At 44.5% G+C, this 57,671-nt stretch carries 48 protein-coding genes and 1 pseudogene (2 of these 49 only partly in view); 28 read left to right on the forward strand and 21 right to left on the reverse strand.

Annotated features, from left to right (window positions below):
- Both ppsA and AC51G0_RS08430 read left to right on the forward strand, forming a co-directional pair.
- Window positions 1–2,318: the 3' portion of a phosphoenolpyruvate synthase gene (gene ppsA, locus AC51G0_RS08425; protein ID WP_496301904.1), read on the forward strand. It extends 16 nt beyond the left edge of the window; the window shows 2,318 of its 2,334 coding nt (coding positions 17–2,334); its start codon lies off the left edge, out of view; it ends in the stop codon at window positions 2,316–2,318.
- 188 nt (window positions 2,319–2,506) lie between these two features.
- Window positions 2,507–4,750, forward strand: coding sequence for a peptidase U32 family protein (locus AC51G0_RS08430; RefSeq protein WP_496301602.1), 2,244 nt, complete (start codon window positions 2,507–2,509; stop codon window positions 4,748–4,750).
- 92 nt (window positions 4,751–4,842) lie between these two features.
- Here the strand turns inward: AC51G0_RS08430 and AC51G0_RS08435 are convergent, their stop codons facing one another.
- Window positions 4,843–6,030 (reverse strand): Lcl C-terminal domain-containing protein, encoded by a 1,188-nt coding sequence (locus AC51G0_RS08435; protein WP_496301603.1) that lies wholly within the window; start codon window positions 6,028–6,030, stop codon window positions 4,843–4,845.
- A 181-nt stretch (window positions 6,031–6,211) separates the two neighbouring features.
- Window positions 6,212–6,661, reverse strand: coding sequence for a DUF3319 domain-containing protein (locus tag AC51G0_RS08440; RefSeq protein WP_496301604.1), 450 nt, complete (start codon window positions 6,659–6,661; stop codon window positions 6,212–6,214).
- A 260-nt stretch (window positions 6,662–6,921) separates the two neighbouring features.
- Here AC51G0_RS08440 and AC51G0_RS08445 point away from each other — a divergent pair, with 260 nt between their 5' ends.
- Window positions 6,922–7,404 (forward strand): hypothetical protein, encoded by a 483-nt coding sequence (locus AC51G0_RS08445; RefSeq protein ID WP_496301606.1) that lies wholly within the window; start codon window positions 6,922–6,924, stop codon window positions 7,402–7,404.
- Between the two features lie 86 nt (window positions 7,405–7,490).
- On the opposite strand, the gene AC51G0_RS08450 is transcribed toward AC51G0_RS08445, so the two are convergent.
- Window positions 7,491–8,516 (reverse strand): zinc-binding alcohol dehydrogenase family protein, encoded by a 1,026-nt coding sequence (locus AC51G0_RS08450; protein ID WP_496301607.1) that lies wholly within the window; start codon window positions 8,514–8,516, stop codon window positions 7,491–7,493.
- A gap of 160 nt (window positions 8,517–8,676) precedes the next feature.
- Between AC51G0_RS08450 and AC51G0_RS08455 the strand changes: the two are divergent.
- Window positions 8,677–9,591: pseudogene (locus tag AC51G0_RS08455) on the forward strand (LysR family transcriptional regulator).
- Between the two features lie 95 nt (window positions 9,592–9,686).
- Here the strand turns inward: AC51G0_RS08455 and AC51G0_RS08460 are convergent.
- The 6 genes from AC51G0_RS08460 to AC51G0_RS08485 all read right to left on the reverse strand — a co-directional run bounded on the left by AC51G0_RS08460 (window position 9,687) and on the right by AC51G0_RS08485 (window position 17,652).
- Complete coding sequence (locus tag AC51G0_RS08460; protein WP_496301608.1) at window positions 9,687–11,126, reverse strand: glyceraldehyde-3-phosphate dehydrogenase; 1,440 nt, start codon at window positions 11,124–11,126, stop codon at window positions 9,687–9,689.
- Between the two features lie 410 nt (window positions 11,127–11,536).
- Window positions 11,537–12,538 (reverse strand): patatin-like phospholipase family protein, encoded by a 1,002-nt coding sequence (locus AC51G0_RS08465; protein WP_496301609.1) that lies wholly within the window; start codon window positions 12,536–12,538, stop codon window positions 11,537–11,539.
- A gap of 297 nt (window positions 12,539–12,835) precedes the next feature.
- Window positions 12,836–13,936 (reverse strand): anhydro-N-acetylmuramic acid kinase, encoded by a 1,101-nt coding sequence (locus AC51G0_RS08470; protein WP_496301610.1) that lies wholly within the window; start codon window positions 13,934–13,936, stop codon window positions 12,836–12,838.
- Window positions 13,937–14,105: 169 nt separating this feature from the next.
- Window positions 14,106–15,956 carry a maltodextrin glucosidase gene (gene malZ / locus AC51G0_RS08475; protein WP_496301905.1) on the reverse strand — a complete coding sequence of 617 codons (1,851 nt, stop codon included), beginning with the start codon at window positions 15,954–15,956 and terminating at the stop codon, window positions 14,106–14,108.
- A gap of 128 nt (window positions 15,957–16,084) precedes the next feature.
- On the reverse strand, window positions 16,085–16,528 hold the full coding sequence (locus AC51G0_RS08480) for a DUF4174 domain-containing protein (RefSeq protein ID WP_496301611.1): 444 nt from the start codon (window positions 16,526–16,528) through the stop codon (window positions 16,085–16,087).
- 200 nt (window positions 16,529–16,728) lie between these two features.
- The gene (locus AC51G0_RS08485) at window positions 16,729–17,652 is read right to left on the reverse strand and encodes a LysR family transcriptional regulator (RefSeq protein WP_496301612.1); all 924 of its coding nucleotides are present in this window, start codon (window positions 17,650–17,652) and stop codon (window positions 16,729–16,731) included.
- 189 nt (window positions 17,653–17,841) lie between these two features.
- Here AC51G0_RS08485 and AC51G0_RS08490 point away from each other — a divergent pair, with 189 nt between their 5' ends.
- The 11 genes from AC51G0_RS08490 (at window position 17,842) to AC51G0_RS08540 (ending at window position 27,755) form a co-directional block, all read left to right on the forward strand.
- Window positions 17,842–19,035 carry a glycine C-acetyltransferase gene (locus AC51G0_RS08490; RefSeq protein WP_496301613.1) on the forward strand — a complete coding sequence of 398 codons (1,194 nt, stop codon included), beginning with the start codon at window positions 17,842–17,844 and terminating at the stop codon, window positions 19,033–19,035.
- Between the two features lie 123 nt (window positions 19,036–19,158).
- Window positions 19,159–20,190 (forward strand): L-threonine 3-dehydrogenase, encoded by a 1,032-nt coding sequence (gene tdh / locus AC51G0_RS08495; protein WP_496301614.1) that lies wholly within the window; start codon window positions 19,159–19,161, stop codon window positions 20,188–20,190.
- Window positions 20,191–20,365: 175 nt separating this feature from the next.
- A complete protein-coding gene (locus AC51G0_RS08500) occupies window positions 20,366–21,961 on the forward strand; it encodes an ABC-F family ATPase (protein ID WP_496301615.1) in 1,596 nt (531 codons plus the stop codon).
- Between the two features lie 165 nt (window positions 21,962–22,126).
- Window positions 22,127–22,582, forward strand: coding sequence for a YaiI/YqxD family protein (locus AC51G0_RS08505; RefSeq protein WP_496301616.1), 456 nt, complete (start codon window positions 22,127–22,129; stop codon window positions 22,580–22,582).
- A gap of 533 nt (window positions 22,583–23,115) precedes the next feature.
- Complete coding sequence (locus AC51G0_RS08510; protein WP_496301617.1) at window positions 23,116–23,574, forward strand: DUF5675 family protein; 459 nt, start codon at window positions 23,116–23,118, stop codon at window positions 23,572–23,574.
- Window positions 23,575–23,577: 3 nt separating this feature from the next.
- Window positions 23,578–24,069: a hypothetical protein gene (locus AC51G0_RS08515; protein WP_496301618.1), complete on the forward strand. Its 492-nt coding sequence runs from the start codon at window positions 23,578–23,580 to the stop codon at window positions 24,067–24,069.
- Between the two features lie 123 nt (window positions 24,070–24,192).
- A complete protein-coding gene (locus AC51G0_RS08520; protein ID WP_496301619.1) occupies window positions 24,193–24,903 on the forward strand; it encodes a class I SAM-dependent methyltransferase in 711 nt (236 codons plus the stop codon).
- A gap of 181 nt (window positions 24,904–25,084) precedes the next feature.
- Window positions 25,085–25,774, forward strand: a complete 690-nt coding sequence (locus tag AC51G0_RS08525) for a pseudouridine synthase (protein ID WP_496301620.1) — start codon at window positions 25,085–25,087, stop codon at window positions 25,772–25,774.
- A gap of 134 nt (window positions 25,775–25,908) precedes the next feature.
- Window positions 25,909–26,379: a GNAT family N-acetyltransferase gene (locus tag AC51G0_RS08530; RefSeq protein WP_496301621.1), complete on the forward strand. Its 471-nt coding sequence runs from the start codon at window positions 25,909–25,911 to the stop codon at window positions 26,377–26,379.
- 89 nt (window positions 26,380–26,468) lie between these two features.
- Window positions 26,469–26,900, forward strand: a complete 432-nt coding sequence (locus tag AC51G0_RS08535) for a serine hydrolase domain-containing protein (protein WP_496301622.1) — start codon at window positions 26,469–26,471, stop codon at window positions 26,898–26,900.
- An 81-nt stretch (window positions 26,901–26,981) separates the two neighbouring features.
- Entirely contained in the window at window positions 26,982–27,755 is a 774-nt protein-coding gene (locus tag AC51G0_RS08540) for a class I SAM-dependent methyltransferase (protein ID WP_496301623.1), read from the forward strand.
- 179 nt (window positions 27,756–27,934) lie between these two features.
- Here the strand turns inward: AC51G0_RS08540 and AC51G0_RS08545 are convergent, their stop codons facing one another.
- Together AC51G0_RS08545 and AC51G0_RS08550 are read right to left on the reverse strand one after the other, a co-directional pair.
- Window positions 27,935–30,340: a spermidine synthase family protein gene (locus AC51G0_RS08545; RefSeq protein ID WP_496301624.1), complete on the reverse strand. Its 2,406-nt coding sequence runs from the start codon at window positions 30,338–30,340 to the stop codon at window positions 27,935–27,937.
- A gap of 2 nt (window positions 30,341–30,342) precedes the next feature.
- Complete coding sequence (locus AC51G0_RS08550; protein ID WP_496301625.1) at window positions 30,343–31,074, reverse strand: protein-L-isoaspartate(D-aspartate) O-methyltransferase; 732 nt, start codon at window positions 31,072–31,074, stop codon at window positions 30,343–30,345.
- Between the two features lie 359 nt (window positions 31,075–31,433).
- Here AC51G0_RS08550 and efpL point away from each other — a divergent pair, with 359 nt between their 5' ends.
- The 3 genes from efpL (at window position 31,434) to AC51G0_RS08565 (ending at window position 33,280) form a co-directional block, all read left to right on the forward strand.
- Window positions 31,434–32,009, forward strand: a complete 576-nt coding sequence (efpL, locus tag AC51G0_RS08555; RefSeq protein WP_496301626.1) for an elongation factor P-like protein EfpL — start codon at window positions 31,434–31,436, stop codon at window positions 32,007–32,009.
- Window positions 32,010–32,350: 341 nt separating this feature from the next.
- Complete coding sequence (locus AC51G0_RS08560; protein ID WP_496301627.1) at window positions 32,351–32,830, forward strand: GNAT family N-acetyltransferase; 480 nt, start codon at window positions 32,351–32,353, stop codon at window positions 32,828–32,830.
- 147 nt (window positions 32,831–32,977) lie between these two features.
- Window positions 32,978–33,280: a DUF6506 family protein gene (locus AC51G0_RS08565; RefSeq protein ID WP_496301628.1), complete on the forward strand. Its 303-nt coding sequence runs from the start codon at window positions 32,978–32,980 to the stop codon at window positions 33,278–33,280.
- A gap of 355 nt (window positions 33,281–33,635) precedes the next feature.
- Here the strand turns inward: AC51G0_RS08565 and AC51G0_RS08570 are convergent, their stop codons facing one another.
- Entirely contained in the window at window positions 33,636–34,247 is a 612-nt protein-coding gene (locus AC51G0_RS08570) for a LysE family translocator (protein ID WP_496301630.1), read from the reverse strand.
- Between the two features lie 107 nt (window positions 34,248–34,354).
- On the opposite strand from AC51G0_RS08570, the gene AC51G0_RS08575 reads away from it, so the two are divergent.
- On the forward strand, window positions 34,355–35,257 hold the full coding sequence (locus tag AC51G0_RS08575; protein WP_496301631.1) for a LysR family transcriptional regulator: 903 nt from the start codon (window positions 34,355–34,357) through the stop codon (window positions 35,255–35,257).
- Here the strand turns inward: AC51G0_RS08575 and AC51G0_RS08580 are convergent.
- The 4 genes from AC51G0_RS08580 to AC51G0_RS08595 form a co-directional block, all read right to left on the reverse strand.
- Entirely contained in the window at window positions 35,254–35,610 is a 357-nt protein-coding gene (locus AC51G0_RS08580; protein ID WP_496301632.1) for a hypothetical protein, read from the reverse strand. The genes AC51G0_RS08575 and AC51G0_RS08580 overlap by 4 nt on opposite strands.
- Before the next feature lie 354 nt (window positions 35,611–35,964).
- Window positions 35,965–37,068 (reverse strand): ParB/Srx family N-terminal domain-containing protein, encoded by a 1,104-nt coding sequence (locus AC51G0_RS08585; RefSeq protein ID WP_496301633.1) that lies wholly within the window; start codon window positions 37,066–37,068, stop codon window positions 35,965–35,967.
- A gap of 137 nt (window positions 37,069–37,205) precedes the next feature.
- On the reverse strand, window positions 37,206–37,886 hold the full coding sequence (locus tag AC51G0_RS08590) for a DUF3334 family protein (RefSeq protein ID WP_496301634.1): 681 nt from the start codon (window positions 37,884–37,886) through the stop codon (window positions 37,206–37,208).
- A 192-nt stretch (window positions 37,887–38,078) separates the two neighbouring features.
- Window positions 38,079–38,438, reverse strand: a complete 360-nt coding sequence (locus AC51G0_RS08595) for a glutathione S-transferase N-terminal domain-containing protein (RefSeq protein ID WP_496301635.1) — start codon at window positions 38,436–38,438, stop codon at window positions 38,079–38,081.
- A 484-nt stretch (window positions 38,439–38,922) separates the two neighbouring features.
- On the opposite strand from AC51G0_RS08595, the gene AC51G0_RS08600 reads away from it, so the two are divergent.
- The 8 genes from AC51G0_RS08600 to AC51G0_RS08635 all read left to right on the forward strand — a co-directional run bounded on the left by AC51G0_RS08600 (window position 38,923) and on the right by AC51G0_RS08635 (window position 48,577).
- Entirely contained in the window at window positions 38,923–39,843 is a 921-nt protein-coding gene (locus AC51G0_RS08600) for a response regulator (protein WP_496301906.1), read from the forward strand.
- Complete coding sequence (locus AC51G0_RS08605; RefSeq protein ID WP_496301636.1) at window positions 39,840–40,838, forward strand: GGDEF domain-containing protein; 999 nt, start codon at window positions 39,840–39,842, stop codon at window positions 40,836–40,838. Before AC51G0_RS08600 ends, AC51G0_RS08605 begins: the two co-directional genes overlap by 4 nt.
- A 125-nt stretch (window positions 40,839–40,963) precedes the next feature.
- Window positions 40,964–41,311 (forward strand): DUF3802 family protein, encoded by a 348-nt coding sequence (locus AC51G0_RS08610; RefSeq protein WP_496301637.1) that lies wholly within the window; start codon window positions 40,964–40,966, stop codon window positions 41,309–41,311.
- A 310-nt stretch (window positions 41,312–41,621) separates the two neighbouring features.
- A complete protein-coding gene (locus tag AC51G0_RS08615; protein WP_496301638.1) occupies window positions 41,622–43,670 on the forward strand; it encodes a methyl-accepting chemotaxis protein in 2,049 nt (682 codons plus the stop codon).
- Between the two features lie 81 nt (window positions 43,671–43,751).
- Window positions 43,752–44,468 (forward strand): tRNA-uridine aminocarboxypropyltransferase, encoded by a 717-nt coding sequence (locus tag AC51G0_RS08620; RefSeq protein ID WP_496301639.1) that lies wholly within the window; start codon window positions 43,752–43,754, stop codon window positions 44,466–44,468.
- 205 nt (window positions 44,469–44,673) lie between these two features.
- Entirely contained in the window at window positions 44,674–45,582 is a 909-nt protein-coding gene (gene nagK, locus AC51G0_RS08625) for an N-acetylglucosamine kinase (protein ID WP_496301640.1), read from the forward strand.
- Window positions 45,583–45,677: 95 nt separating this feature from the next.
- Window positions 45,678–46,958 carry a DEAD/DEAH box helicase gene (locus AC51G0_RS08630; protein ID WP_496301907.1) on the forward strand — a complete coding sequence of 427 codons (1,281 nt, stop codon included), beginning with the start codon at window positions 45,678–45,680 and terminating at the stop codon, window positions 46,956–46,958.
- 320 nt (window positions 46,959–47,278) lie between these two features.
- On the forward strand, window positions 47,279–48,577 hold the full coding sequence (locus AC51G0_RS08635; RefSeq protein WP_496301641.1) for a GGDEF domain-containing protein: 1,299 nt from the start codon (window positions 47,279–47,281) through the stop codon (window positions 48,575–48,577).
- 87 nt (window positions 48,578–48,664) lie between these two features.
- On the opposite strand, the gene AC51G0_RS08640 is transcribed toward AC51G0_RS08635, so the two are convergent.
- The 4 genes from AC51G0_RS08640 to AC51G0_RS08655 form a co-directional block, all read right to left on the reverse strand.
- On the reverse strand, window positions 48,665–50,182 hold the full coding sequence (locus tag AC51G0_RS08640) for an Lcl C-terminal domain-containing protein (RefSeq protein WP_496301642.1): 1,518 nt from the start codon (window positions 50,180–50,182) through the stop codon (window positions 48,665–48,667).
- A gap of 137 nt (window positions 50,183–50,319) precedes the next feature.
- The gene (locus AC51G0_RS08645; RefSeq protein ID WP_496301643.1) at window positions 50,320–51,003 is read right to left on the reverse strand and encodes a response regulator; all 684 of its coding nucleotides are present in this window, start codon (window positions 51,001–51,003) and stop codon (window positions 50,320–50,322) included.
- Window positions 51,000–52,448, reverse strand: coding sequence for an ATP-binding protein (locus tag AC51G0_RS08650; protein WP_496301644.1), 1,449 nt, complete (start codon window positions 52,446–52,448; stop codon window positions 51,000–51,002). The genes AC51G0_RS08645 and AC51G0_RS08650 overlap by 4 nt, the downstream gene beginning before the upstream one ends.
- 57 nt (window positions 52,449–52,505) lie before the next feature.
- The gene (locus tag AC51G0_RS08655; RefSeq protein ID WP_496301645.1) at window positions 52,506–54,560 is read right to left on the reverse strand and encodes a DUF3466 family protein; all 2,055 of its coding nucleotides are present in this window, start codon (window positions 54,558–54,560) and stop codon (window positions 52,506–52,508) included.
- 228 nt (window positions 54,561–54,788) lie between these two features.
- Here AC51G0_RS08655 and AC51G0_RS08660 point away from each other — a divergent pair, with 228 nt between their 5' ends.
- Window positions 54,789–55,370: a DNA-3-methyladenine glycosylase I gene (locus tag AC51G0_RS08660; RefSeq protein ID WP_496301646.1), complete on the forward strand. Its 582-nt coding sequence runs from the start codon at window positions 54,789–54,791 to the stop codon at window positions 55,368–55,370.
- A gap of 107 nt (window positions 55,371–55,477) precedes the next feature.
- On the opposite strand, the gene AC51G0_RS08665 is transcribed toward AC51G0_RS08660, so the two are convergent.
- Window positions 55,478–57,671 carry the 3' portion of an efflux RND transporter permease subunit gene (locus AC51G0_RS08665; protein ID WP_496301647.1) on the reverse strand. It continues 872 nt past the right edge of the window, so the window shows 2,194 of its 3,066 coding nt (coding positions 873–3,066); its start codon lies beyond the right edge, outside the window; the stop codon is at window positions 55,478–55,480.

The following is a 57,671-nucleotide window of genomic DNA, read 5'->3' on the forward strand; positions in this document are numbered from 1 at the left end:
AAGTGGGTGGAAAGAATGCATCACTGGGTGAAATGGTTGCAAACCTTGCCAGTGCCGGCGTAAAAGTGCCTAACGGGTATGCGACAACGTCTCATGCATTTAACCAGTTTCTTGACGCGAACGATCTGAACGATCGTATCTACAATCTGCTTGATAAGTTAGATGTTGATGACGTAAATGCGCTGCAGCAGGCAGGAGAAACTATCCGAAATTGGGTTCTTGAAGCGCCGCTTCCTTCCGATTTGGAACAGGAAATCCGTGACTGCTATATCGAGCTGGGTGAAGGCGATGAGATGCTCTCTGTTGCCGTTCGTTCATCTGCGACTGCAGAAGACTTGCCTGACGCCTCATTTGCAGGTCAGCAGGAAACCTTCCTCAATGTACGTGGCATTGATGCTGTTATTGAAGCTGTGAAGCATGTATTTGCTTCTTTGTTCAATGACCGCGCAATCTCTTACCGTGTTCACCAAGGCTTTGAGCATAAAGGCGTCGCATTGTCGGCTGGTATCCAGCGTATGGTTCGCTCGGATGTCGCATCGTCAGGTGTTATGTTCACACTGGATACAGAGTCTGGCTTTGATCAGGTCGTGTTTATTACCTCTTCTTGGGGCCTCGGTGAAATGGTTGTGCAAGGCGCAGTGAACCCTGATGAGTTCTACGTGCATAAGCCAACCCTACAGGCGGGTAACCCAGCGGTTGTTCGTCGTACCTTTGGCTCTAAGCAGATCAAGATGGTTTACGCTGAAGGCAAAGAGCTGGGCACTCAGGTGGAAATCTTGGATACCACTGATGAGGAGCGTAAGCAGTTCTCCCTAACTGACGCAGAAACTGAATCACTGGCTAAACAGGCCATGATCATCGAGAAGCACTACGGTCGTCCGATGGACATCGAGTGGGCAAAAGATGGTGTGACTGGCGAGCTGTTTATTGTCCAGGCACGTCCTGAGACAGTACGCTCTCGTGATGATGCTCAGGTAATGGAACGCTTCCACCTAAATGGTGCTGGCAAGGTGCTTACCGAAGGTCGTGCAATCGGCCAGCGAATTGGTGCCGGTGCTGTACGTGTCGTTTCTGATTTGAGCCAGATGGATCAGGTACAAGCTGGTGATGTGCTGGTGGCTGACATGACAGACCCTGATTGGGAGCCTGTGATGAAAAAGGCAGCCGCTATTGTCACCAACCGTGGTGGCCGTACTTGTCATGCTGCGATTATCGCTCGTGAGCTAGGCATTCCAGCCGTTGTTGGCTGTGGTGATGCCACTGAGCTACTGACAACGGGCCAGGAAGTGACCGTTTCGTGTGCCCAGGGTGAGACTGGTTTCATCTACGAAGGTGAGCTGGAGTTTGAAGTTCGTCGTTCAGCAGTAGATGATCTTCCGACTTTGCCTTTGAAAGTGATGATGAACGTTGGTAACCCCGACCGTGCATTTGATTTCGCGTGTATTCCGAATGAAGGTGTGGGCCTGGCTCGCCTTGAGTTCATCATTAACAAAATGATCGGTATTCACCCGAAAGCGCTGCTTAACTACGATGAGCAGTCTGACGAGCTGAAAGCCGAGATTGATCAGCGTATCGTTGGTTACAGCGATCCGGTTGAGTTCTATATCGAGAAACTAACCGAAGGGATCTCGACGCTGGCGTCCGCCTTCTGGCCAAAGCGCGTTATTGTTCGTATGTCTGACTTTAAGTCGAACGAATACCGTAACCTGGTTGGTGGCGTTAACTTTGAGCCGACGGAAGAGAACCCGATGCTTGGTTTCCGTGGTGCTTCTCGCTATATCTCACCGAAATTCGAAGATTGTTTTGCTCTAGAGTGTGAAGCGATCAAACGTGTTCGTGAACGCATGGGTCTGAAGAACGTTGAAATCATGATCCCATTCGTGCGTACGGTTAGCGAAGCTGCGTCTGTCATCGACTTGCTGGCGAAATTTGACCTTCGCCGCGGTGAGAATGGCCTGAAAGTTATCATGATGTGTGAACTGCCGTCTAACGCTATTCTGGCAGAGGAGTTCCTCAAGTACTTTGATGGCTTCTCTATCGGTTCAAACGACATGACCCAGCTGACATTGGGACTTGACCGTGACTCGGGTGAAATTGCCCACATGTTCGACGAGCGAAATGATGCCGTTAAAGCTATGCTGGCAATGGCGATTAAAGCGGCCAACAAAGCCGGTAAGTACGTAGGTATTTGTGGCCAGGGGCCATCGGATCATGACGATCTGGCTGACTGGTTAATGGAGCAGGGTATTGATTCAGTATCGCTCAACCCAGATACCGTTGTTGAGACTTGGCTGCACCTTGGTAAAAAATCAGGTTAAGTCGCTAAAATAAGCTCAATACGTCGTATATAGAGTAAAGCCCGCACCTCCTCTTTATTTCAGAAATGAAGAGGGTGGTGCGGGCTTTTTTAGTCTGTTCAAGCGCATTTCTAGACAATGAATAAAAGAAACACGTAGAATACGCCCCCTTGAAACAAGCATAAATTAAATAAGTGGGTTATGTCGCGATGAGAAATCAGTTTGAGTTATTGGCGCCAGGTGGCGATATTGAGTCAATCAAGGCAGCCATTGCTGCAGGTGCTGATGCGATATACTGTGGTCTTGATCACTTCAACGCCAGAAACAGGGCAACAAATTTAACATTTGACAACCTAAGCGGCGTAGTAAGACTTGCTCATCAACATGACTGCAAAATATTTCTAACATTAAACATCATAATATTAGAAAGTGAAATCCCGGCCATCATTCGATTGCTTAATAAGCTAGTCAATACAAAGATTGATGGTGTTATTGTTCAAGATTTAGGTCTGTTTTATATACTAAAAGAACACTTTAAAGATCTAGATGTTCACGCATCCACACAGGTCAATACCCATAATGACGGCCAAATCTTCTTCTTGAATAAGCTGACTGCAAGTCGGGTGAATTTATCAAGGGAGTTGAACATTAAAGAGATCAAACACTTGGCTCAAGTAGGACATGAAAACGATGTCCTAATGGAAGTGTTTGTTCATGGTTCTTACTGTATTGGCTTCTCAGGGCTTTGCTACATTAGCTCGGTACGTAATGGTAATTCAGGCAACCGTGGCAGATGTAGCCAGCCATGCCGAGACAAGTACCAAACCACAAAAGCGGGTAAGGACTATCCTCTAAATCTTAAGGATAACTCTGCATTTTCTGATCTCAAAGAGCTCGCCGATGCTGGCGTTTATTCACTGAAAGTAGAAGGGCGGATCAAGAAGTCTCACTACGTTTATACTGTGGTGGATAACTGGAGAAAACAGATCCAGAGTTTCTGTAATAGTGATACGTTACTTAGCGATAAAACTGAACTCTATACGGTATTTAACCGCGACTTTTCTAACTCGTATCTGAAGGGGGATATCAATAAAAATATGTTTATTGATAACCCGCGTGACAATTCAGTAAAGCATTTCTCTCAGGTCTACAGCTGTACAACAGATGAGAGCATCAAAAAGGTCAAGAAAAAGCTATACGATGATAAGACAGATATTATCACGACGGTAGCCGATAAAATTAAAGATTTAAGTATTGAGAAATTACCGCTAACAATCACTGTATCGGGTGAAGCTAATTGTCCATTGACGGTATCAGTGAAGACTCCAGAGGCTTCATTTGAGCTACATTCAGAATCGAGCCTTATTCATTCGAATAAATATACGATTGATCGAAGTGGTATAGAAAAGTGGCTTAATAGCTTAAACAATGCTGAGTATTATATTGATTCGCTAAAAATTGGAAATATCCAAAGTGGATTATTTGTGCCATTTAAAGAATTAACAGCAATTAAAGAGCAGATCTTATATCTCTTGAATGGTTCGAAATCACGGATATCGCCAATTGAAACGCCAGTATTGGAAAAAACAGTTGAACTACAGACGAAACCGACACTTTCTGTATTGATATCCTCGAAAAAGGATGCCGATCTTTGTGATACGACATCGGCTGATATTTACTACCAGTTGCCTGATTCGATCCATGGTGAATTCTCTCAATTGGTTGAAATGTTCTCCAGCAATGAAAAGCTGATCCCATGGTTCCCGTCCATCCTCATCGGTGAGAACTATACAGCCGCTGTTGAGTTTCTTAAACAGGTCAAACCTAAGCTTATTGTGACTAACAATACAGGTATCGCATACGCCGCTTATGATAATGGTATTGACTGGATAGCGGGCCCTTACCTGAACATTACGAACTCATTCAGTCTGCTATGCATGAAAGAAGAGTTCAATTGCTGTGGCTCATTCATATCTAATGAAATTAGCAAGAAGCAAATCAAACCGATTGTTCGGCCTGATAACTTTAAGCTGCTCTACAGTATCTATCATCCGATCTTGCTGTTAACTAGCCGTCAATGCCTATTCCATCAGACTGTTGGGTGTAAAAAGAAGAGCTTTGATGCGAAATGCCTCAAGAAGTGTAAGAAGTCTGCATCGATTATCAATCTAAAGGAAGCATCATTTATCCTTGATAAGCAAAAGGGTGATCATAACTCGATGTATAGCCAACATAACTTCCTAAATACAGAGATACCTGCTGATTTAGAGGGTTTGTTTTCAAGCTTCTTTATTGATTTGAGGGATATAAGCACAGATACACGTGTTGAGAAGGATAAAGCAAGCGTTGTACAGCTTTTCCAAAATCTCATAAACGGTGAGCTTGGTGCTAAGTCTGAGTTGGAGCAAGCAATTTACCCAACAACTCATGCTCAGTATATAAAAGGCTTGTAACCCAAACAGTCTTCAAAACGAAAATGCCGCCTAACGAGACGTAGGCGGCATTGCGAATGAGGTGGCTTTACAGCAAAAAAGCATTCCTATTCTTAGTAAATATTACGTACAACCCGCACAAAGTTTTTTACCCGTCTGATATCACCTTGTGGGCCTCGACCATAGCTATCCATGCCAGTTTTAGGATTAGCTCGCTGTGCTCCGGAGCCATGTACATCAAGAAACTGTGCTTGGTTATTTGATGGTAGCGCTATATACCCAAGAGAGCGGCCAAACTGTATCGTAGCGGCCTCGGGGTAACCGTTGAGGCTCGTTGATGACCAGAAGAACGGGTAATCTAGCTCGCCAGCTTCGTTCTTGATTATCGTGGTATCAAATTGCGGAGAAATTGCTGCTTTACCTGTTGCATCTGGACCATGATTATAGTCGACAATGCTTTGCAGCTCTTTAATGTTGGGCATTCGCCAGTCACCGTAACCAGCGAAGTTTAGGTTTTCAGCGTAAGTTAAACCTTCTTTCCAGCTCATTGCTTTCAGGCTGTCAATCGAACTCCACATTAAGCCTGTTGCTACATCAGAGATAGTGCCGTCGCTATTGTCGATAAGACGGTTTTGTCCATATTCTGGATTGCCACGGACATAGCGGACATACAAATTACGATTATGCCCGCTGTCTCTTCCTGTCGGATAGCCTTTGATACGACCGTCAGCGAAATTAACACTGTAGAATGCTTCGACATCGTCAAATATGTTAGCTGCCGATACTGTACAGGTGACATATTGTGTATCAATATAGCTGCCATCATTTGGGTATTCAAAGTCAAAAAAAGTTGTATCAATAAATGGAACGGCGTCGGCAGGTGCTATTTTGGCACTAGGGCTTGCATGTCCCTGATTGCCTGCAAAGTTAATTAATGAATAGAGCTCTTTGGTCGTTGGAACTCGCCAGTCATGATAGCCACCAGTTGCAACGTTACTGGCCTGTTCTTGCGCATCTTGCCATGACATCGAGGTAAATCCTTTCTGCCACATCAAGCTAGTTGTAATGTCGGTGATCGTTCCATCACCATTGTCAATAAACTTAGATTCCGGACTTTTATAATTGGCATCTTGGCCTGAAAAAGGATGATTTCCTTTTGGACAGGTAATCGCATTGGGTGAGTTGCCGAAGCATTTTTTAAGTCCAGTGCCGACAACTGTATAGGGAAAAGGTGTTTCAGCATATAACGCCGGCTTTGTTTGTGCTTTTGTGTCCCGTTGACCGTTATTAGTTTCTTGCATACAAGCAACAAGATTTATCAGGGTTGAAAGTATCAGTACTATTTTCCGGGTAGTGAGCATAAATTATCCTAAGTGGTTAATAGCCGAAAATAAGTGCTTGAGTAGGTGTTGTTAATGTATGTTGGGAATGAGTAAAACATGAAGCTTTAGCTATTTATGGTCACCATAGTCAATGGCTAATTTATTGTTTTTGTGATTTCATAATTGCGATATTTATTTTATCTTCTATGGCTGATTTAGTCCCTTTTAATAACGTTCCTCTATGTAGCATGTACCATCCATTGCTTTTACCGTTATCGTTTATTATTTTGAATCCACGGTGGACAACAATTTCACGGCGCATCGTTGAAGATGATGAATCGAGTGCTAGTGTGTTTTTTCGTGGCAACATCATTTTTTTGTCACACCACCAGTCAATACTCTCCTTGATATAGCTTAAATCGCCAGTAATAACATTGTTATTGACTTTGGCTTTCCAGTTATCAACCCTGCCAGTTGCATTCTCAATCAGAAAATCACGATAGGACATCCTTTCTACGGTTGGCAACTGAAGATTTGAATCTGTTACTTTTGATAAATTTTGAACGTTATAGAGTCCAACTAACTGAAGTAAGGTTCTTTTTATAGACATGGTAACTCACTAACTCAAGCTTCTGAATTATAGTAACTATAACTACCCAGTTGGGAATAATTGTGGAAGGAATAAGGAGGAAATGAGGAAGTTGGCTTTATGACTATAGGAGGATGCCAATCCCCCAAAGAGCTGGGCACTCAATAGGAGTTAGGCTCGTGTGGTACCGTGTCTTATATGTAAGTGAGAATGATACATTTTTATACATGCATATGATATATATGATTGTTGTGTTAGCAGTTCGATGAGTAATGATGGGTATGAATGACTTTGATTTTTTTGTGTTAGCGCGAGCACTGCATGTGTTTGGCGTTGTCATGTGGATCGGTGGTGTTGCGTTTGTCACAACGGTATTGATCCCGTCATTGAGAAGGGTTTCGAATGTTGAAAACCGCTTGGAATTGTTTGAACAACTTGAAGGAAGGTTTAGCCTCCAGGCCAAAATAACAACAGTGATAACTGGGGTTTCTGGCTATTATATGCTGGATGTCATGAATGCCTGGGAGAGATACCTCTATCCGCAGTTTTGGTGGATGCATTTAATGACATTTGTGTGGGGGATATTCACCCTGGTTTTATTTGTACTGGAACCCTTAGTGCTTCATCGCTGGTTTCACCAACAGGCACACAAAGATAGTGAGAAAGCGTTTATCTGGCTACATCGAATGCATAAAGTTCTGCTGACTTTAAGCTTGATTGCTATTTTTGGGGCAGCTGCTGGCGCACATGGCTATCAGTTTTAGTGATGCTAGACTAATTGCGCGATCAGAAAACCCGCCAGATGACGGGCTCTGTTGTTCTATCGGTTAAATGATCGATTAAGTTAGTGTTAAAAGCCTTCAAGCACGACTTTGCCGATTGACTTGCCTGATTCAATATACGCATGGGCTTTTTTCAGGTTTTCGGCATTTATCAGGCCAAAGTGCTGGCCAAGTGTTGTCACTAGCTCGCCATCATCAATCAGCGAGGAAACCTTATTCAATAGCTGGCGCTGTTTATCCATATCGGCTGTTTTATACATCGAACGGGTAAACATCAGCTCCCAGTGAAGCGACAGCGATTTACGCTTAAGCTTCATGATATCCAACGGCTCTGTGGGATCATCGATAAGGGCCAGCTGCCCTTGAGGCGCGAGTGCTTCAATGATCTGATCGTAATGCGCCTGGGTTTGAGTCAGGCTGATCACATGGGTGACATCGCTAATACTAACTTGTGATAATTCTTCCGTTAAAGGCTTAGAATGATCAATCACATGGTCGGCACCTAGGCTTTTAACCCATTGTTGGCTTTCAGGGCGCGAGGCCGTTGCAATAATGGTTGCATTGGTAAGCTTGGCTGCAAGCTGGGTTAAGATGGAGCCTACACCGCCTGATGCACCAATAATCAACAAACGTGTGTCGGCAGATTTTTCCTTCTGTTGGCTAACCTCAAACCCCAAACGGTCAAACAGCAACTCCCAGGCGGTGATTGTTGTTAATGGCAATGCTGCTGCTTGTGTATCTGATAACGTCTTTGGTTTCTTGCCTACGATACGTTCATCAACAAGGTGGTACTCAGCGTTTGTGCCTGGGCGGGTAATATCACCGGCATACCAGACGGTATCGCCAATTTGGTAATGCTCGACGTCTTCTCCAACCGCTGCAACCTCACCGACCGCGTCCCAGCCTAGTACTTTGTATTGGCCCTGTTCAGGGGCGGCAGATGCGCGGATTTTAGTGTCAACGGGATTGACTGAAATAGCGTTGACTTTTACCAGGATATCTCTGCCTTTAGCGGTTGGTTTTGACAGTTCGATATCAAGTAGTGCGTCTTGCTGGTCAATGCTTTTAGGTTCAAGGTATCCAATGGCTTTCATTTTCATTCTCTCTATCAATGAGTAATGACTTGTCACATATGTGCAGTGGTCAGAGTTGGTACTGATTTGTTGTTGAGCTGATAATAGAAGAGAAACATATAACAAAAAATGGGGTAATAGTTTAAACTTTTTCAAAAATATTTTGATAATAATGATTGCCATGAATACGTCTGATTTAGAGCTTTTTATAAGAACGGCCGACTGCGGCAGTATCACAGCCGCTGCCGGGCAGTTAGATACCAGTCCGGCAGCGGCAAGTGCAGCGATCAAACGCCTTGAGAGACAGTTAGGTGCCGAGCTCTTTATTCGTTCGACTCGTCAACTGCGTATTACAGCCGAAGGCGAACGCTTTTTGCTCCACTGTCGTCAGGCTCTCGACTCCCTTGAATACGCCAAAGCATCGATTGCTGAAATGCAAGGAGATATCGCGGGAGAGATCCGCTTGTCGGTATCTTCTGATCTTGGTCGTAACCTGATTCTGCCCTGGCTAGATGAGGTGATGGATGACAATCCAGAACTTAGCTTTCAGCTAAGTATCGGTGACTCGTTGGCAGATTTTTATATGGAACGGGTCGATGTTGCCTTGCGTTATGGGCAACCAGAAGATTCGTCAATGGTGGCATTTCAGCTGGCCACGGTGGAGCGTGTTGTCTGTGCATCACCGGACTATATCAAGAAATATGGCGCGCCGCAGACGCCAGAAGAACTGTTGCAACACAATTGCTTGCTATATCGACTCGGTGATCAAATATTTGATCAGTGGGAGTTTTGCAAAGAGTCAGCTGAAGCTGCTCTACCAGCCAGGTAAAAAATCAAAGTTAGCAGTAACCGTGCGTGCAATGATGGCGATATAGTCAGGCGCTGGGCGGTGGCAGGAAAAGGGATTGCGCTCAAGTCTCGCTTGGATATGTGTGCTGATCTTAAAGCGGGCAGGGTGATAAAGCTGATGCCTGGCTATGGTGTAAAGCCAACGAGTTTATGGTTAATTTGTCCCAGCCGGAAGCAGGTGACACCCGCTGTAATATTGTTGCGCGATTTACTACGTGAAAAATGTAAGGCTTTGCTTGAGGAGTGATTGCAATACCTCAACAATAGAATGAAAAATGCCGCCTAGTGGAGCGTAGGCGGCAAATAGCAAGAGGGGATCTTATAGTTATTTTTTAGCTAGGATTACTTTGTTTCAGGGTATGTTTTATAACGAACACCCATCATTTGTTCCATACAGTGTACGACCTGGCAGCTGTAGCCGAACTCATTGTCATACCAGATGTAGAGTACGCAGCGCTTATCCTGAGCGATAGTTGCCGCACCATCTACAACACCAGCATGGCGGGAGCCTACGATGTCAGTTGATACGATTTCAGTTGATTGGGTGTAATCAATCTGGCCAGAAAGTGGCGAGTTCAGAGCCATTTCGCGCAGGTATAGATTCAGCTCTTCGGCATCGACATCTGAGTTCAGGTTCAAGTTCGCGATAGCCATTGAGACGTTTGGAGTTGGAACGCGAATCGCGTTACCGGTAAGTTTACCAGCAAGCTCTGGCAGTGCTTTTGCTACGGCTTTGGCTGCACCTGTTGAGGTGAGTACCATATTCAGTGCGGCAGAGCGGCCACGGCGTTCACCGCTGTGGAAGTTATCGATTAGGTTCTGGTCATTGGTGAATGAGTGAACGGTTTCGATATGGCCTGATAGAACACCGTACTTGTCATTAACAGCTTTCAGAACAGGTGTAATGGCGTTAGTCGTACAGCTTGCAGCAGAGATGATCTGATCTTCATCCTGGATGTCTGATTCGTTAACACCGAATACCACGTTTTTAAGGTCGCCTTTGCCCGGTGCAGTCAACAGTACTTTTTGGGCACCAGCACACTCCAGGTGTTTGCCTAGGCCTTCTGCATCGCGCCACATGCCTGTATTGTCAACAACTAGTGCGTTGTCGATGCCGTAAGCTGTGTAGTCAACTTCAGCAGGGCTGTTTGCGTAAATGACCTGAATATAGTTACCGTTAACGATGATCGCTTTGCGTTCTTCATCTACAGTGATACTGCCATTGAACTGGCCGTGGACAGAGTCACGACGTAGCAGGCTTGCACGTTTTTCAAGATCGCCGCCTTTACCACCACGAACAACAATCGCTCGTAGTCGTAACGGGTAGCCTTGTCCGCTCTTGTCAATAAGCAGTCGGGCCAATAGACGACCAATCCGGCCAAAGCCATAAAGAACGACATCGCGTGGTTCAACAGACTGAGTACTGCTTAGTGACTCAGCTAGTGCTGTTTGCAAAAAGTCTGTCAGGTTGCTTGCGTCTTCTTGATCCTTCCAGTATTCGTATGCCAGCTGGCCAACATCAATGCGACATGGTGACAGGTCGAGCTCTGTCAGAGCCTGAATAAGCGGGAGAGTTTGCGTTGGAGAAAGCTCATTGCCGGTATAGCGGCGCGCAACACGGTGTGCTTTGATAATGTCGATAACAGAGGCATTGACAATTTGGCGACCGAAAAGAAGGACTTCAACGCCTTTCTGACGGTATAACTGGCCAAGAAGTGGTGAGATGGATTCTGCATTTGTTTGGCTTGTTTGCCAGTCTAGAAGATATTTTTCCGGACTCATCTTTACTTAGGACCTTTCACGTTAGGGAAGAGAAACAGGAATATATCCTGTGAACTATTGTCGTTGTTATGGGGCGAGAGTGTAACGTTTGCGTCGTTTTTATCCTAGTAAAATTAATGACTTGTAAGTGTGATCTTCATCAGGTTGAATTGGTGATCTTTGTCATATTTTCAGTGAAATATCCTGTTTGATCCCCTTGTGTAGGCAATACTTATTTTTTAACGATTTGTTCACCTTTGGTGTTTAATTCAAACATTTAGTCATCTTTGGATACCTGATATCAGGCGTTCGAGCTATATACTTAGAAAAGAGGCGGAGTTAGTTAATTTATTAGCTTGAAGCGGGGGCTGGGCGTAAGCAGATTTCTCGAAAAGGGATATAAATGCTCACGCCCGGTGAAAAAACAGTAATTACAGCGCTAATTGCTGTTTTGCATCTTTATATCCTTGCTCGATGCGGCGTGAGATCGATTTCTGGGTAAAATCGGCACCGCCTGTAAGTAGTTCAGGCTCTGTGTGTCGTATTACCGTCAGTCGATGAATTTTCTTGTAGCTCATTAGTTTTTGATAGGCGTCGTTCTGGCGTATTTGGCTGCCTTCAGGAAGCTCTTTATCTATAGCATGCATGAGGTCGATATAATCATTGAGTGTACTGTACTGATTGGCGTCGTAGCGTATTTTTGATTCGAAAGACAACTGACTCATCCGATTGTAGACATCCCCCATGGTCGTGGGTATTTCTCCCTGTTGGGGAAAGAGCTCAATCATAATGATTTCCCGCTCTGAGTCTTCGTCTCCGAGCATTTCCAGGGCATTAAAGGCGGGTGCAAGTGGCGTATTGGAATATACCCCTCCATCCCAGTAGTGTTGATTGTCAATTTGGGTCATTGGAAAAGATGGTGGGAGGCTGCCGCTTGCTACGATATGGTCAGAAGTCAATTCGACTTCTTTGTTGCTGAATGATTCTATCATCCCAGTAGCAATATTTGTTGCAGTTACAATAACTTGAGGCGTTGTTTGAGCATTGAGCTGGTCAAGGTCAACAAGAGTTTGCAGCGTATCGTAAAGCGGGGCAGTATCACAAAGGCTGGTGACAGATTGTGGCGAGAAAAACAGATTCTGGTTGAGTTTATACATCCCTGAGTTATTAGGTAATGACATCATCAGCTGAAGTTGATCAGGCACGAAAGGGAGATCTGGCACAGTTAATCTATCCCATAGTTGTCCCAGGCCTCTTACTGGCCCATCTTTGGCGCCAGCAAGTACAGCTGCTGAAATAGCCCCGATTGAAACGCCTGCAATAATATCGGGGGCAAATCCTTCTTGTTCATAGAGTGCTTTGACAACACCATATTCATAGGCTCCCAGTGCGCCACCACCTTGTAAAACTAGAGCTGTGTATTTCTTTTTCATTCTGTCTTTCCTTAAATGGACTTAAATTATTAATGCAAATGGGTGCATATTTAGAAAGAAAAGCACAGGAGATGGGATAAACAAAAAAGGATCAAAGCCATACGCATTGTTTGCGTAGCAAATTTGGGTTCAATGGGATGTTAATTTAATCAGTTACTGACTAATGTGGATAGGATCGCTCCCGGAGGTGAAAACCTGATCATGATGGAATCGGCATATTTGATCTGGCTGGTAGCACCACTTCGTAAAAACGAGAAAAGCAGACCAGCCAGCATTAACAGTGTGGGTTGGATATTGTCACGCGGGATAAATAGCACCGAGGCTGGTAAGCTGCTTTGCGCCTGTCACTTCGGGTAGGTTACCGGGTAACTGGTGAATGGTACGATAAGCCAGCCAGGCGAATGCCATTGCTTCCATATTATCGATATCGATTCCACGGTCAGCGGTGGTTATCACCTTCCAGCTCGGTAGTAGCTCAGTTAATCGGCCCATAATGAGCGGGTTATGCGCTCCTCCGCCACATACTAATAACTCTCCGGCGTCTTCCTTTTTGACATCATTGGCAATGGTAACGGCGGTAAATTCAACCAGCGTGCGCTGGACATCTTCAGGGCAAAGGTTGAATGTGTTTAAGTGACTCTCAAGCCAAGGAAGATTGAACAGCTCGCGGCCTGTGCTTTTCGGAGGTGGAAGGGTGAAGTACGGATCACTCATCAGTGACGAAAGTAGCCCCAAGTCGACACGGCCTGACTGTGCCCAAGCACCTTCGTTATCGTAGCGCTGTCCTTTATGTTTGTTAATCCAGGCATCCATCAGCATATTACCGGGGCCAGTATCATAGCCTGTGACGGGTTTTCCCGGGCTCAGTACGGTGATATTGGCAATGCCGCCGATATTTAACACAACCCCGGTGAGATCCGGTTGGCTAAATAGCTGTTGATGAAAGGCGGGTACGAGGGGGGCGCCTTGTCCACCATAAGCCATATCTTTGCGGCGAAAATCGGCGACGGTGGTAATGCCTGTTTTGGCCGAAATGATATTGGCATCACCGAGCTGCATGGTGAAAGCATATTCGGTATCCGGTGAGTGAAATACGGTTTGTCCGTGGCTTCCGATTGCTGTGACAGAGGAAGGATCTACGTTTGCTTTGTTCAGCAATGCAGTAACGGCATCGGCAAAGAGGTGGCCTAGGCGGTGATCCAGCTCGCCAATAGCCTGTAGGTTGGTGGGCTGGCCCAAGCAAATATCAAGCAAGGACTGTTTAAGGTTTTCACCCATCGGGAAGGCATGCTCACAGAGCAATTGTATATTGCCGTCTTCAATGTCGACCAAAACAGTATCGACACCATCCATGCTGGTGCCAGACATTATTCCGATATAGCGTTCAGAACCCATCATTGCCTCGGTTATGTGCAAGAAACTGACCAAAGAGTTCTATATTTACATGGAAGTAAGAAACTCAGCAAACCTTATTCACAATAGGCCAGCAAGTGGTGTTTTTTACACCTGAATACGCGAGGAGGACAAGGTTCCGGCCAACTTTTGGCTGGCCGGAGTGAGCGGGCAATCAAGCCGTTGTTAGTAGCAAGCCTTCTTTACCGGCTAAGGTGATCGATAGCATTCCTTTCTTCGTTTGCCATTCATCACCCGTTAGCTGATCGTTTAATAGTGCCTCCTCGAGCCCCAGCTTCCAAACTGGTACTTCAATGGTTTTGGCACTCGAACTGTTATTGAGCAGGCAGAGCGTGACTTCATCGCCCAGCGTGCGGGCAAAGGCGAGCTGTTTATGCTCGGCAACCAACCATTGTATGCTTCCTGCCTGTAGTGACTCTGTACCTTTACGAATAGCGGTAAGTTGTTTTACGTACTCGAACATAGCATGAGGCTTTTCAGTACGTTCCCACGGGAAGCAACGACGGTTGTCCGGATCTTGGCCGCCTTCCAGCGCTACTTCTGTACCGTAGTAGAGACAGGGGGTGCCGACATAAGCGAAGAGCATCAGCAGGGCAAGCTGCATGGTTTCGTGGTCATTGTCCAGCATCGTCAAGAAACGCATCGTGTCATGGCTGTCGAGTTGGTTCAGTTGTGATAGTTGATTTAGCCACGGAATTTTACTGCGAGCCTCGTTGAGCCAATCCACCAGTTCTTCGGCTTCAATTTGACAACAGTGATAGGCAATATCTTTCTGAGCAAAGAAGGCACGTAACGGATGGGCAAAACCGTAATAGTTCATTGCACCATCTTCCTGATCGCCCTGTAGCCATTGGCTTGCTTCGAAAAAGTGTTCACCAAGCACGTAACAATCTGGGTTTATAGACTTGGCAGACTCGCGGAATGCCCGAACATAGTGGGCATTGTTGGTAGCCCCTGCACCTTCACCCAGCATATGGATGACATCAAAACGCCATGCATCAATATTGTAAGGAGGGCGTAGCCACTGCTTAATGACGGCATCCTCTCCTGAATAGATGTAGCTTCGTACCTCAGGGTTTGAGAAGTTCAGTTTTGGCAGGGTCGCAATACCGTTCCAGCCAATGTAATCATTGCTGTCACCATCGAATTGATAGTAGTGGCGATACTTCGATTCTGGATGGCTATAGGCGCCAGCTTCACCTTGGTTGCGCTGATACATATCGAACCAAGGGTGATTGACGGAGGTGTGGTTGTAAACAGCGTCCAGCATGATCCTCATATCGCGCTGATGAAGATCCGCTACCATCTCAGCGAACTGTGCATTGGTGCCTAAATGCGGGTCAATATTTTGATAGTCCGTTGTGTCATATTTGTGGTTGCTTGGTGCGGTAAAGATTGGGTTCAGGTATAAGGCCGTAATACCTAGTTCCTGAAGGTAATCGAACTTGCTATGGATCCCTGTAAGATCCCCGCCGAAGAATTCAGCCGGACCGTCAGCACCGTGGCTAGAAACAGGTTCACCCCATGCCTTGGCGATGGTTGGGCGCTCATCACCTTTGAGGCAGTATTCATCACTTTGAACACTGATGGATGGATCACCGTTTGCGAAACGGTCAGGGAAGATCTGGTAAAATACCTGCTCTTTCACCCAGGCTGGTGGCTGATCTTGTTTATTGTATTTGAAGTGTGACTCTTTACCGGGCACTCGGGGGGAAATGCCATTGCCGTGCAACCACCACTGGCGGCTGTTTTGCATGATCTTAAAACAGTAATGGGTCAGTGGTGTATCGTTATTCAGTGGTATTTCGCCATGCCAGTACTGCAGGCGACCATGTGTATTTCCGCGTTCCATATCAACGAGCATTTCTTCGTTGTCCGGCTCACAACGAATGAAGATAGCTGAAATGAGTATGTCTGATTCACTGACCAGGGTCAGTGTCATGCTGTGCTGGTTTGGGCTAACCCAAAAGGCATCTTGTCCGTGATATAAATAGGGCGTCTTCATCATTGTTATTCACAGCCAGTTGGAAGATCATGAGTTACAAGATACTGTCTTGAGCAAAAAATTGAATCCCCCTTGTTCAGAAATAACCCGGCGTAGAAGAAGAGGCGTAGAAGATGTGCCGCATTGTGCTAGATAGAGCAACGGCTGGGGCGGAATGCCATTTCTTGTTGGCGTAGTGGCATTTTATCGATGAACTCAGTGAGGTAGCTCCAATTGGTCACTTCCCCCCAACGGTATTTTTCCAGGCCGTCTTTTCCGATCAGAATAGCCGTATGGGTACCTTGGGAAATATTATATTTCTTCTCCAGAAAACGTATATCTTCTGGGCTAAATACATCTGCTGGTTGGTTAAAACCATCATGGGTAATGATCACGGTTTTGATGTCCCTCTCCTCGAGCAGGCAGTCATTCATCAGCGTTTGCTTGATGAACTCTTGCACATAGTGATCTTTTTCCGGCGCAAAAAATAAAATACTTCGGTGATTCCAGTGCAGCGAGTCCATCGGGTAGGAAAGAGCGCTTCCAGAGATGAGAATAAAGGCTGAGTATAGGCAACAAATAAGAGCTTTCATTATAGCTCTCCTGATTCCGGTTATACCGATAGAGAATGGGACGTTCTAACATCAATATAAACGGCGCAGTAGATAGTTTGGATCAACTGTAGCCGTTTAGTATCAAACAAAAATCCACTAAAACCAGTATAGTCTATGGCTTGAGAAGCCAATCAGCATGATTTTGTGCTACGCCATCATAAAGAGGTAGGTGATTGAAATTAATGAACGGTGTATTGGTATAAATGTTCTGAGACATAATCAATAAAAACACGCAGTCGTGCAGGCATAAACTTCGTCTGGGCAAACTGCAGTGCGATGTCACCTTGGTAGTTGCCCTTGATTGTCCAGTCGCTAAGTACTTCTTTGACCGTACCTTCTTCTAGTGCTTTCTTGATCACAAAATCTGGGAAAATACCGATACCGAGTCCGTCGAGCACACCCCTCAGGCGCATCTGCGAATGGTTGACTGCGTAACGACCTTTAACGGGTATGGTGTGAAATTCATCCCCCTTCACGAAATCCCATATATGATCAGTCGCTGTTTCCCCAAGGTAGATGCAATCATGTTCGAGTAGATCAGTTGGCACTTTAGGCGTGCCTCGCAGGGCCAGGTAATCAGGGCTAGCACATAGGCTCAGACTCACTTTGCCTATCTGTTTCAATACCAGGCCTTCTGACGGTTTTTCTGTCAGACGAAATACAACATCAATCCCTTCAGAGACCAGGTCAATCTCGCCATCAGACGCTTTGAGCTTGAGTTCAATATCAGGGTATTGAGTAAGAAAAGGAGTGACCAGGGGCTGCAGCACAATGCTTAAAAAAGCTTTTGGAGCGGCCACGGTAAGCGTACCTGACGGAGTGGTGTGTTCAGAGCTAGTGAACTCAACGATTTGTTTGGTTGCATCGAGCATCGCACAGCATTGGTCATAGATCCCTTTGCCCGATTCGGTGATCACCAGTTTGCGGGTCGTTCTTTCAAGAAGTTTGGCCGATAGCGTATGTTCGAGGCGCGAGAGCTGTTTGCTCAGTGCCGACGGGGTAACCCCTAACTTTTTGGCTGCTGCGGTGAAGCTGCCTTCATCCACAACAATTTTAAAAACAGCCAGCTCCGGCATAAGGGCAATCAGTTTATTTGTGTCCATAGTTCAATAGTCCTTTTCCAGGTCAGGGGATAATAGTCTGAATGCGCTTGGATTAGAATGGCTGGAGTTCAAACATCCTGTTAAATGAACATTTTTTCAGGCAGATCACCTAACCTGATTATATGGATTATTGTCTGGTGGGTGCCGCCATAGCGTGCATTCACGGAAGTCATAATTGAGAGGAACATCATGTCAGCTGCATTCTACGATCAAATCAAACAGCAAATCGAACAAGTAAAAGCTGAAGGTTTATACAAATCAGAACGTGTTATCACATCAGCACAAAAAGCTGCTGTTTCTATTCAAACTGGTGAAGAAGTTCTTAACTTCTGTGCAAACAACTATCTAGGCCTTGCTAACCACCCAGATCTTATCGAAGCTGCGAAAGCGGGTATGGATCATCATGGTTTTGGTATGGCATCAGTACGCTTTATTTGTGGTACTCAGGATTCTCACAAAGAGCTGGAGCAGAAACTGTCTCACTTCCTGGGTATGGAAGACACTATTCTTTATACCTCATGCTTCGATGCTAATGCTGGCCTATTTGAAACGATTCTTGGCCCTGAAGATGCGATTATTTCTGACGCATTGAACCATGCATCAATCATTGACGGTGTTCGTCTATGTAAAGCGAAGCGTTTCCGTTACTCAAACAACAACATGCAAGAGCTGGAAGAGCAGCTAATTGCTGCCAATGAAGCAGGGGCTCGTCACAAGCTGATCGTTACTGACGGTGTTTTCTCTATGGATGGTGTGGTAGCGAATCTACCAGCTATCTGTGATCTTGCAGACAAGTACGATGCATTGGTTATGGTTGATGATTCTCACGCTGTGGGCTTCATGGGTGCAAACGGCCGCGGTACACATGAATATCATGATGTGATCGATCGTATCGATATCATCACAGGCACTCTTGGCAAGGCGATGGGCGGAGCATCAGGCGGCTATACTTCTGGTAAGAAAGAAGTGATTGACTGGCTGCGTCAGCGTTCTCGTCCGTACTTGTTCTCTAACTCAGTAGCGCCAGCGATTGTTTCAGCATCAATTCGTGTTCTTGACTTGCTTGAAGAGAGCGGTTCGCTACGTGACCAACTGTGGGACAACGCGGCTCACTTCCGTGCGCGTATGACAGAAGCTGGTTTCACCATGGCGGGTGCCGATCATGCCATCATCCCAATTATGCTGGGTGATGCAAAAGTGGCTGCAGAATTTGCAGAGCGTTCGCTGGCTAAAGGTATTTATGTAGTCGGCTTCTCGTTCCCTGTTGTTCCAAAAGGCCAGGCGCGAATTCGTACTCAGATGTCTGCTGCTCACACTCGTGAACAACTTGATAAAGCTATCGATGCATTCATCGAAGTGGGCAAAGAGATGGGCATCATCTAATTGCTTCATATCGTGAAAGCGAGCTAATGCAAAAACAGGGGCGGGGAGAATGTACTCCAATAAAAACAGTAGTAACTCGTCCCTGATATTTTCCCTGCAATACTATTTGTTGAGATAAAGGTCATGAAAATTAAAGCTCTTTCTAAACTAAAGCCTGAAGAAGGCATTTGGATGACAGAAGTGGAAAAGCCAGAGATGGGTCATAATGATCTGCTTATCCGCATTAAGAAAACAGCAATTTGTGGTACTGACGTTCATATCTACAATTGGGATGAATGGTCTCAGAAGACCATTCCTGTTCCTATGGTTGTTGGCCATGAATACGTAGGTGAAGTGGTTGGAATCGGCCAGGAAGTGCGTGGCTTTGAAATTGGCGACCGTGTTTCAGGCGAAGGTCACATTACTTGTGGTCACTGCCGCAACTGTCGTGGTGGGCGTACTCACCTATGCCGTAACACAACCGGTGTCGGCGTAAACCGTGAAGGTGCGTTTGCAGAGTTCCTTGTGATTCCAGCATTCAATGCATTTAAGATCCCTGATGAAATTTCAGATGATCTTGCTTCAATTTTCGACCCGTTTGGTAATGCGGTTCATACAGCCCTATCTTTTGACCTGGTTGGCGAAGACGTGCTGATCACTGGTGCTGGCCCGATTGGTATCATGGCTGCAGCGGTGGCAAAACATGTTGGTGCACGTCACGTTGTGATCACTGATGTGAACGAATACCGCCTGGATCTTGCTCGCGAAATGGGTGTTACCCGTGCGGTGAATGTTGCCAAAGAGAAGCTGGAAGATGTGACTGCCGAGCTTGGTATGACGGAAGGCTTTGATGTTGGTCTGGAAATGTCTGGTAACCCATCGGCATTCAACAGCATGCTAACGAGCATGAACCACGGTGGTAAAATCGCACTGCTGGGTATTCCGCCATCAGATATGGGTATCGATTGGAACCAGGTCATTTTCAAAGGCCTGATCATCAAAGGTATCTATGGCCGCGAGATGTTCGAGACATGGTACAAGATGGCGAGCTTGATCCAGTCTGGCCTAGATCTGACACCTATCATCACTCACCACTACAAGATTGATGATTTCCAGCAAGGCTTCGATATCATGCGCTCTGGTATGTCGGGCAAAGTGATTCTTGATTGGGAATAATCGACAAAATCCCTAGTAAAAAAGCGCTGTTTATCAGCGTTTTTTTTATATCTCATGACAAGGGTGATGTATGTCACGAAACCTGATATACTCCGCCGCAATTAAAATAAAAAAGCTGACGGATAACGTCGGCTTTTTTAATGCTTGATACATAAACTATTTATGGAACAGTACATTGATTTCTACAGCTAACATTACGATGCAGTTTGGCGATAAGCCATTGTTTGAAAATATTTCAGTTAAATTCGGCGGTGGTAACCGTTACGGCCTAATCGGTGCGAATGGCTGTGGTAAGTCAACCTTCATGAAAATCTTGGGCGGCGAATTAGAGCAGTCTGCCGGTACTGTTTCATTGGATCCAAACGAGCGCATGGCCAAATTGGGCCAGGATCAGTTTGCTTTCGAAGAGTTCTCTGTTGTTGATACCGTTATTATGGGTCACAAAGAGCTTTGGAAAGTAAAAGAAGAGCGTGACCGTATCTATGCTTTACCTGAAATGTCAGATGAAGATGGTATGCGCGTTGGCGATTTAGAAACTGAATTTGCAGAAATGGACGGTTACTCAGCGGAAGCGCGTGCCGGTGAATTACTGCTTGGCCTTGGTATTCCAGAAGAGCAGCATTTCGGCCTAATGAGTGAAGTTGCTCCAGGTCTTAAAGTACGTGTGCTTCTTGCACAGGTTCTGTTTGCTGAACCAGACGTAATGCTACTTGATGAACCGACGAACAACTTGGACATCCACACAATTAGCTGGTTGGAAGAGATTTTGTTGGCACGTAACTGCACAATGATCATCATCTCGCACGACCGTCACTTCCTGAACAGTGTTTGTACTCACATGGCTGATCTGGACTACGGTGAACTTCGCCTATTCGCTGGTAACTATGATGAATACATGATCGCGGCAGAACAAGCGCGTGAGCGTCTGCATGCCGATAATGCGAAGAAGAAGGCACAGATGGCTGAACTGCAAACGTTCGTAAGCCGTTTCTCTGCTAACGCATCGAAAGCAAAACAAGCGACTTCTCGTCAGAAGCAGCTTGATAAGATCCAACTTGATGAAGTGAAAGCATCAAGCCGTCAGAGCCCGTTCATTCGATTTGACCAGGAAAAACCACTTTTCCGTAATGCTCTAGAAGTGGAAGGCCTGAAGCAAGGCTACGGTGAAAACATTCTAATCAACGGCGTTAAGCTAATGGTTGAAGTGGGCGAGCGTATTGCAATCATCGGTCAGAATGGTATCGGTAAATCAACGTTCCTAAATACCCTTGCTGGTGCAATGGAACCAATGGAAGGTATGGTTAAGTGGTCTGAAAACCACAACATCGGTTTCTATGCGCAGGACCACAGTGCAGACTTCGCTGAAGACATGACACTACTTGATTGGATGGGCCAGTGGAAAAACGAAGGTGACGACGAGCAGGTAGTTCGCGGTATCCTTGGTCGTATGCTGTTCTCACAAAACGACATCAAGAAATCGGTAAAAGTCATTTCTGGTGGTGAACAAGGTCGTATGTTGTTTGGTAAGCTAATTATGCAAAAACCAAACATCCTTCTGATGGATGAGCCAACCAACCACATGGATATGGAATCTATCGAAGCGTTGAACCTTGCGCTTGAGAACTTCAAAGGTACACTAATGTTTGTATCTCATGACCGTCAGTTCGTATCTTCGATTGCGACTCGCATCCTTGAAATTACCAAAGACGGTGTTGAAGATTTCCACGGTACTTACGACGAGTACCTACGTAAGCAAGGTCTAACAGGCTAATCGACGTCTCTTTAAGATGTTGCGAAAGCCGTCATGTCATCATGGCGGCTTTTTTGTATGCTATCTATGATGAGTCGATGAGTGCACTGTATGTAAACTAGCAATTCGTGAATTCATCGAGCGCTGATATTCAGTAATAAAGAATAAACACTAGAAGGGATAAAAATGCAGATTTGGGTTGATGCTGATGCGTGTCCGAATGTGATTAAAGAGATTTTATTTCGAGTCGCAAACCGGGTAGGGGTAGCTGTTACCTTAGTAGCAAACCACTATGTTCGTGTACCGCCTTCACCGCATATTAAATCGATTCAAGTGGAATCAGGATTTGATGTTGCCGATGACTATATAGTTCAACAGGCTGAAGTCGGTGATTTGGTGATCACAGCTGATATCCCGCTTGCTGATGAGCTGATCACCAAAGGTGCGCATGCTTTGAATCCACGTGGTGAGATGTACACTAAAGATACGATCAAGCAGCGTTTGCAAATGCGTGATTTTATGGAAACCATGAGAAGTAGCGGTATTCAAACGGGCGGCCCTGCTGCGTTGAACCAAGCTGACCGTCAAAACTTCGCCAATAAGTTGGATGCGTTTATGGCTAAAAACCATAAAAAACAATAATTTGTAATGGTTGGGGTAGCAAGCGTTGTTACCCTGGTTTCTTGCTCAGTGTCTACCTTGTGTTAGTTATAATTCAAACATAGCATAAATCACTTACATGAGTTTGCTAACGTTATTGCTAATATAACCTCCAAATTAGCTTTTCCCGATAAGGGTTGAAGTATTCCTTACGTTCTTTTCCAAAAGTATTTCTTCTTCATATTTCCTCGTTTTATATATGTCCCTTGTTTGATATCTGTATGGTGTTTTATACCATACTGACAACAGTTTTGTGCATTGTTGGTTGTGTGATATCCCGAACGCAAGTCGTAGATTTGATTCGTGTAACTCAGATAAATGCGAGATATAGCGAGCTGAGTTCGTAGATAAAATGTTAGCTTTCTAGCCTACGTACACAGCTCATGTAAAAGATAGAAAAGTCATATACATCAACGTATTGAGTTGGATCCGTAAAATCTACTTTGAGAATGTTTTTGATGGCCCATTTGGATAACATGCAGTGTTAAACAAGATTAAATATTGAGGTTAGAAAAATGGTGGTTATCAAAAACAAAGTAACAATAAACGTGAAACGCATTAAGCAGTTTGGCGAAACTACACTGGGTAAATTAACCATAGAAGGTGTAAACAAAAGTTGGTTCGTATTGGAGCCCGGAGGACCTGATTCAATAGTTGAAAATTCGGACAAGCGAATAACTGTAGGAAAATATAAGGTAGAACCTTTTCATGGGGCAAAATACAAAGATGTCTATGAGTTAAAAGATGTTCCGGGCAGGAAGTATATACTCATTTACGCTGGTAATTATCATAAGAATACAGAGGGATGCTTAATGCCTGGAAAAACATGGGGTGTTCTGAAAGATCAACATTATTATGTTGGTAATAGCAAGGCTGCGCTGAAAGAGATCTTTTCTGAGCTTTCTAAGTATCAAAATGTTGAAATAAAAATCACCAATCACCAATCACCAATCACCAATCAGCTAGAGAGTTAATGTATGTTTAGGAGGATAGCATTATTTGCAATTTTATTATCGGCACTTCCTGCTTTTAGTGCATCATTGAGAGACACATTAAACCTAGAATGGATGCAAAAAAGTTACTCATCAATTGAAACGGTTTTGAATAAAGGTGATCAAATATCTGTTATCCCTGTGGTAAACACATTGATTGAGATATGGGTCAATCGGGATGGAGGAGTTTCTGGTGAAGTATCGCCGCTAATTGTTACTGCTTTGATAAATAATACTGAGCCTACTCTGATTATCTTATCTGAGTATCCAGATTCTTTTGTGGACTGGTTAGATGAATTGGATGGAATTGTTTTTACTGATTTTACCGGCTCAGAATCAGAACATCTTGAGCAAGTAAAAGCTAAACTCATTGAGTCGCTGAGAAAGTACTCAAAAGATGGAAAGCCAGAGTTACTACCACTTACACAGCGGCTTATTGAACGGTTAGAGAGTATATCAATTCAGACTGTCGATTAGTCACTCTTCAAAAGCTAACAGAGGCCATCAAGGTGATGCTTTACCCTCGGCGGTTTGGTATGGAGTTCGGTGTGCTTCGTGGCACACTTTATTGCGGGCGTTAGACAAATAATTGGAGATGATATGGATATCGTAAAGAAACATTTTGAGGAAGAAGCGAAGGAATTTGACCAGATAATCTTGAAACTTATTCCGTATTACGAGGAGATGATAGAAGCTCTAGTTTCAATGATCCCATTTGATAAATCTGAGTCTATAAATGTGATAGATCTTGGTTGTGGTACTGGGACAATATCCAGGAGCATTAAGCAAGAATATCCAAATGCTAGAATCACATGCCTTGACCTTGCTGACAATATGATTGAAATGTCACGATTGAAACTAAGTAATTTCACGGATATTCGTTATCAGGTTGGTGACTTCGGAGATTATTCTTTTGATGACGACTATGATGTCGTTGTTTCATCTCTAGCGCTACATCACCTTGTAACAGATAAGGATAAAATTGATTTTTATCGAAAGGTCTATGATTCGCTTCGACCTAATGGTGTATTTTTCAATGCTGACGTCATACTAGGTTCAAACGACAAAATCCAAGCTGCATATATGAGCAAATGGAAATCGTTTATGAAAAAGACTGTTTCAGAGGAAGAGATTGAAGGTAAATGGCTCCAAAATTACCGAAATGAAGATAGACCAGCAAAATTAATGGATCAATTAAAATGGCTTGAGGCTCTAGGGTTTTCAGATATAGACATCGCTTGGAAGTATTATAATTTCTCGGTGTATGGAGGCTGCAAAGAAAGCATTTGCTTAACAAAAACATCAAGATGACGCGTTTCACTCGGCGGTTTTGGTATGGAGTTCGGTGCGCTTTGCTGGTTCAGTGGGGCACACCTTATTGCAGGCGATACACAAAAAGCGGCTAGCCTCCTCATAAGTCAGTGACCTGTTGCTTATTATCTGTGAGTAAGGATAATGACCATCTCTGTCCATACCCTTAATGTTGTCTGCAATGCGCCTTGATAAATTTGTTTGTAAAAGCACCGAGTTAACGAAATATGAAGCAACCCAATTGATAAATGCTGGAGAGGTGATAGTTAATGACGACGTTATATTAAATGAAGCAACTCAGGTTCATGAAAACAACAAAATAACTCTCAACGGTCAAAGGTTGAAAGCTCGCAGCTTCCGCTACATTCTAATGCATAAACCTGCAGATACCATTTGTTCAAATATTGATGAGGTTTATCCATCTTTATTCAATCATATAGACGTTGATAAAGTATCTGAACTTCATATAGCAGGGCGTTTGGATGCTGACACAACTGGTTTGGTTCTGGTAACCGATGACGGACGTTGGTCGTTCAATATAACTACGCCTACCATGCAATGTGAAAAAGTTTACCGTGTAGGTTTATATCATCCCATTGCGGATGATGTTGCCTTCAAATTTAAAAATGGCGTTAAATTACAGGGTGAACAGAAATTGACTTTGCCAGCAAAATTAGAGGTTATTAGTCCCAAAGAGGTACTTTTAACGATAACAGAGGGCAAATTTCATCAAGTTAAGCGTATGTTTACTGCTGTTGGTAATCGTGTTGTTTCGCTACACCGTGAAAAAATTGGGAAAATATCTCTAGATGTTGAGGTTGGGCAATGGCGCTATTTGACTGCGGATGAAGTGCAGTCATTTGCCATTTAAATCAAGTAGTATGAAGTTCGATGCACTTGGTGAATCCATTAGATCAGAAGGCAGGATGTGTGTCTACTTATTGAACAGTAAAGGGATTTCGTGGGGATCCCTTAGTAGCAGCCGTTATGTGTTTAAGAGGATATATGGAAATAACTCTACTTGCGGATTATCCGCATGAGGCAAATACGATAGCTCGATGGTATTACAATGAGTGGGCTTGTCACGCTCCCAATGTTTCCGAAAAAATGGTGCTTGAGAAAGTTACGGAAAAGTCAACCAATCGAAACAGTATTCCTTTGGCTATCATAGCTAGGAAAGGCAGTGATCTCGTTGGTGTCGCAGAGCTAAAGTACCGAGAAAATAAACACTATCCTGAGTATGTGCATTGGTTAGGTGGGGTGTTTGTAGCGCCTGAACATAGAGGTAAAGGAATATCAAACCAGCTCATTATCAAAGTTAAAGATAAGGCATCCAACTTGGGGGTTGCGAAGCTATACCTTCAATGCGAAAGTCATAATGTCGGACTTTACCAAAAGCATGGTTTTCAGGTTTTACACTCGGCAAATGACGTCGATGATTCAGTGGTTATAATGGCTTTTCAAATTACCACATAACAAACGATTATGGCGTCAACAGATAAATTTAAGCTGTTTTCGCCCCCCATAAGGTGCTAATTAAACATCTACTCAATCACACTAGTGGCTTGACTGTTTCTGGTTTTTCTGGTTATAAGATAAGTGAAAATCTACCAACTTTAACCCAAATTTTAGACGGCAAGTCATCCGCTAACTCAGCGACGGTTGAGGTGAATAAATTACCGGGTAGTAGTTATCGTTATTCTGGCGGTGCTTACACTGTATTGCAACAGTTACTAATTGATAATGAGGGTAAAGAATTTGAACAACTAATGTTCCAGAAAGTATTAAAGCCGTTAAAGATGACTAATAGTACTTTCAAGCAACCTCTTCCCAATGAATTTAGACATAACGTTGCCACTGGTTACACTCAACAAAATAAACCTATCGAAGGGGGATACCATATTTATCCAGAGCAAGCAGCCGCTGGTTTATGGACTACATCTCACGACCTTGCAAAATTCGCCATGGACTTGCAATCCTCTCTTAAAGATGTCTGATTAATGATTGTCACAATTAATACTGTAGCTAATACGAAACTAACTAATATTAAATAAACTCGAATTAGACAAAAATTACTTATGAGCAAGCAACAAAAACAGTGGTACGAAGAACTTTTTGAAAACTACGGTAAGCAGTATGATAAAGAGTGCTTTACTCAAGGCACTTTAGGCGAGTGTGACTTTATCGAAAAGGAGTCTATCTACAACAAACAACTTCGGATTCTCGATATCGGTTGTGGTACTGGCCGCCATGTAATTGAACTGACCAAACGCGGTTACATCAATGTGGTGGGGGTAGATCTCTCTGAGTCTCAAATTGTACGCGCAAAAGAGAAAACTGCTGCCGAACAGTTAGATATTGATTTCAGGGTTGCTGATGCGCGTAACCTACCGTTTAATAGTGAGTTTGATCTTATCATCATGCTATGTGAAGGCGGTTTTCCGTTGATGGAAACAGACGAAATGAATTTTGAGATCCTGCAGAATGCGAGAAATGCGCTGGCCAAAGGTGGAAAGCTGATTTTTACGACGCTTAACGGGCTTTTCCCAATCTTTAACTCTGTTCAAGAGTTTATAAATGAAGCAAGAGAGGAAGGTAATGCGAGCCAAGAAAAGCTGAGGTTCAATCTTATGACTTTCCGTGAAACTTCCGAAATGACAGTAGTCGATGATAATGGAAAAGAAAAGGTGCTACATACTAACGAACGTTGGTACATGCCTGTTGAGATCAACTGGTTACTTAAAACTCTGGGTTTCACGCAGATTGATATCTTCGCTGCCCATCTCGGTGATTTTTCTCGCGAGCATGAGTTGACTATTAACGATTTCGAAATGCTAGTGATTGCAAGTTAATTGACTATCTTAACTTGAGATGGAAAAGCAGGTTTGGCGTACGCTTAACCTGCTTTTTTTGATGAGTATATTGCTGAACTGTTAGTTACAGAGTCCGTAGCCTACGCATATACAAGATCTCAAGGTGACGCGTTACACTCGGCATCTTGGGGATGGAGTTTAGTGTGCTATGCCCAGTTCTACTCTTTTTCGGTTTCAGCTCCTTTTGAACAAAGACCTGCTAATAAGTAAAATGCCACTGCGCAAAGCATAATGGACTGGATGCCGAAATGCAGGGCAAGTCCAGCTGCTACTATGGAGGTGAGTACTGAGGCGCATCCGTTCATCGCCCAGGCATAGGCTCGCTGTAAAGGGGTTGTAAGGAGACAACGCATTCCCAGAGCGAACGGCACACCCATTAAAATGCCCGGCGGAATAAGTATAAGCAGGGCAAATAGATAGCGAAGTAGTGCTGGTAATCCTAGAAGGTAATCGAAAAGCAGATCCATAAAGATAAAAATGCCAAGGAGCAATAGGCAAAGACCCGTAAGAGAATAGATAACTGCATTTCTTCCCACTTTCTGAGACCACCACCCGCCGATTCCGGAAGCGAGCAGAATACCTGCCAGGACGAAAGTAAAGCTGAACACCGGGCTGGAAAAGATCAGGATATAGGCCTTAATAAAATAGATCTCCACGAACATAAACCCTGCCCCGATGGAAAAGAAGTAGAGCTTCTGCGCTAAAGGAACTCTCTCTTTTCTCCCTTTGGCAAGGAATCTGGGAAGCAGTAATAGCAGGGCAGCGACGGCCAGCGCCTCGAAAAAAACCACAGCAATGACGACCTCGCCGGAAAGAAGCATCGAATAGGGTCTGCTTCCCATGCTCTGGTACAGATCACCTAACCTGTTCCACTTGATAAAGCGGCCCGGGAACGGCCTGTGGTCATCCTGTGGTGCGGTATCCAGGAGATACTCATCGAAAAATTGTTTATCTCTTTGTTCACTGTAATGCCGGATCAGCTTCTCGACAGCAAGGTAATGATGGGGGAGTTCGAAAATATTGAAGCGATTGGCAAGGGAAGGCTGCATATCCCGGATATAAACAATGTCGAAATTCAGCTTTTCAGCAAAGTCCATCGGTGTTTCTATATTTTCAATAGGACTTTTGCTAACGAGCAGTGTGAAAATCCCCCAGTTTCTTAATAGAACAAGGTGGTGCTGTGGATTTTTTTTGCCGCGCTCCCGTAGGGCCTCAAGTGCCGTGGAGAAAAGGCGGAGCGAGTCGGAAGGAGGAAGAAGCAGCTTGCGTGAGATGATGATGATACCTTTTTCAGAAAGGTGATTTAGATACTCCCCGAAGGCTTCCGTGGTAAAAAGGTACTCCTGACTCAGTGCTCCAGATCCTGGCAGGGATGTTCCCCAGTTTTCAAGATGGATGATGTCGTATCTTCTTTGCGACTGCCTGAGAAATACTCGAGGATTTTCGGATGTTGTGTGCAGGTTGTAATGTTCCCCTATGGCTCGAGATATACTGGGGCTCTCATGAATAACTGACAGTTCTGGGACCCCAGCAGCAAGTGCCGCAGGTATACTGGTTCCTCCGCCTCTTATGATAAGAAGTGCGCTTTGGGGAAGAGGGACAAGATCGTAGCCTACCGCCGGTAAGGTGAATTCAGCAAAGCCGAACGCCTTTGAGTTGCCGTCTGCCCCATAGAGAACCAGCTGCTCGTCTCCGTCCCGGAAAATGGATTTCTGCACGGGAAGGCTGCCGCTATATTTGAGGCTGAGGCCCGGAGCATAACGGATATAGGGGCTGGTTACGGTTTCTATTTTGCCAGTTATGCTGCTCAGCGACTCTGTGACTGTTGAATGTGGAAATTGCAGAAGCTGGCTCAGTGATTTATATGGCGAAGGGGTGACAGCTAGCTGAGCAACGCCCCATGGGGTGAAGAGCAGAATCGCGGTCAGCAGCATAGTACAAACGCTGACTAGGGGAAAAAATAGATTCCGGGCCGGAGAGCGGGGATCGACGACTTTTTCACTCTTTATAAAAGCGGCTACAGTTGCATAACAAAGGGGGACTATCGCAACGGTCACGACGAGTTTTTCTTCCCCGATATAAGGCAGTAATAGGGAGGGAAGAATTGTTCCCAGAGCTGAACCTGCCATAGTGGAAAAGTAGATGATGCCTGTGTTTTCCGGCTTCTCGACATAAGCTGCCAGCACAACGAAACCTGCGAAGAAAAATGGTATCGCAAGAAGCGTATAGCTAAGAAAAAGGTAAAACGCCTGAATTGACTCCAGTGGAAGCCTGAAGTAATCAAGGGGAAGCTTTATTAGGATAATAAAGGAAATAAGCGTTGAGCAACTGTAGAAAAGCACCAAAAACGACATCGCTTTCCCTGTAGCAAATCGCTTTATCCAGCCATTTTTCCTTGAATCGAGAATACTCAGTAAAGTGCCGCTTGCAGCAAAGCCGAAAAGCGCGATGCTGATTACCATAAAGGAGAGATGATTCCACTGGCTGATCGAGAAGATCCTGGCCAGAAGTACCTCGAAGGCAAGAGAAGAAAGGGATACAAGGAAAACTACCGGGAGAATCATTGCTATTTCCCGGAGGACTGCATCGCGTGTCCGGTCATGGGAACAAAAAGAACACCGGCGATTTGCCAAACCCTATAGTCATCCCCCTTTTTGGTGACGAGCACAAGATTCTGATAGCTGAAGGGATTTCCCAAGGGAAGAACCAGCCGCCCTCCGTCCTTGAGCTGCGCCAAAAGGGGCGGAGGGATATGGTCAACAGCGGCGGTGATCATAATCGCATCATAGGGCGCTCCTTTATTCCAGCCGAAGTAGCCGTCACCACATAGTGCCTCAACATTGGTATAACCAAGAGAGTCCAGAAGCCTGCTGGCCTTAGCGCAGAGCTTTTTCTTGATCTCGATGCTAATCACCTCTTTTGCCACCTCGGAAAGCACCGCTGCCTGGTATCCAGAGCCGGTTCCGATCTCGAGTACTTTTTCACGGCCCGTGAGTTCGAGTATTTCCGTCATCAGGGCAACGATATACGGCTGTGATATGGTCTGTCCTTCGCCGATCGGCAGGGGGGAATCCGAGTATGCCTTGAAAGCCAGTATCTTTGGGACAAAGAGATGCCTAGGGATCTTTTTCATTGCCGTCAGCACTCTCTTGTCTACAATGCCGCGCATGCTTAGCTGGCTTTGGACCATGTCCTCTCGGGCGCGGACATACTTTTCGGAATCACTCACGGCTAATGCGGCAAGGGGCTGGAACCCGAATATGATAAAGGTAATAAACATAAACAATAATCTACCCATAGCGCACTCCCTACAGGATTTTGATATAGCTAAATCACTATAGAGTATAGGAAGAACAAACGTCTGTTTTTTCTGGGTAGGCAATAAACTGTGTGGCGTACCCATCAGGTCTAATTCAATAAATAGGCATTTAATAGGAAGGTTCGCCAGTTGAACTAAGAGCATACAAGTAATCAAGGATGAAGCGTTACACTCGGTGCTTATGGTGCGGAGTTCGGTGCGATTTTCTGGTTCAGTGGGGCAGACTTGATCACAGGCGTTGCAATTGGTGAAAAGAACAGCACTTCATTCCCTCAGCACTTGCCTAAAATCTAGTTCATGGTATTTTCACTACACAATTTTTTATTGGAAAAACTGTCATGCCAAAGGCAAGTGAGATTAAAAAGTTTGCTGCTATCGAACATAACGGCAAGGTATTTCTTGTTAAAGAAATCAACAAACTAACCCCTAGTGGCCGTGCTGGAGCGAGTCTCTACAGAATGCGCCTTTATGATGTCGCAACAGGTGCGAAAGCTGACGAGAGTTTTAAAGCTGATGAGATGATCACTCTTGCAGATTTTAGCCGTCATCCAGTTTCTTTCTCATATATTGATGGTGAAGAGTACGTCTTCATGGATAACGAAGACTACACGCCTTATAACTTCAATAAAGAGTCTATTTCAGAAGAGTTACTTTTCATCACCGAAGAGACACAAGGCCTGCAAGTACTTACTGTTGACGGTTCACCTGTTGCTATCGAACTTCCAGCGACCGTTGAGTTAGTGATTGTTGAAACAGATCCTTCAATTAAAGGTGCATCTGCTAGTGCTCGTACTAAACCTGCGATTCTTTCTACCGGTTTGTCTGTTCAAGTGCCTGAATATATTGCAAGTGGTGAAAAGATTAAGATCAATACTGCAGAGCATAAGTTCATGAGTCGTGCAGATTCAAAGTAATAGAAATACTAAATGATCAGGTAATGCGCAAGATTCGGCATTATTGATAAGGCCAGCACCGTTTACGGTGCTGGCCTTTTAGTTTGCACACACTTAGCCGTACTTTTATGTAGAAGAAATCAAGAGCACAATGGGACAACCAATGATAGCCATGTTGTTGCTAACAGCGAGGATGATAATTTTTCTTTCGGGTTTCTTGCAATAACTCACGATATGCGTAATATTTCATATGCTTGTGTGATAATGCGATTAGCATTGAACCAACAATTCGTTGAATAGAATGTGAATAATATACCGGGTGTGTTAAGTAAGATAAGCATTATCAATGAAAAGGAAGATGAATGTATTTAGAACACTTTAGTTCGAAAGAATATAATTTGTTGATCGACTGGATACCCTCTGAAGAGTGTAATTACCTATGGAGTGGGCCTATATACAAGTTCCCATTAACAGAGCGGCAGATTATTGAACACGTACAAAGACCGGAAGTAACTCCGTTCCTTTTAAAGAATAATGATAATACTATTGGTTATATTGAGCTGTTCCAGGAATCGCGAACTAATTATCGATTATGTCGAGTATTAATTGGTGATAAATCTCAACGTGGAAAAGGGTACGGAAAAGTACTTGTTGAATTAGCTATCGGATATGCCAAGACCGTTTTGAATGCAAAAATGCTTAATTTGGCTGTTTTTGAAAATAATAAAAAAGCGATTAACTGTTATCAGTCACTCGGATTCGAAGAAACAGGTAAAGAGGAAGGTATGCGTTCATTCAATGGTGAATATTGGGCATTGCTCTACATGTCTAAAGCTTTATAACAACTTTGTTAAGCACAAAGAACACCGATAGTGTGAATTTAATAGGCTTTTAGAACAGATATCCAACATTAGCATGGTGTCAAGCAACGTCATATTGCTGCTGTCTATCCTAGATTAGCAACATGGGACGACGAAAAGGAGTTTAAGATGATTGTTAGTTATGGGTTTATTGTTAAAGCGGCTAATTATGATTATAAGCATGATTGTTCAGTGCTTGAAACTGAATTATTTCGAACGGTAATTATTGGTGTGAGGTCCGATGATGAAGCGGTTACTGTCGCTAATGCCTTAATTGATAGCGGTGTACAAGTTATTGAGCTATGTGGTGGGTTCGGCAAAGAAAGTGCTGATTCGATAATTTCGAAGGTCAATTCACATATCCCAATAGGCTATGTGACATTCTCGGAGACTGAAGAGCTGAAATTATCTAAAATGTTGAGAGGCGAATAAGCTATTATACCCAAACTACCTCAAGATGCTCGTTTCAGCGAGAATGACTGGGCTGGTAGGCAAGGCGTTGATTTGAAAACATAGTGGCTCTACGTTAAAAAGTAGCAACACAGCATACCAGCCCAGTCAACTCGCCCTTTGGGAGTGATTCAGCAAGCCCATTTCTATGTCAAATAACGGCGAAAGGGGCCACCATTCCTGCCGCTATTTTCCTTGAACTGGACATGCTGATATCACTCTGAATCCTGCATCTTGAGGTAGTTTGGGTATATATGGTTGGTTGTTTGGACAGCGCTTTGATGACTTGTGTTGAGTCGTAGCCACCGGAGAGTGGCTACGTAATATAGGTTAATCGTTATGATTTAAAGGCAAGAATGGCACCAAAAGAGACTAATCCAACACCGCAAGCTTGATTTAATCGCTTTTTCATTCTCAATATACGAGTTTGAAGTGCATTTGATGTAAGCAGTATCGCGACAATACTGAACCATAGCGCGTGGAGCAATACCATATAGAGTCCATAGAACAGAACGGTATGCTGGTTATCAGAGTCAGGTGAAATCACTTGGCTGAAGATACTTAAGAAAAATAGCATTGTTTTAGGGTTCAATACATTACATAAGAAACCTTGAGCTAGATACTGTAAGGGTTTCACTTCATTTTCAGTACTTTCTACCGCCTCTAAGCTAGCATTTGCCGTTAAAATGCCTTTTATGCCTAGGTAGATAAGATATGCAGAGCCTGTATACCTAACCATTGAGAAGAGTAGTTCATTCTGTGAGATTAAGTAGCTTATGCCCAACATCGAGTAACCGATATGGATACAGATGGCTAGGCTGATCCCAAAGGCTGTCCACACACCGGCTTTTCTGCCTAGGTTAACACTATTTTTCAGCACTAGAACAAAGTCTGCCCCTGGGCTTATAACAATTAATAGTCCTAAGATAGCAAGGCCTAAGATTTCCATACATACTCCAAGTTGATCGTTGTTGAGCAATTTGAAGCGATTGTATCTGGCTTTTTGAGCAACTATAATCGAAACGAACTCAATTAACCTGTGAGGAATTGTCACATATGAGACATCTGAAGGCATTTCATGTTTTCCATGTGGCTGCATCATCATCGAGCTATAGTGAGGCTGCTGAAAAGCTATCTATTACGCATGGCGCAGTAAGCAAGCAAATCAAAGTGTTGGAAAGTTATCTTTGCCAGCCTTTGTTTTACCGGCAAGGGCGCAATGTGCATTTAACGCATGAAGGAGAGCTTTTAAAAGGTTACACAGAACAGGCTTTTGAAGCGCTTGAAGCTGGCGTTAACAAGCTGTCACAAGTGAGTAATAAGTGCCTAGAGGTTTCTTGTGAACCGACATTAACGATGCGGTGGCTGATGCCTCGCTTGTCGGATTTCTATATCAATAACCCTGGTGCAGATGTCAGGTTATCAACTGCCGGAGGGCCAGTGACACTTGGAGCCAATGGCTTATCACTGGCTATTCGCCGTGATGATTTTGAATTACTTCATGACTATAAGAAAACGACGTTAGTGGACGAGTGGGTTGGGCCGGTATTTTCGCCAGACTATTGGCAGCAAGTAAAAGATGATTTAAGCAAGGTTAAGTTGCTTCATAGTCAGACGAGACCGCAAGCCTGGACACATTGGGCAGATAGATCGGGCAATGCGTTTTTACTAGGTGATACCCATCAAACATTTGCTCATTTTTATTTTTGCTTTCAAGCGGCTGTTGATGGGTTAGGGGGCGCATTAGGGTCATACCCATTAGTCGAGGATGATCTAAAGCGCGGAAATCTCATTGCTCCATTCGGCTTTATATTATCCGGGCACCGCTATATCATGCTGAACCAAGAAGTAACATCTGATGATGATCTAGAAAAGACGTTTATCACTTGGCTACAACAAAGCTTGTTACAAAGTGTACCGACTCAAGCTGAGAGGAAATTAGTATTGTCTCCTAATTAATCACATTCAACTGTTTCGTACCCCAAATAACCATTATCTTTCAATGTTGAAACGGGTTCATACCCGATATTCTGCGCATCAATAACGTTTTCTTTATTGATAAGGTGAATGTTAATATTGCTATCGCCTAAACCACATTGAGCTGCGATAGCGATACCTGTTATGTATGCGCAACTGGACTCGAAAACATCCACACCATAATCAATCAACGGCTGAGCCGTTTCTTCTACACTCAACCCGGAGGATTCGCATTGTATGGCACCATCATCGATATAAACGTAAGTTCGTTTATCATCGCTGCTATTACAAGCAACCAAACTCATCAATATGGGTATTATTAATAATTTTCTCATGGCTATCCTTGTAAAAATGCAGGGCTAAATGAATGCAATATTTCGTCAAGAGTTGTTGATTAGCCTCATTTTATTGATAACTCACACTTGCCAAGCCTTCGATACGAGCAAGTCTATACCAAATATGAATTAATTCCCCGTATTATTGAACTTGTATTATATACGGTAGGGTTCTAAGTTTTTAACCCGTGTACTTAAAATTAGATGGGGGTACTATTTTATTTTCATTAGGACGTGTGGGTTGTACCATTATGACTGATTTAATAATACAACGTCATCTGGATAAATCGTAATACAGTGATTGTCACTGATGAATGGGTAGATAGACTGAAGGTAGGTTTGTTACGTCGCCATTTATTTGCTCGTCTCTTTGTCTGATTCAGGTTGTGTTTTCACGTTTTCAGCGTCACCTTTTTCTTTGTCATTTTTCGCTTTTTCTTTAGCTGCAGCCTCCTCTTCCAGCAGGCGTTTGGGAGTGGACTTTTCTTTCATTTCCAACCGATATGTGATTGCATAATTGAAATCTGAGGTCTTGTTGTTGATTAAGGACGCTAACGCTTTACTGTCTACCTGGTTAAATTTTCCCATCTCTTTGGCGGTAAGTTTAGATTTACCGATGATTTCGTCATCGGCGAGGTCAACCATCACTGTTGCTGCCTCAGCGAGGGCGGCAGCATATTCGTCCGGTTCATTAAAGTTATAGTCGGAGACTTTCATATGTTTACGTATTTCGAGTGCCCAATTGAGTTCAAAGAAAGGAGGAGGGGATGCTTTCTGAGTGTTACCTTTTCCCTTCTTCTTCATTGGGTATGAATAACTGATATCTTTCAAAAAATAGACCAGCGACAGATACTTATCATGCTTAAGCTGCTTTCGGCCAATATATTCAGGCAAATCACCCGGTTTAATTTTTTCCCCCTTGGCGTTGTTTAACCATACCTCGTGGTCATTGTTCATTTCCGGCCAGAAGTCATCATCCGAGCCGAGTAAGTTATGGGTCACTCTAACCATGACAGGGACACTGGTTCCACCATTGGGCATGTCCCAAAATGTTGAAAGGGTATGATGGCCCTTGGTTAAATAGAGAGTCCCTTTTTCGGGCCCGACAATGACAGTATTGAGTGCTTCGATATGTGTACCAGGTTTGTCTGTGCAAGTGTAGGAGGATGGATCGGTAGGTTGTGATTCGTCAGTCCACTTTTTAACGCCTTTCGCTCCGTTTGCGATGCAAAGATCGTTATACATGCTTTTTCGATTTTCTGTATAACGACTGAGCTTGGCAAACTCCCAGTCAAAACTGAGTACGGCTTGCGTAGGCAATAGCTGGTCTAAGGTAACAGTGATTACATCACCATTACTTAGCTCGTCGTAGGTGATTTTCTCAGCGAGAGAAGATGTGGCAAAAAAGTTTGCAAAAGCAATTACACTCACGATAACAGTGTCACGAAGACTTGGCATAAATCAGGCCTCACGGGCAGCAACTGACAACACAGAGTCTAGCAAAGAGTGATAAGCGGGGAGTGTTTAAGAAGTAATAAAACTAACCTGATCTAGCTAGTGATTGAGCGGTAGATCAGGCTAGGTATTGATGGGGATTAGATGCCTAATTCATCAAGCAAATCGAAATCAACAGTAGCTGCGGATGACTCTTTTTGCTCTTTTTCTGCTTGCTCTTTCTTTGCATTTTCGATGATGGTATCGGGGTCGACGTCATCGTGCTGTACAAATTCTTCTAGCTGAATAAACTCCGTTTTATCCATCGCCAACTCGAGATAGAAAATGTTGTTTTTCTCGGTTGTAAAGCTTACACGGCGTGCTTGCGGTCGATCTAAGTTGGTATCGACAGAAAGCAACACCTGCTTGTTGAGAGCCAGCATTTTTGGCTGGTTCTGGGTTATAGAGATACGCAGCTCTCGGCGAATTTTACTGGTGAAGTCACCAACCACTTGGTTCATCAACTCGCCAAGAACATCGGCAACTTCGTCGGCAGAGTGGTGGATGGCTAAATCATCCTTGGGGATGCCCATTTTTAGCATGTAGTCTTGATAAAGCTCTAAAGCGGCCTGCTGGGAAAAGTTTGTTACCACTAAGCCAGTAAACCCACCATCAAAAAGGACAAAACAACCGATATCCGGCTTTAAGCTGGTTTTATTGATTTTTTGTACCATCGCAGAGTAGCCGACTTGGCTATCCGTCGCCTTTGATAATACAGTCGAAATTGATTGACAAAGCTTTAGCAGGATGTCGTCAGTGGTGATGGTTTTCGTTTTTTTCATTGTGTACTCGGATACCTAGCTTGCAGTTTTCTGCAGTGTGTCATTAAACGCTATCAATTGCACAGTACTTGAGAGAGTGAATTGATATGGCTCACTGTTTTAAAACAATGAGCGCACGTATTGTACTCGTCTTGCCCAAGCTCAGCCGGTATATTGGCCCAATGTGCAATCGGAACTTACGGGGATTAATTATCAGGCGAAACGCTTCTCAAGATAAGTAATGATGTCACTAGATTCGTACATCCATTCCACATTGCCGTCATCCCCCTCAATTCGTAGGCAAGGCACTTTACGCTGGCCTCCGCCGTTAATCAGCGCCTGCTCCCATTGCGCCTGCTTGGCATCTTTTGTATCAAGGGGCAGGTTCAAGCGTTTTGCAGCCCGGCGTACTTTGACACAAAAAGGACATGCATCGAACTGGTAGAGCTGGATTTGGGCCATAGCATCAGTAATTTTCTTTTGTTCGCTTTCTGAACGCTTGATTGATTTAGGTGAAAAAAGAAAGTTTAGCAGCAGAATAATTCGGCCTAATACCCAACGGATGACTTTCATTGAAGGCGTGTCCTTATTGTTATGATCTAAAGCTCGAATTGTATTACAGGCAACCTGGCTTGATAACTATAATTTCACATTTATACCAGAGAGAAAAAATGAAATGCATTTCATAACCATATTTCTAGTATGGACAATGAATTCCTGAAACTAATTATTAACAAGTGGCTGACATATTCTGCCTGTAATTAGTTTAACCGTTTAATTAGATCATATGAATCTTATTGAGAGAGTGCTCAATACATTGTGCTTACGTACTGAATAAAAAGGCATTTTTTATTCCTGATGTCAGCATTGTTAACTTTTATCTCAAAAAAGACGATCCAGTTCACTTATTAAATAATTTTCATAGGCTGTAAATATGATTCTCTTGAAGATAGATTATTATTAGTCAGTCCATGAAATAAATCTGAGGAACATACTCAACGTGCTAAGGAAGCAGAACATTCTTATCTGTGATGACTCGCCGGTAGTGCACAGAGCAATGTCTAGGATTTTGTCCGGGCAGGAAGCTTTGACACTGTATTTTGCTGAGAATGGCAAACAGGGGCTTGAGTGTCTCACTAATCATGATATTGATGTCATGTTCCTTGATTTGACGATGCCGGTTATGGATGGTTTCGAGGTCCTTCAGATCTTGCCGGTTCGTCAACATGAGACAAAGATAATTATCTTGTCTGCGGATGTTCAGAAGCAGGCGATGGAACGCTGTATTGAGCTTGGGGCGCATCATTTTTTGCCCAAGCCTTTTAATCCTGAACAGACTCTAATAATGCTTAGAAAGCTTGGTATTGATATTCATGAAGGGCAGGAGAAACTGGTACACCATCAGCCGGGTAATGACTATATTCAAACCTTCAAAGAGGTTGCGAATGTTGCGTTAGGACGAGGTGCTGCCATCATCTCCGATCATTTTGGTGAATTTATCAAGATGCCATTACCAACGGTTGCTAGGATGAGTGTTGGCGGGTTGGCCATGGCAATTAACGATATTAAGCAGCACAGTGAATCTGTGGCGATTGCCCAGCGTTTTGTCGGGGGGGGGATTCATGGTGAAGCATTGGTTTGTTTGCGCGGTAAAGATGTTGATGAATTTGGAGAGCGGCTGGGATTTAGTCAGGTAAATGAACATAAGAGTGAGATTGTAATTGATATAGCTAATCTTATGGTTTCCTCTTTTTTGGTGGCATTATCTGAGCAGATGAATATTCCTTTTTCAGTTCGGCAGCCGATTGTGCTGGAAGATTATATGGTATGGAGTGATAGCGAGAGTAGTAACTCTGACCTATTTACCGTTGAATATACTTATCAGGCTGAGTCATTGGACCTGGAATGCGATGTGTTGTTTATGATGGATAACAGCTCAACGCAAGTAATTAAAAAAATAATGGATACCCTACATTGAATCAAGTAACACTTGCTGACTTTCACCTAACCATGCAGGTAATGGATAACATTGATGCAGGTGTGGTGATCATTGATAAATCGTATAACGTCCTGGCGTGGAATACGTTTATGCAGGCGTACAGTGGTATTACCTCAGAGCAAATTATGGGAAAGAATTTGTTCGATGTTGTCGATGATCTGCCCGCTGAATGGTTAAAGAATAAAATCGCATCTACTTTTAAGTTACGAATGCGATCGTTTAGCTGCTGGGAAGACAGGCCGAGTATCTTTAACTTTTCCAACTTTAGCCCGGTAACGGGGGGCTCTGCGTTGATGTTTCAGAACATGACGTTAACGCCACTGAAATCGCTGAGCGGTGAGTTATCACATATCTGCTTAACCATTACCGATGTATCAGACATTGCAAAAAATAAAACCCATTTGCGGGAGTCTAATGAGCAGCTTACCCACCTAAGTATGACTGACAGGCTAACTCAGCTTTATAATCGAGGGCATTGGGAAGCCTGTTTGGCGGAAGAGTTTGAGCATTGTCGAAAAACCAATGTACCTTCAACATTGGTGATGTTCGATATTGACCACTTCAAAAAAGTTAATGATACGTTCGGGCATATCGCTGGTGATGGCGTTATTCGTAAAGTGTCCAGCCTGTTGCGCCGAGCCAAGAGGCAAAGTGATATTGCAGGGCGCTATGGCGGTGAAGAATTTGGCGTGATTTTGCCTGGGACTTCAGCGGAACTAGGGCTCTATTTTACCGAGCGCCTGCGTAACAGGGTTGAGGCTGCCTCAGTGGCTGTTGATATCAGAAGTGTCAATGTCACTATTAGCTTAGGTGTGTGCGAATGGGCGCCTTGGATGCAAAGTTATGAAGAGTGGCTGGAATTATCCGATAGCGCCTTATATCAGTCCAAGCAGAATGGCCGCAATCAAACAACGGTTTATTCCAGAGGGGAATGCGAAGACCAAGAAGCGAACTGGAAAAAAGCCAGTTGTTGATATGTATTCCGTCTTGGCAGCCTTTTTTCAGTTTGATCGAGAGCAAGAACATTCCTTGCTAGTGTTGTAATTTCGCAGATTCTTCTTAGAATTGATGAAAATTATTATTAATCCAAAGAAATATTATGGTTGTTGAGTCTGAAGGTTATCATGCGCTGATAGAATATTTTACTGAGCATCTGTCGTTGTTCGAGAATGCGAACAAAGATGGTTGCAATGAAACAGTAGAGGATGTTGTAACAGATATGATTGCAACGAATCTAATGGCGGTTTTCTCACAAAATCCTGATCTTGAAGCCGAATTTCGTTTCAAGTTGATGCAGGAAGCAGATGCGGTAGTTGAAGATTTATGTGAGGTCTTAGCTGGGGCCTGGCGTTGTTGCCCGACCAATGAACAGATTACATTTCTCGAAGATTACATCGGGTTAGTAAAAAATTTATTCGACAGCGCGATTAGTCAACAAGAAGGCTAATTGTATTGATATACCCAAATTCTCGCTGAAACGAGCATCTTGAGGTTACTTGGGTATAGAGGTTCACAAGAGGTAGCGAGAGCTGCCTTTTTTTGTGCCTGTAGATTGTTGAAACAATAAGAGGCACGTTATTCACCGCATTGATTTTATTGATAAACCAAACGACCAGAAATAATTTCGTAACAATTCTTGGGTAAGTTACCGACAACAAATTCGAAGGTGGCCACATCACAGTGAACCACCGAAGCTTATTAAAACTGAAACCTTAGCAAGGGATACTCGCTTAAGGTTTATCAGGGATTTTTACGAAATGGAACAGACACAGCTTGGCAAACCAAAGCTCTCAATCGTAACGTATATTCAGATAGTATTTCTGTTACTTGTCTCGACAGGAGGACTGTTGTCATATTTTGGCAACAAGGGTTTGAATGATGTTTCTCAAGAGTTTGAACTATTAAGCCAGCAGGCTTTACCGGTAGCGATGAACAATGCCGTGATTGTTCGGGGTTCACTTGAAACGGCACAGCGCCTGGCCGAAATGATAAATAGCCGTTCAGTTGAAGAACTGGAAACGGCATACCAACAACTGAGTCGTGATCAGCAAGCAATCTCGTCTGCAATGAGCGAGCTGAAAATGCTGGCTGAAACCTACCAAATCAATTGGTTGAATCGAGATGTTGCCCGCTTTAATCAGAAAGTCAGCCAGATAGAACTAATGTCATCAAACCTCAATGAGTCTCAGCAGCAAATCTTGCTGACTCAGGCCAAAGTTGAGAGTGACAAAGCGATGATGAACTACGCGGTGTCGGGTGTAAGAGCTGAAATGAGCCGTTTAGGAATGGATCTATATACCGGAAATTCTGATGGCTTGAATCATGTCAATAACTTTGTAAACCACTCGCTGGAAATGGCCAGTAACCTCATTGCCCTGCTAATCGAAAAAGATCCGTCTAAAGCCAAGCAATTGGCTCGGGGTTTGAAAAGAACCAATCTTTCGGGAATGCAGTATGCGTGGCGGGAGCTGAATAAAATTGACCGTACTATTGCTGATTATACCAGTGTGACGGTTCCTCTCGAGATGGTTGAGGCCTTGTTTGCCAAGCAGGGAATTGTAGAGCGCCACTTACGGACATTGCAATTGATGCAGGTGCAAGCAGCGAAGGTTGAAGAAGCGCAAAGCTTGATTGGTTCAGTGATGAGCGAGCTAAATACCCTGACAACGGGGGCTAATACGATGATTAAGCAAGGCGAATCAGGAGTGATGGAAGCGAGCGAGAATGCAATCACCTTGTTTATTACTATTAGTATTGCAGGCTTGATCCTTGCAATTGCATCAAGTGCTTGGATCAGCCAGACGGTAAGAGCCTCGTTGAAGAGGATTGATCGTGTCGTTAATGCAACCAGCAAAGGTGATTTGACAGTACGGGCGACTCAACATGCACCTAAAGAATTTGCCATTCTAGGTGGGCTGTTGAACCAGTCAAATATCAACAACGGCCAGACGCTGGGGAAGCTAGTCGATAACAGTAACAGTTTAAATACGGCAGCAGAAAGTAGCCAGCAGGCGGCTTCACATTCCCGTATGGCGCTAAAACAGCAAAGTGACGAATTGATAACGATTGCCTCGGCAATTTCCCAGCTGGAGTGTTCAATCAAGGACATAGTGTCAAGCACAACTGAATCAGAATCTGAAGCCGAGAAAGCGAACAAGCTTGCCTTGCAGGGTGTTGAAATTATAGAGCGTAGTACCTTTGGCCTTCGATCCTTGGATCAGCAGTTTGTCGTTAATGAGCAACGGATGGCTGAGCTGGGCAACCATGTAAACAAAATTACTGAAGTGGTGGAGCTAATAAGCTCTATTGCTGATAACACTAACTTATTGGCGCTGAATGCGGCGATTGAAGCGGCACGGGCTGGTGAGCAAGGGCGTGGTTTTGCGGTTGTTGCCGATGAGGTAAGGAAACTGGCAAGTGAAACTAACCTTCAAACTGAGTCCATTCGTAAGACAATCAGTGAATTACACCAAGCGGCTAAAGATGCCAATGAGGCGATGGCGGTAAGCAGAAGCGAAATGACTTCGTCAATTGAGCAAAGTAGTGAGGTTCAGGTTGCTATCGATCAGATCCAAAAGATGATTGCATCTATCAATGACAAGGTGATCACGATTGCAGCGGCAACCCAGCAGCAGGAAAGTGCCTCAATTGAAGTCGGCCGCAGTGTTGAGCATGTGGCCAATCAGGCCAAGACGAATAGCCAACAGCTCAAAACACTGGTGAAAGAAGCCAGTACAGTGGCGGAGATTGCTAACCAGCAGCAAGCACTTCTTTCCCGCTATCAGTTGCCAGCGTCAATCGGCTAGTCGCTATAACGTAAGTTTTGATTGCAACAAACCCATGCGCCAGTAAAATGCTGGCGTTTTGGTGTATTAGGTAAAGCTGCTATGCGTATCCACGCGGTACATAATTTATATGAAGAGCGTCTCGCACGTTCTACACGCCCTTTTCGGGCCAGAGGTTGTAAGGTTGAACGTTGTGGTTACTGCATGCTTCGTGAGCACCTGTGTATTTGTTCTGAAAAACCAGTGATTAGCTCTAATGCGGCTTTTTTATTAGTGATGTATGACGACGAAGTACTAAAACCAAGTAATACTGGCCGACTTATTGCCGATCTGTTTGAAGATACGTTTGCCTATATCTGGTCTCGAACAGAGCCAAACTCAGCAATGCTGGCGCTGTTAGAGGATCCTCAATGGCAGCCATATGTTGTGTTTCCTGCAGAATATGCCCAGCCAGAGCGCGTTGCAGAGAAAGTGGTGGTAGACACAGGTAAACGCCCATTGTTTATTATGCTTGATGGTAGTTGGGCGGAAGCGAAGAAAATGTTCCGCAAGAGCCCGTACTTAAATAGGTTTCCGGTACTGTCTATTAACCCCGAAAAACCGTCCCGCTACAAAGTCCGTGAGGCATCTAAAGAAAACCAGCTTGGGACTGCCGAGGTCGCAGCACGGATCATTGATCTGTATGGGGAACAGCGCAATGCCGATGTGCTGGATCTCTGGTTTGATGTTTTCCGCGAAAACTATATGACAGGAAAAATGAATCGGGTGTTGCCTGACGAGTCTGCTATGAAGCAGCTGAAACAATATGTTGCCGCATAGTTGATTGGATTATCATCATTTATTTTGGTAATTTTATAACAGCTGGTTGTCATAAAGTATAATGGCTTGCTGTTTCTTTCAGCAAACGCGAACTAGCGCCGCAGCTCAGCCTACTAAATTCGTGATCCGTCACAGTTTGTAGGTGTAGATGTGTGGATAATTTTTACAGTTTCGTTTTTTAATGAATTTTTGCGGAGTGTGCAGGATGTACTACGGCTTTGATGTAGGCGGTACCAAAATTGAATTTGGTGCATTTAATGAGAAACTGGAGCGTGTTGCAACTGAACGTGTGCCGACCCCGGGTGATGATTACGACAAATTAGTCGATACACTTGTGGGCATTATTCAGAAGGCTGATCAGCAGTTTTCTTGCGAGGGCCATATTGGTATTGGTATTCCTGGTATGGAAGATGCCGAAGATGGCTCGCTGCTTACCTCTAATGTCCCTGCAGCGACAGGCCGTACCCTGCGCAAAGATCTTGAAGAAAAGCTTGGCCGTAGTGTCACTATCGATAATGATGCCAACTGTTTCGCGCTGTCAGAAGCGTGGGATGAAGACCTGCAAGGTGAGAAATCTGTACTGGGTTTGATCCTGGGGACGGGGTTTGGTGGCGGGCTGGTTTTCGATGGCCACGTATTTTCAGGCAAGAACCATGTTGCTGGCGAGCTTGGCCATACACGTATGCCAATCGATGCCTGGTTCCATCTAGGTGAAAATGCACCGCTGTTTACTTGTGGATGCGATAACAAAGGTTGCATCGATAACTATCTATCTGGTCGTGGCTTTGAACAGTTGTACACGCATTATTATGGCGAGAAGGTTAAAGCAGTAGAGCTGATCAAGCGCCATGCTGCAGGTGATGAGAAAGCGGTTGAGCACGTAGATCGCTTCATGGAAATGCTGGCAATCTGTCTGGCAAACCTGTTCACTGGCTTAGATCCGCACGTAGTGGTACTAGGTGGCGGCTTGTCTAACTTTGAGCTGCTATACACCGAGCTACCAAAGCGCTTGCCTAAGCACTTGCTGTCTGTTGCCCGCGTACCGAAAATCGTCAAAGCGAAATACGGTGATGCTGGTGGCGTTCGTGGCGCGGCATTCTTGAATATTAAGTAATCATTACGCCTTGATTGAGACAAAAAGCACTGCATAGCAGTGCTTTTTTTATATTTTGCAGAAAATTTTGCTAGAATCCGCGCTCTCTAGTTCAGATCCGGAAAAGCATAATGTCATTTCAAGCATTGGGGCTGCAAAGCCAGTTAATTGATACCGTTACCGCCCTAGGCTTTCAAACGCCAACCCCAGTCCAGCAACACGCGATCCCTGAAGTGTTGGCAGGTCATGACATTATGGCTGGCGCACAAACCGGGACAGGGAAGACAGCAGCTTTTGCGTTACCTGTTCTACATCGTTTGATAGAGTCGCCTCGTGAGTTAGGTGCCCACGACAGCGATGAAAAATCAAGTATTCAGATCCGAGCATTAGTGCTGACTCCTACCCGTGAACTGGCGCAGCAGGTGTATGACAGCATCTCCTCCTACAGTAAGCAGACGCCGATTAAAACGGCGGTAGCATATGGTGGTACGAGCATGAAAGCCCAGGTAAGTGCAATTAAGGCCGGGGCTGATATATTGGTCGCTACGCCAGGCCGTTTGATTGATCATGCCTATGTCGGAACTGTTGATCTGTCGAAGGTTGAGTTTCTAGTGCTTGATGAAGCCGACCGAATGCTGGATATGGGCTTTATCGATGACATCAAGCGGATCATGAAGCGGATGAAAGCTGCGCGTCAAACCTTGTTTTTCTCCGCCACATTTTCTAAGCAGGTTAAGAAATTAGCCTACGATATTTTAGATGATCCCAAGCTTATTGAAGTCACCCCTGCCAACAGTACAGCCGTAACCGTTGAACAGATGGTCTTTCCGGTTGATAAACATCGCAAGCGTGAGTTACTTTCCTATCTGATCGGTTCAAGAAACTGGCAGCAGGTGCTGGTGTTTACCAAGACCAAACAAGGCTCTGATGAACTAGCCAAAGAATTGGGCTTAGATGGGATCAAGGCTGTTTCGATTAATGGTGACAAAAGCCAGGGAGCCAGGCAGCGGGCGCTAAACGATTTTAAAGAGGGTAAGGTACGTGTCCTGGTCGCAACAGATGTTGCGGCGCGTGGCTTGGATATCGAGCAGCTGGAATACGTGATTAACTTCGAAATGCCATTTAAGGCCGAAGACTATGTGCACAGGATCGGTCGTACCGGCCGAGCAGGCCAGACCGGGCATGCTATTTCTCTGATGAGCCTGGATGAAGAGTGGGCACTAAAAGCAATTGAAGAGCTGCTTGATACGCGCTTGCCACAGCAATGGCTGGAAGGTTATGAACCGGATCCAACCATTGAGCCGCCAGAAAACCAACGCCGTGGGCGTTCATCAGAGAAACGCCGGGCAAAAGCCAAGCACAAGATACATAAGAATCGTGGTCGTCATTCCCGTTAAAACAATGTTTGCTCAAAGTTTTTTCGAATGATCCTTTGTGTTTATTGTCGAAAAATAAGTCAATATTAAGGCCGCTAATACCTCTCTAAAAAGGTATTGGCGGCTGAAATTCATATTCACAATTCTAATATCCATCAAGTTTTCGGTGTTTTTGAGGCAAAAAGGTATTTTCGAGGGGGCGGTTAATGTCAATTCCTGCGAAAATGCACACATTAATTTTCAAGAGAAAATTAGTTATTGTTGTCCTAGTTACATTCTGATAATGTCTTACTGTTATTAATATCAATTGCATTCAGCAAGTTAAACTGCAGGGCAGAGATGTGACGGAGCTTACCCAACGTCTTCGTTTGACGATCTATTTTCTTATTTTCTTCACAGTTTCATCTTATTCATGGTATCAGCTTGGTGGTTCGGAAAAAGAGCTTGTTATAACGGCTAAAAATTCGTCTTATCTCAATGTCGATGATAGTAGCCAGGGGGGAACAACTCAGTCTCGGCTTTTATATGATGGAAAGTCATTGACCTTAGGTTGTCGTATCGAAAAGACGGCAAGGTGGCCATTTTGCGAGGTTGCGATCGAGCTTGCAGATGGCATCGATGGTATAGATTTAAGTCAGTACCACTCTATCGGTGTGGATATTGACTATGATAGCCCACTTGCTAACGAGCGTATCCGCGTTTACCTTCGAAATTATGATCCGGCATACTCTGAACCAGAAGATCCCGTGTCATCAAAGTTCAATGCTATCGAGTTTGCCCCAGGTATGAGCAATGGGTTACAGGTGATCCCGATGCAGGCCTTTCAGGTACTGTCATGGTGGATTGCTGACTATCAAGTACCAATCGAAAATTCAGGACCGCAATTTAATAATGTCACGGTTATAGAAATAGCAACAGGTAGTCATGTAAAACCAACGGATTACGCGATTAGGTTAAATAAACTGGTTTTTTATGGTGAGTGGCTTTCAGAGTCTGCATTGCTACGAATTAATACATTGTTATGGTTATTGACTGCGATTATATTCTTAGGCTGGGAACGCTATAGGTTACACCGTAACTTAAAGGCGGTAGAGCAGAAAACGATTAAGCTACGCAATGCCAATAAAAGCTTGTATCAAAAAACGTTAATTTTCGAAGAGCTTGCATACAAGGATGCATTGACGGGTACTAAAAATCGTAACGCGGTTGATAGCTGGCTTAAGGATATTGTTGAATACTCGAGAGCCAATAATCAGCCATTTTCGGTTATCTACCTCGATATCGATCATTTCAAAGTGATAAATGACAGGTTTGGTCATCATAAAGGCGACCAAATCCTTCAGGAGTTCGCACAACTGCTCAATCAGCGAATACGAAAAACAGACGTTTTTGTCCGCTGGGGTGGAGAAGAATTTATTATCTTCTGTTCTGGCACGGATAGAGCAGGGGCTAAGGAGTTCAGTGAGGGACTTCGCAGGATCATTGAACAGCATGACTGGAGTGGTGGTTTAGCTATTACTTGTAGCATCGGTGTTTCGCAACTGACTGGCTTGGAAAGTTTTGATTCCTTGCTCCAGCGAGCGGATACGGCATTGTATAAATCGAAGAAGCTTGGTCGGAACCGGGTGGCGGTGGCTTGAGTTAAGCTTGGATTAGAATCCCGCATGGAAAGCGGGAGTCTATTATCCAGAAGGCAAGGTGACTTTCTTAAACAACTATTATCTCAATTAAATTGGCCGTTTATCTGGCACACAAGCTTTGACTTGCCCAACGGGTTGGCATTGGCCTGTCAGGGTTCCATGCGGTGTATTCATCCTGCAGCTTGCATGTATCGGCTTGCTTGTACATACCGCAATGGCTTCTTTTGGAGGCTGGCGATGCTGTTTATTCCCCGGTTTTCTACTATCCATATTGGTTGGTGCTTCGTCGCCACTTAAGGTGTAGGTTACTGATTCGCGTTTAGTGGTATTTGGCTGTTGAACAAACCTTGTTTCGCCACTGCTTACGCAGCGAACATAATTGTCGATACGGATGGCATCCCCTTGCGGTCCATGCCCTTGTGGGTATTGGTTGGCATCGCCAGCTTTAGGATCGCTGCGCTGCGAGCCTGCGCCATGGACATCAAGCCATTGACCATTCATGTATCCAAGGGAGCGGCCGAAGGCGACATAAACACCGTTGCCTTTGTTGCGGGAATTAATATGGGTTGTACTGCTCCAGTAATTCGCATAGTCGGACTGTCCAGCTTCATTGGTAATGGCTGTAGTGTTGAACATACTGTTGATCGCGGCGCTGTTGCTGGTATCTGGCGACTTGGTATAGTTAACAATAGATTGTAGCTCTTTGGCATTTGGCAAACGCCAATTACTGTTCTTAGCCAGAGTGAGATTTTCACAGTATGCTAATGCGCTTGTCCAGTTCATCGCTTCCTGGCTGTCATCTTTCTGCCAGGATAAACGGGTAGCAGCATCTGAAATCGTACCATTATTGTTGTCGACATAATGGTTAACCCCATAGTCGGTATTTCCGCGTACCAACAGAACGTAGAATGTCTTTTCACCATGGGGTGTTTTCAGGCCATAGCCTTTGATTCTGCCGTCTATAAAGTTGACACCAAAGGCTGTTTCATTCCCATTCATGGTCGTCGAAATATATTTAGTACTGCTGATATACTGGCTGTCGATCAGGCGCTCACCTGCGCTGGTATCGCCAGAATTAAAGCCAAATACCGAGGCGTCAATGAACGGGACCATTGTAACGTTTCCTGTGTAACCATCGATACCGCTCGGGTCTTGACCATCGAACATGATCAATGAATATAGTTCTTTGATACTCGGTACCCGCCAATCATCATACCCACCGATACGGGCCTGCTTCGCGTACGAAACGGCTTCGCTGTATGTCATTTTATCCTTGCTGCTAATCTCACCATCAGCGTTGATATCAACAGTCTGAGCCCACATTAACCTGGTGACGTTATCAGTTAGCGTTCCATCTTTGTTGTCGGTATAACTTGGTGCAAAGCCTTGGTACTGGGCATCTTGGCCGAATGCGCTGCCTTCTGTGCTCGGGCAAGCACCTAGCTTTTCTGTTACACCAAAGCATTCGGTGGAATTGGTATCGACGATAGGGTAAGTAAGGGACGCTGCCTTTGATGTATCAGCTTTTGGTGTCGCATAAGCGGCATTAAGCATACCGGCAACAATAGAGCTGGTAGCTAAGGTTAACAGAGAGACTTTGTTCATAACTGGCTCCTTGAATAGCACAGCGTTGTATTGGATGAATATTAATACCGGCCTTCTCATGTTAAGTCGGCCGTTTCTATAGGAGCTAGTGTACAAAGTGAATTTGCAGCAAATATGGAGAAAAAGAGGAAAGGGGTTCAACGTTCAAATTTGTAACCGACACCATAGATAGATTTAATGTTATCACTTTGGGGATCGGCGAGCTGTAGCTTGCGGCGCAAATTTTTGATGTGGCTATCGATGGTACGGTCACTAACCACGCGGCTGTCAGGGTAGATTTTTTGCATTAATTGATCACGGCTGAAGACTTGCTGTTGATGATGATAGAAAAATGCCAGTAACTTGAACTCTGCCGGGGTCAGAGCCAAATGAGTATTGTTAATTGTTGCGATCATAGAGTTCACATCGACTGAAAGTCCTTTGTGGTCGATTTGAGTGTTATTTATGTCTAAGGCACGGCGCAATATGTTTTTTATGCGGGCGACTACCTCCCGTGGGCTGTAGGGTTTGCATATATAATCATCTGCACCTAACTCAAGGCCGACTAAGCGATCGATTTCATCAACGCGAGCCGTTGCCATTACGACAGGCACCTGGCTAAAGGTACGAAGCTCACGATAGATATCCAAGCCGTCTCGGTGGGGGAGCATTAAATCAAGGAGCAATAAGTCAGGTTTGTTTATTTTTACCCACTCAATGACCTCGAGCCCGTTATCGATGATATGGGTATTAAAGCCTGCTTGGGCGAGGTATTCACACAAGACAGCGGCCAGTGACGGCTCATCTTCAACGACCAGGATAGTTTTATTTTCATTATTCACTTCGTGAGCTCCGTAATAGGGAGTAATACTCTAATTTTAAGACCGCCTAAGTCTGAATGGGTTGCTTTTATCGTGCCTCTATGGGCATTGGCGATATTTTGGCAGATCGACAAACCAAGCCCTGAGCCGCCATTGGCTCGACTTCGTGACTTATCCACTCGGTAAAGACGGTCAAATAATTTGGGTAACGCTTCAGCGGGAACCGAAGGATGGCTATCTTCAATGATCAATTCTACAGCGTTATTCGCTGGGTAAAGCGATACGTTCATTGTTCCCCCTGGATCGGTGTAGCGATAGCTGTTTTCAACCAGGTTATTGATGAGCTGTGACAAGGACTTTTCATCGGCATTGATTATAAGAGGTACTTCCGGTTGGTAATTTCGATCAAGCCGAATGTGTTTGTCATTCAAACGTACTTCATTCTGAGATAGAGTTCGCTCGATAAGCTGGGTGATGTTCACTGGGTGTGTCGCATCTATCGTTACCCCAGCATCAGACAGTGATAAGACATAGAGGTCATCAACGAGCTTACCAAGGTTTAAGGTTTGTTCATGGAGTGACTGAATGTATTTGGCTTCAGGTTTTCGAATTCCATCTTGTATTGCCTCTATTTCGCTGCGCAATACGGCTAACGGTGTCCTCAGTTCATGAGATATATCTGTAAGCCATTGTTCCCTAGTTGATTTTTGGGTTTTGAGACTCTCTGCCAGTTGATTGAAGGCTTCAGAGAGCTCGGCAAGTTCATCATTACCAGATACCTGAATTTGATAGTGGTAATCCCCCCCTGATAGTGCTTTTGCACCCTGGTGAACATTTTTTAACGGCTTAAGGAAATGCCGTACCAGCACCGCCGCTATCACAAAGGAAAATAATGCAGCCAAAGCTGCAATGATGTAAAAGTTGCGGACTTGATGTTTGTAGAAACTTTCTGCCAATGGAGCACTGATATTGTCTTTCTGTACAATGGTTATCCAGCCAACAGTTTGTTCATTATGACTAATGGCTATTTTTACCCGATGCGTTTCAGGCGGTCGGCGGGAGAGCTTGTCCGGTTTACCCAAAACAGAATTGCCGCCGATATCGAGTAGGTTGATCCTGAAACTGAGTGGAAGAAACTCTGCCTTTGGGGGCTGAGCTGGCTTTTCTCCAGGCCTTGTAGGGCGTTCTGGCCCTTTTCTGCGAGGCGGCGGGGGCTCACCCATCTGCATGAGCAGATGGGCCCACAGTTCAGGCCGTTGCTTTAAAGTATCCCATTGGTAAGTTTCTGAATAATAACGACTCACCTGTTGTGCTAGCCTTTCACCTTTTTCAATTTCGTCTTGATTGAGGTAGTTTTGCAATCCACTTCTGAAACTGCTGTTGATCACCCATGCCATCCCTGACATCACGACGATACAAATCAGAAGTAACGAGAGAAACAACTTGGAAAAAATAGTTAATCGCATTTCAGCAACCTTGGGTATCGTAGAACAATAGGCTCTGAGTAAATATTGATAGTGATATCAATGGCTCGAAGCAGTGAAGCATAGGACTTCTCTAGTCATTCGTCTTCTCAGGCCAATCAAGACCAGCATAAGTAAAGTTAGTCCACCTAATGAGGCTCCCGAGCGGGTAATGGTTTCGGTGACTTCTTCCCGTTCATCGATAGTGCCACCCACTATGGGTACCAGTTTGACCGCGACAACCCTTTCATCTTCCTCGCAGGTTGCTTCAGAGGAATAATCACTGTATCCGTCTTCACATTTGAACGCTGTCGCTGAAATAACACCGGCATCATTGATGTCGGTTGCTCTTGCAATTCGGAACTGGTTATTGGCATCGCTATAATCACCACCGTTAGTGAGATCATCGAGCATCCAGGTACCACCTGCTGTTAACGGTGAATCTGCAATTTCGTCGTTAACAATGTAGGTGAATGCGCGTTGACGTCGTTCTCGCCCCTCTACCTGGTTGACAGTTTCTGAATCTATCCAGCCAACAATCTGATCCTGGTTGTTGATAGCACTGGGGAAGGCGTTATAACCGCTAAAGAAAATGTCAGCATCAGTTGAGCTGTCGATGAACGTCGTTTGGCTGGTGTAATAGTCGTAGACAAAGATACTTTCGGCATAAGATCGATCCACTGCGCTGGTATTTTTGGCAACGCCCAGCACTAATCCGTTGCTATTGATAGCTGTTGCTACTGAATAGGTATACTGTCGGTCACCGTCACTGTCTTCGACATCGGTGTCTGGGATGAATGACATCGTCCAACCATTTTCTGTTAGTCCTGAGTTGTTGGAGTCAAAGATGACAGCCCGAATGGCGTAATAATCATCATCTTCATACTCTGTCGAATAGCCCACAATGACCGGGTTGCTATCGATAATGGCAACGGCCTTTGCTTCTGCTTGCACAGAACGGTCATTGTTATCCGGATCGAGAACATCTAGATCTGACGCTGAAATAGACAGCGCGTTAGAGACTGTTCCGTCACTGCCTACAGTCCAGAAATAGGCATCACTGACAAAGGTCGAAAACTGACATTCCCAGGTGTTAAATAACGTTTCTGCATCGCTGGCTGTATCCGCACAGTCACCAAACGTACTACTAGATAGGCTTGTTCCTATGTTGATGTCATCGCTATCTGGCAACTTGTCACTGTCATCGAGGTAGCTTGGTGAATAAGAGGCACTACCGACAATAAGTAATTGTCCGTCATACGCCACGGCATCGGTGGCCAATGTGTGGCCCATCAATGTCACTAGATCGTCATCGGTGTCAGGTGGGCTCAGCTCATAGGAGCTGCTATCCATTTCAGTACCCAGATTAACGAAGCCACGTTTGGCAAACTGGCGGGCATAGCGGCTGTCTTTGACAAAAAATGATGAGCTCGTATTGCCAAAGACATAGTCTGTACCATTAAAATTGACGAGGCCGTTTACAACCGCGTCAGCTGATAGGTACCAGCTGTTATTTTCTATAGTGCCAAGTGATTGTTCAATGTCATCTACGGCGTAGTTGTCTGCTTCGTTAGCAAAGGTATTTATTCGTATTCCAGCCACAAACGGCAAGGTGTTGGCATAGTAGCCATTGTCCCATGCAGCTTGCTCGCGCTGTAACCCCCCGTATCCCGAGCCGTCTGTTACATCGTTGGTGTTATAGCCCACACCATAATATTGCTGGTTAGCCCATGAATCACAGGTATTAAAACCTATATATGATGAGCAGTATGACTCGAGTCCGTACAAATCATTAATATGCTGGGTATTATCCATCAAATAAGGCATAGCATCGCGTAAGTTGCTGCCATCAGAGCCAAAGCGGCTTTCACCTACCACAGTGTAATCATCAGCCTGATCACAATCAGATGAGAAGCAGCTTACTCCGCTTTCTGAAGCCTCAATGGCTTGGCCGTAAAACTCAACGACATCGCTGGTTGATTTGCTGTAATAGGCTAACGAGCTGACATCACTGTTGTCAGAAATTTCGACAACTTGATATACAGCAGCATTGGCAGAAAAGGTATAAGTACCGATCGTAGTCAGGAGCAGTTTATAGAAGAGGTTTGTTTGCATCAGATATAAATTTCATCAATAAAATTGAAGCGCCAAGGGCCATGTATAAACAAAAGATTGTTTTGCTCTTGGAAGCCGATTTGTTGATGATAATGTGGCAATGTGTAGGAATTGTGGAGATATTATGGATATTGAACATTCATCTTGCCGCAGTTGACACCCATATTCATCTGCTCTATTTTTGAACGCTAGTTATTGAAATATGACATCAAAATCAAGGAATTCGCTATGTCTGAGATCCCAACACGTTGCCCATGGGTTGATACGAGTAAGCCTGATTATGTTGCTTACCATGATCTCGAGTGGGGCGTGCCATTGCGAGACGATAATAAAATTTTTGAATTCCTCGTACTTGAATCTGCCCAGGCCGGCCTTAGTTGGTACACCATTTTAAAGAAGCGTGAAAACTACCGGGAGGCCTTTGCCGATTTTGATCCTACGGTTGTCGCCACTTTTGGTGAAGAGGATGTCGAGAAACTGATGAATAATGCGGGCATTGTTCGCAATCGGCGAAAAATCGAAGCGGCAATTAATAACGCTAAGCGGTTCCTTGAGGTTCAAGCGGAATTTGGCTGTTTTGCCGACTACATTTGGGATTTTGTTGGTGGGACGCCCAAAATAAACCATATTGAATCTTTATCAGATTACCCCGCTACGACGCCTGAGTCAGACAAGCTTGCAAAAGATTTGAAGAAAAGAGGGTTTAAGTTCCTGGGTTCAACGACAATTTATGCACATATGCAAGCAACCGGTATGGTTAATGACCACAGTCTCGACTGCTTTCGCCGAGCTGAGATAGCGGAAGATTGAAAGCTAACAACTGAATGATTTATGTACGTATTTAGCCCATATTTCATGGGCTTTTCTGTCCTTAATTAATCATAAACTGTCGGCCAGCCAATGCTGGCCGAACTCGTTTATTTTGGCACCGCGACCCGAAATAGGATGGAGTAGAGCATGGGTACGACACCAAGCGTTAAAACAGTTGCGCCCAATAACCCAAAGATGATGGCGATCGCCATCGGCTCCCACATCACACCGCCACCCATCCATAGCGGGATCATCCCAACCACGGTTGTTGTCGTTGTCAGCAAAATCGGACGAAGCCGTCGCTGCGCAGCGGTGCAAATGGCCTGGTAGGGACTCAGGCCGTTTTCGGTTTTCTCCAGCTCAATCCTGTCAATCAGAACAATGGCGTTATTAATTACAATGCCCGCGAGCGAAATGATACCGAGCAAGGTCATAAAACCCATATAGGACTGTGCGACATGTAAGCCAAATGCAACGCCAATTAAACCAAGCGGTATCGTTAACAAAATAATGGCTGTTTTGCGGATGCAGTTAAACTGACCCATTAGCAGTATGAGAATAATAACCCCGGCAATAGGCAGCTTCTCAAATATCGATGCATTGGCCTCTCCAGAAGATTCAGCGACACCACCAAGTTCCCAGCGATAACCTGTAGGCCAGTTTTTCGCCTGCTGTTCGAGAAGGGGCTGCAACTGGCGATTGATTTCAGCTGCGGTAACGCCAGCTTCCAAGCCTGTTGCAATTGTGACTGTTTTCATCCGATCTCGCCGTGGTATCACTGCGGACTGCCAGACTAACGATGACGTTACAATTTGCGACATTGGGTATGACTGTTGATTGCTGGTTAATACATTAACACTGGTTGGCATTTCAATATCATTATGTTGGCGGCTTTGGGCCTTCATCACGATAGGGATGATCTCTTCGCCTTCGCGGTATTGCGATACTTGGAAGCCGCGAGTGCTTGCCTGGAGGGTCTGCGCGACATCGGTATTACTGATCCCCTGGCGTTGCGCCTGAGCTTCATCGATTTTGATGAAGAGCTTTTTGGTTTGTCGTCCCCAGTCATCACTGATCCCTTTCGTGCCATGTATGTCTGACAGCATCTTTTTGACAGAACTGGCAAGGACGAACAACTGCTCTTGCTCTGGCCCCATGATCCGAACTTCTATTGGGTTGCTGATGGCGGCACCATTTTCAATTTTCCTGGTGCTGAAATTGACGTCTGGGAAGTTGTCGAACAGATAGCTGTCGATCTCCTGCATCATGTTATCGACAACTTCGCCAGTATTGGTGTTAAGAATAAAGAAAGCATAGTTGGGGCTGGCTGGTTTAGCAGTATGAGACAGCACATACCTCGGCCCGCCATTACCGATAAAAGCTGTCCAGTTAGTGAGACCATCCTGGTTATCTGTGGCTTTTAGCGATGATAAAAATGTTTCAATTTCTGCTGTAACCAACGCTGTCTTGCTAATCGGGGTGCCTATGGGCAGATCGATTTCAAGTTTAAAGGTTGGGTCTTCAGATGGTGGAAAGAAGACGACAGGAATAAAGCGGAAGCTGTACACGGCCACAAGAAAAACAGCAAAGATAGAGGTCATGCCGATGTAACGCCAATTAAGCAAGGCTGCTAATAATCGGCCATACCATTGTTCAATACGATCTATGGCTGAGTGTTGGGAAGTCGTTCGTTTTGATTTGATTTTCAAAAACAGAGCGCATAGCAATGGGATTAATGTCAGAGCAAAAAACCATGAAGCCAGCAACGTTATAGTGACGACTTTGAATAGCGGGGCGGTATATTCCCCTGTTGTTGATTCTGCTAAAAAAATAGGCAGAAAAGCGGCCGACGTGGTTAAAGAAGAGGTAAGTAGCGAAATTTTAAGCTCTGCTGCTGCGCCAATCGCAGCTTGATAGGGACGTTCTCCGTTTTGTATCCGACCCATGATACTTTCGGCCATCACAATGGAATTATCAACCAACATGCCTAATGCAATCATCAATGCCGCTAACGATACTTGGTCTAAACCGATGTCTAACCCATACATAACGCCGATAGTGGCTGCAATCGTAACAGGGATCAGGCTAGCGACAATCAATCCAGTGCGTAAGCCAAGAGTCACAAGCATGACTCCACTAACAACGGCTATTGCCTGTATTAGGTTATCGATGAAGTTATTTACTGTGTTTTTAACCAATTGGGGCTGAAAGGCAACAACTTCAAACTCAACGCCCCATGGATATTCACCATGAAGCTTGTTGAGCAGCGCTTTGGCTTGCTCCCCGAGTTTAACAATATTG

It is taken from the genome of Photobacterium sp. HL06 (assembly GCF_059552575.1).

Bases quoted from the DNA above. Each gene is read 5' to 3' on its own strand.
- AC51G0_RS08430 (WP_496301602.1), top strand. From the start codon at position 2,507: ATGAGAAATCAGTTTGAGTTATTGGCGCCAGGTGGCGATATTGAGTCA.
- AC51G0_RS08435 (WP_496301603.1), bottom strand. From the start codon at position 6,030: ATGCAAGAAACTAATAACGGTCAACGGGACACAAAAGCACAAACAAAG.
- AC51G0_RS08440 (WP_496301604.1), bottom strand. From the start codon at position 6,661: ATGTCTATAAAAAGAACCTTACTTCAGTTAGTTGGACTCTATAACGTT.
- AC51G0_RS08445 (WP_496301606.1), top strand. From the start codon at position 6,922: ATGAATGACTTTGATTTTTTTGTGTTAGCGCGAGCACTGCATGTGTTT.
- AC51G0_RS08450 (WP_496301607.1), bottom strand. From the start codon at position 8,516: ATGAAAGCCATTGGATACCTTGAACCTAAAAGCATTGACCAGCAAGAC.
- AC51G0_RS08460 (WP_496301608.1), bottom strand. From the start codon at position 11,126: ATGAGTCCGGAAAAATATCTTCTAGACTGGCAAACAAGCCAAACAAAT.
- AC51G0_RS08465 (WP_496301609.1), bottom strand. From the start codon at position 12,538: ATGAAAAAGAAATACACAGCTCTAGTTTTACAAGGTGGTGGCGCACTG.
- AC51G0_RS08470 (WP_496301610.1), bottom strand. From the start codon at position 13,936: ATGATGGGTTCTGAACGCTATATCGGAATAATGTCTGGCACCAGCATG.
- malZ (WP_496301905.1), bottom strand. From the start codon at position 15,956: ATGAAGACGCCCTATTTATATCACGGACAAGATGCCTTTTGGGTTAGC.
- AC51G0_RS08480 (WP_496301611.1), bottom strand. From the start codon at position 16,528: ATGAAAGCTCTTATTTGTTGCCTATACTCAGCCTTTATTCTCATCTCT.
- AC51G0_RS08485 (WP_496301612.1), bottom strand. From the start codon at position 17,652: ATGGACACAAATAAACTGATTGCCCTTATGCCGGAGCTGGCTGTTTTT.
- AC51G0_RS08490 (WP_496301613.1), top strand. From the start codon at position 17,842: ATGTCAGCTGCATTCTACGATCAAATCAAACAGCAAATCGAACAAGTA.
- tdh (WP_496301614.1), top strand. From the start codon at position 19,159: ATGAAAATTAAAGCTCTTTCTAAACTAAAGCCTGAAGAAGGCATTTGG.
- AC51G0_RS08505 (WP_496301616.1), top strand. From the start codon at position 22,127: ATGCAGATTTGGGTTGATGCTGATGCGTGTCCGAATGTGATTAAAGAG.
- AC51G0_RS08510 (WP_496301617.1), top strand. From the start codon at position 23,116: ATGGTGGTTATCAAAAACAAAGTAACAATAAACGTGAAACGCATTAAG.
- AC51G0_RS08515 (WP_496301618.1), top strand. From the start codon at position 23,578: ATGTTTAGGAGGATAGCATTATTTGCAATTTTATTATCGGCACTTCCT.
- AC51G0_RS08520 (WP_496301619.1), top strand. From the start codon at position 24,193: ATGGATATCGTAAAGAAACATTTTGAGGAAGAAGCGAAGGAATTTGAC.
- AC51G0_RS08525 (WP_496301620.1), top strand. From the start codon at position 25,085: ATGCGCCTTGATAAATTTGTTTGTAAAAGCACCGAGTTAACGAAATAT.
- AC51G0_RS08530 (WP_496301621.1), top strand. From the start codon at position 25,909: ATGGAAATAACTCTACTTGCGGATTATCCGCATGAGGCAAATACGATA.
- AC51G0_RS08540 (WP_496301623.1), top strand. From the start codon at position 26,982: ATGAGCAAGCAACAAAAACAGTGGTACGAAGAACTTTTTGAAAACTAC.
- AC51G0_RS08545 (WP_496301624.1), bottom strand. From the start codon at position 30,340: ATGATTCTCCCGGTAGTTTTCCTTGTATCCCTTTCTTCTCTTGCCTTC.
- AC51G0_RS08550 (WP_496301625.1), bottom strand. From the start codon at position 31,074: ATGGGTAGATTATTGTTTATGTTTATTACCTTTATCATATTCGGGTTC.
- efpL (WP_496301626.1), top strand. From the start codon at position 31,434: ATGCCAAAGGCAAGTGAGATTAAAAAGTTTGCTGCTATCGAACATAAC.
- AC51G0_RS08560 (WP_496301627.1), top strand. From the start codon at position 32,351: ATGTATTTAGAACACTTTAGTTCGAAAGAATATAATTTGTTGATCGAC.
- AC51G0_RS08565 (WP_496301628.1), top strand. From the start codon at position 32,978: ATGATTGTTAGTTATGGGTTTATTGTTAAAGCGGCTAATTATGATTAT.
- AC51G0_RS08570 (WP_496301630.1), bottom strand. From the start codon at position 34,247: ATGGAAATCTTAGGCCTTGCTATCTTAGGACTATTAATTGTTATAAGC.
- AC51G0_RS08575 (WP_496301631.1), top strand. From the start codon at position 34,355: ATGAGACATCTGAAGGCATTTCATGTTTTCCATGTGGCTGCATCATCA.
- AC51G0_RS08580 (WP_496301632.1), bottom strand. From the start codon at position 35,610: ATGAGAAAATTATTAATAATACCCATATTGATGAGTTTGGTTGCTTGT.
- AC51G0_RS08585 (WP_496301633.1), bottom strand. From the start codon at position 37,068: ATGCCAAGTCTTCGTGACACTGTTATCGTGAGTGTAATTGCTTTTGCA.
- AC51G0_RS08590 (WP_496301634.1), bottom strand. From the start codon at position 37,886: ATGAAAAAAACGAAAACCATCACCACTGACGACATCCTGCTAAAGCTT.
- AC51G0_RS08595 (WP_496301635.1), bottom strand. From the start codon at position 38,438: ATGAAAGTCATCCGTTGGGTATTAGGCCGAATTATTCTGCTGCTAAAC.
- AC51G0_RS08600 (WP_496301906.1), top strand. From the start codon at position 38,923: ATGTCTAGGATTTTGTCCGGGCAGGAAGCTTTGACACTGTATTTTGCT.
- AC51G0_RS08610 (WP_496301637.1), top strand. From the start codon at position 40,964: ATGGTTGTTGAGTCTGAAGGTTATCATGCGCTGATAGAATATTTTACT.
- AC51G0_RS08615 (WP_496301638.1), top strand. From the start codon at position 41,622: ATGGAACAGACACAGCTTGGCAAACCAAAGCTCTCAATCGTAACGTAT.
- AC51G0_RS08620 (WP_496301639.1), top strand. From the start codon at position 43,752: ATGCGTATCCACGCGGTACATAATTTATATGAAGAGCGTCTCGCACGT.
- nagK (WP_496301640.1), top strand. From the start codon at position 44,674: ATGTACTACGGCTTTGATGTAGGCGGTACCAAAATTGAATTTGGTGCA.
- AC51G0_RS08640 (WP_496301642.1), bottom strand. From the start codon at position 50,182: ATGAACAAAGTCTCTCTGTTAACCTTAGCTACCAGCTCTATTGTTGCC.
- AC51G0_RS08650 (WP_496301644.1), bottom strand. From the start codon at position 52,448: ATGCGATTAACTATTTTTTCCAAGTTGTTTCTCTCGTTACTTCTGATT.
- AC51G0_RS08655 (WP_496301645.1), bottom strand. From the start codon at position 54,560: ATGCAAACAAACCTCTTCTATAAACTGCTCCTGACTACGATCGGTACT.
- AC51G0_RS08660 (WP_496301646.1), top strand. From the start codon at position 54,789: ATGTCTGAGATCCCAACACGTTGCCCATGGGTTGATACGAGTAAGCCT.